Origin of the sequence: Azospirillum sp. TSH64 (assembly GCF_003116035.1) — a bacterium.
GTDB lineage: Bacteria > Pseudomonadota > Alphaproteobacteria > Azospirillales > Azospirillaceae > Azospirillum.
On sequence record NZ_LGQW01000015.1, the window covers coordinates 2,613,172 to 2,669,650 of the forward strand.

A 56,479-nucleotide genomic window follows, 5' to 3' on the forward strand; every position below is an offset into this window, starting at 1 on the left:
CGATGCCCAGCCGGTCGAGATCCTTGGCAATCGCGATCTTGTCGGCGACCGAGAAATCCACGTCCTGGGTCTGCGCCCCGTCGCGCAGCGTGGTGTCGTAGAGATAGATGCGCTCGCCCGTCATCGCCGCCTGACCTGTCAAGACAAAGGGATAGGCATCGGTTTGCCACCCTGTGGAAAGTCGGGAGAATGGACGATGCAGCGCGTATCCTCAACCGTTTTGACAAGAAACTTGCGGGAAGCGGGTCTTCTTCGCAATGGAAGGGAATGGCGGAGCGTTGCGCCCCGCCTTCCGGGGATCAGCGGGCGAACAGCCGGTAGAGCGCGGAATGGTCCAGCGCGCCGTCGCCCTGGTCCACCAGCATCTCGAACAACTCCAGCGACAGGCCGAGCGTCGGCAGGTCGATGCCGGACTGCTGCGCCAGCTCCTCGGCCTGGCGCAGATCCTTGACCTGGGTGGTGACGCGGCCGCCGGGGGTGAAGTCGCCGCTGACCATGCGGCCGCCATGCAGGTCGAGGATGCGGGATTCGGCGAAGCCGCCGCGGATGGCGTCCCGCACCTTGGCCGGATCGGCGCCGGCCGCCCGGGCGAGCGCCAGCGCCTCGGCCACCGCGCCAATGGTCAGGGCGACGATGACCTGATTGGCCGACTTGGCGATCTGGCCGGCGCCGCTGTCCCCGACATGGGTGATGCGGCGGCCCATCGCCTGCAACACCGGCAGGGCGCGGGCGAAGGCAGCCTCGGACCCGCCGGCCATGATGGTGAGGATGGCGCCCTCGGCCGCCACGGTCCCGCCGGAGACCGGCGCGTCGAGCCACTCCGCCCCGGCGGCGGCGACGCGCTGGGCCAGCGCGCGGGTGGCGGCGACGGCGGTGGTGCCCATGTCGATCACCAGATGGCCGGGACGCAAGCCCGGCAGCAATGCCTCGGCCACCGTTTCCACCGCCGTGGTGTCGGTCAGCATCAGGATGACGATGCCCGCCTGTCCGGCGACGGCGGCCGGGCCGGTGGCGGCGATCATCCCCTCCGCCGCCAGTTCGGCGACCGGGCCGGGGCTGCGGCTGCTCACCACCAGCTCCGCGCCGGCACGGGCGAGCGCTCGGGCCATCGGCTTGCCCATCAGGCCAAGCCCGATGACGCCGACGCGCTGGCCGGCGAGGTCAGGGCGGATGGTTTCTTCGGTCATGTCGAGGCTTTCACTATACGTGGATTAGGGTCACAGGCGCATGTGGCGGGCACGGGCACCGCGCTCGATGGCGGCGGCGCAGAGCCGGTCGACCCCCAGCCGGTGGCGGATCAGTTCCAGCATGCGCAGTTCCTCCTGCGATGCCTTGGGATCGGCGGCGGCGATGTCGCAGGCCACCGCATAGGCGGTCTCGCGCAGCTTGGGCGGCAGCGCCTGCTCGATGATGGTCAGTACCGTGTCCAGCCCGTCATTGTCGGAAAGCATGGCGGTGCATTCGCGGGTGGCGGCCATCACCTGATCGCCGCTGTAGTCCTTGAAGATCGGCAGGTAGCGCACATTCTCGCCGATGGCTTCCAGTTCAAGGTCGGTCATGTCGCCGTCGCAGGCGGACACCAGGACCATGACGTAGATGAGTGCGCTGTGGTGGTCGATCATGGAGTCGGTCGGCTTTCTCATGGGGCGGTCTCCGCTGGGGAGTGGTCGCGTGTAAGGTCGGCAATCTCGAACGCCGCTTCCGCCGCGTCAAGGGTGCCATGCCGGGAGTGGAGGGGTCGGCCGCTCGACGCGACGGTTGGCGTTGCCTATTGTCGCGCACCATGAACGTCGTCCTCAATGTCGCATTTCCCGTATTCGCCATCATCCTGGCCGGCTTCCTGTCCGGGAAGTCGAAGCTGCTCGGCGCCGCCTCGTCGGAGGCGCTGAACAAGTTCGTCTATTGGATGGCGCTGCCGCCGGTGCTGTTCCTGGGCACGGCGCGGCGGTCGATCCCGGAGATCTTCAACGGCCCGTTCATCGGCGCCTTCCTGGGATCGATGCTGCTGGTCTATGCGCTGGGTGCTGTGATCGGCCGCCTCGTGTACCGCGAGCGCACGCAGATCCAATGCATGCAGGGGCTGAACTCGGCCTTCTCCAACACCGGCTACATGGGCATCCCGCTGTTCCTGGCCGCCTTCGGGCCGGACCGTCTCGCTCCCACCATCCTGGCGACCGTCATCATGAGCGCCATCATGGTCGGCATCGCGGTGATCTGGATGGAGTTCGCCAACAGCCAGGGCAGCGGGCTGGGCAAGGCCCTGCGCGATGTCGGCCGGGCGCTGGCGAAGAACCCGCTGATCCTGTCCACCGCCGCCGGCCTCGCCTGGTCGGCGCTGCTGCCCGGCGTCGCGGTGCCGAAGCCGATCGCGACATTCTGCGAACTGATGGGCTCCCCCGCCGGCCCCTGCGCGCTGTTCGCCATCGGCCTGTTCCTGGCCTCGCAGCGGCTGACCGCCGGGTTGGCGGAGGCGGGCTGGATCAGCGCGCTGAAGCTGCTGGTCCATCCGGCGCTGGCCTGGGTGCTGACGCAGACGCTGTTCCCGATGGACCCGTTCTGGACCGGCAGCGCGGTGATCCTGGCGGCATTGCCGACCGGTGCCCTGACCTTCGTGGTGGCGAGCCAGTACCAGACCTATGTGGAGCGCACCTCCTCGGCCATCCTGGTGTCGACGGTGCTCAGCGTGGTGACGCTGTCTGCATTGCTGGCGGTGTATGCGCCGGGCGGGTGATCGGCATCCGCTGTGAGTCTGCGATGCAATCTCATAGAGATTGTCTCTGTTTTGGCTTGGTCCGTTTGTCTTTTGAACAGTTTGCCGCCGGTTCCTTAAGGCAATTTTTACCGTGTTAACCTAGGTGATTCTGGAAATGCTTTCGCCGTGTCGGTCGAAGTCGGCAGGGAAACCGCTTTTTTCAGGGATCAACTGAGGTGTCGTTGTGAAACTTATCGAAAATCTCCGGATCGGCACGAAAATTTATGCAGTGGTGGCGCTTCTCAGCCTGATCACGCTGGGACTGTCGATCTACATAAGCAACCGGATCGGTGAGATCGACGACCGCTACAGCAGCCTGATCGATGGAGACGTGACGTTTTCGCTGAAGCTGGAACGCATGCGCGGCGACCTCGCCAACCTCGGCCGTCAGGCCAACAACGTGCTGCTGCTTCAGGATCCCGCGGGACTTCCGCCTCTGGTCAAGGCGATGGACGACATCCAGGCGGCCATCGCGGATTCGAGCGCGGTGATGAACCGTCTGGCCAGGCCCGAAAACAAGGACAAGGTGACCCGGATCGTTGAGCTGACGGCAATGGTGAAATCCTCGCTGCCCAAGCTCTTCGCGGCGAAGGAGAAGGCCGATCATGCCGGAGCGGCCGCCATTTATGGGAAGGAAGGGCGTCCCCAGGTGGTAGAGGCCTTCAACATGGCGGCGAAGCTGTCTGACGAGGTGTCGGCCGGAGTGTACCGTTCGTCCGACGATCTGACCGTCAAGACCAACCAGACGGTGTTCAACTCCCTGTCGATTGCGATCGGGCTCCTCGTCTTCGGTGCCGTGGGGTCCGCGCTGCTGGTCGTCTATGGCATCCGTCGTCCGGTTGCCGCCCTGAATGCCGCGATGGTGCGTCTGGCGACCGGCGACACCACGACGGAGGTGGCAGGGGCCGGCCGTGGCGACGAGGTCGGCGAAATGGCGCGGACGGTGGAGGTGTTCAAGCAAAGCATGATCCGCACGCGCCAGCTGGAACAGGACGCCAAGGACGCCGAGGCCCAGGCGGCTGCGGAAAAGCGCCAGGGGACTCTGGACATGGCCCGGTCCTTTGAAGAGCGGGTCGGCTCCATCGTCGATGCGGTCGGCAGTTCCGCGACCGAGTTGCAGGCCACCTCGTCGCAGCTGGCCGCCGCCGTCGAAGAGGTCGGCGCCCAGTGCACCGCCGTCGCCGCCGCGTCGGAGCAGGCGAGCGCCAATGTCCAGACGGTCGCCGCCGCGTCGGAGGAGCTGTCCGCCTCGATCGGCGAGCTGTCCGACCGCGTGGGGCGTGCCGCCGACCGCTCCCGCCTGGCCGCCGAAGGGGCCGGCGAGGCCCAGCGTCAGCTTGATCTGCTGTCCGCCTCCATCGATCAGGTCGATCAGATCGTGGCTTCGATCAATGCGGTGGCCAGCCAGACCAATCTGCTGGCGTTGAACGCGACCATCGAAGCGGCCCGCGCCGGCGAGGCCGGCAAGGGCTTTGCCGTCGTCGCCAGCGAGGTGAAGAACCTTGCCAACCAGACCCACGCGATGACCGAGCAGATCACCAACCAGATCGGCGCGGTCAAGGCGGCGTCGGGCCGGACGGTCGGCGCGATGCGCAGCATCATCGGTCAGGTGGAGGAGATCAGCAACTCCACGGCCGATATGGCGCAATCGGTGAACCAGCAGAGTGGTGCCACGTCCGAAATCAGCCGCAACGCCCAGCAGGCGGCGGTCGGCACGACTGAGGTTTCGCGCAACGTCCTGGGTATTCAGCAGGCGGAGAACGAAACGGGGGCCGCCACTAACAACGTCAAGCATGCGTCGGACGATCTCGCCCGGCAGGCTGCGATGCTGAAGCAGGCGATGGACAGCTTCCTCAGCGAGTTGCGCGCCGCCTGACAGGCCATAGAACGGGAAATGGCGAGGGGTAGACTGCCCCTCACCACCCCCGCAGGAACTCCGCCGTCTCCTCGACCGCCTGCTTCAACCCGACCCGCCGCATCTCCACGCCGTCGGGGAAGGCGCCGGCCAGCCGGCTCGGCATCATCGGGTCGAGCAGGACGAAGATGCCGGTGTCGTCGGCCCGGCGGACCAGCCGGCCGAAGGCCTGCTTCAGGCGCAGCCGCGTGATCATGTCCTCGTAGCGGCGGCGGCCAAAGGCCTCGCGCCGCGCGCGGTGCAGGATGTCGGGACGCGGCCAGGGCACGCGGTCGAAGACGATCAGGCGCAAGCTGCGCCCCGGCACGTCCACCCCGTCGCGCACCGCGTCGGTGCCGAGCAGGCAGGCGTGCTCCTCGTTGCGGAAGATGTCGATCAGGGTCGAGACATCCAGCGGATCGACATGCTGGGCATAGAGCGGGATGTTCGCCTGATCCAGCGGCTCGGCGATGCGGTCGCGCACGGCGCGCAGCCGGCTGATCGCGGTGAACAGGCCGAGCCCGCCGCCGCCCGCCGCCAGGAACAGCGATTTGTAGGCCGCCGAGACCTGTCCCAGATCGTCCTTGCGCACGTCGTTGACGACGAAGACGCGGGTGCGGTTCGGGTAATCGAAGGGGGAGGGGACCTGGGCGCGGATCGCCGGGGCCGGCAGGTGGCTGGCGCCGCAGCGGTCCTCCGCCGCGCGCCAGTCCTGGCCGATGTCGCCGGTGCCGTCGGTCAGCGTGGCAGAGGTCACCACCAGCCCATGGGCGGGACCGGCCAGCGCCTCGGCGAAAGGCACCGTCGGATCGACCCAGTGGCGGTACAGCCCGACATCGATGTCGCGGCCGTCGATCCGCTCCACCGCGAACCAGTCGACGAAATGCGACGGCGTCTCGGTCGGCAGGGTGCGCAGCATGGCACGCCACCCCTCGACCGTCAGGGTCCCGCGGCGGTGCAAACTGCGTGACAGCGCGTCGATGCGGCGGCGCTGGTCGGAGTCGAGTTCGGCGCTCTCATCCTCCAGCCGCTGGGCCAGCCGGCGGGCCAGCGCCTCCACCGGTTCGGACAGGCGGACCAGGGACTGCTCCAGCTCCGCCGCGGCCTCCAGCAGGCCGTCCACCGGATAGGCCTTGTCGGCCTCCAGGCTGTAGGGGCCGCCCTGGCCGGCGGTGCGGGCATAGACCTGCTGGCGGGCGAACAGCAGGAAGCGCTCGGTCGGTCCCTGCGGGTTGTCGGCGGCCAGACGCGCCGACCAGCCGTCGGCCGGCAGGACGCGGGCGCCGATCAGGATGTCGTCGAGATGGCGCAGAGCCTCCTCATCGCCGGCGACGATGTCCTCCAGCCGGCGCTTCAGGCCGCGGGCGCGGCTGCGTCCGGTCTCCTCGGCGCCCAGCAGCCAGCGGCGCAGCTCCTGAGTCTCGCGGCAGGTCAGATGGCCGGCGAAGGCGCTGTCGGCGGCGTCGAAGACATGGTGCCCCTCGTCGAAGACATAGCGGCTGGGCAGCGTCGGCTCCTCGCCGCCACCGAGAGCCGCCTGCACCATCACCAGGGCGTGGTTGGCGATGACGATGTCGGCGCGGCGGGCGCGGCGCACGCTCTTCTCGATGTAGCAGCGGGCATAGTGGTCGCAGGCGGAATAGATGCACTCGCCGCGGCGGTCGGCCAGCCCCATGGTCGGCCCGCGCCCGGCGATGTCGACCAGCCAGCCGGGGAAGTCGCCGCCGGTCATGTCGCCGTCGCGCGTCGCCGCCGCCCAGCGCGCCATCAGCCCGACGCCGACGGCGTTGTGCGGCTGAAACGGCATGGCGCGCACCGCCTCCTCCAGATTCAGCAGGCATAGGTAGTTCTCGCGCCCCTTGCGCAGCACCACCTTGCGCGCCTTGGTCGCCGGGTCGGCATAGAGCCGGTCCAGCTCGGCGTCGATCTGGTGCTGGAGATTGCGGGTGTAGGTGGAGATCCACACCGTCCCGCCATTCTTCTCCGCCCACACCGTGGCCGGGGCCAGATAGCCCAGCGTCTTGCCGACGCCGGTCCCGGCCTCCGCCAGCACGACATTCGGCGTGTCGGGCAGCTGGCGCGGGGCGAAGGCGGCCGACACCGCGCTGGAATAGTCGGCCTGCTGCGGCCGCGGTTCCGCGATCCTGCCCAGCACATTGGCCGACAGCATGGCGGCGAGGCGGCGACGCGCCTCGTCCGGATCGACCGGGTTCTGGGCAGGCGGCGGCGGCGGTGCGCCCTCCTCCCACTCCTTGATCCGGGTCCAGACGCGCAGGCCCGAGCGGGCCGCACCCTTCTCCGGCCCGTCCGGCTTGCCGAGCGCGGCCAGCACCGCCGACGTCCAGGGCCAGCCGGCGCGCCCCATCTCCCAGGCGAAGGCGACGGGGTCGGAGGACTCCTCCCGTCCGGCAGCACCCAGATCGCCCAGCAGCCGGCGCACGGCGCGCTGGAGAGCCAGCGCCTCAGCCTCGTGACCCTCAGGCGTGGGCAGGTCGAGCGCCTCGGCGATGCCGCGCGGGGTGGGGACGCAGAAACGGGCAGGGTGGACGAAGGCGAACAGCTCCAGCACGTCGAAGGCCGGGAAGGCGTCGATCCCCAGCCGGCGGGCGAAGGCGCGGGCATGGCAGACCAGAGGCGGCTGGCGGCGCACCTTCGCCGCGGCGGCAGCCAGCGACAGCTCCTCGACCTCGCCGTCGAGGGTCAGCGACACGACACGGCGCGCGCCGGCCACCATGGCGGGCGCGTTGTCGAGACTGTTGATCGGGGTGGGGTCGGCGGTCAGGTCCATCGGCGGCACTATATGGCGGTGGCGTGCCGCAAAGCGAGCGCCGCATGTTGACGGAACGCCGCCTCACCCCCATTGAGGGAGGTCCAGGGGAGCCGAGCGGAGACGGAGCTGTATGCGGAAACTGCTGCGCTGGGCGCTGATCGGGATCGCGGGGCTGATGGCCTTCACCATCCTGTGGGCGGCGCTCTACCGGGTCGTGCCGCCGCCGGCGACGCCGCTGATGCTGATCCGGGCGCTGGGCGGTTCCGGCCTGTCGCGCGACTGGGAACCGCTGGAGCGCATCTCCCCCGCGCTGGTCGAGGCGGTGATCGCCTCAGAGGACACCGGCTTCTGCGGTCATGGCGGCTTCGACTGGGCGGCTATCGAGGGCGCTTTCGAGGAGAACGAGGAGGGCCGGCGGCTGCGCGGCGGCAGCACGATCAGCCAGCAGACCGCCAAGAACGCCTTCCTCTGGCCCGACCGCAGCTGGACCCGCAAGGGGGCGGAGGCGTGGTTCACCCTGCTGATCGAAAGCCTGTGGAGCAAGCGCCGCATCCTGGAGGTCTATCTGAACATCGTGGAGTGGGACGACGGCGTCTATGGCGCCGAGGCGGCGGCGCGGCACCATTTCAACAAATCGGCCGCGGCCCTGACCCGGCGCGAGGCCGCGCTGCTGGCGGTGGTGCTGCCCAGCCCGCGCAACTGGTCGCCCACCCGGCCCAGCGCCTATGTCACCCGCCGCGCCGGGGTGATCGAGCGGCGGATGGCGGTGGTGCGGCGGGACGGGCTTGCCGACTGCGTGCGGTGAGACAGGGTGCGTCCCTCCACCGAATCTTAACACCCGACGCGCTACGCTCCACACTGCTCCCGCCCGGCCCGCAGGAGGCCGACCATGGCCACGCACCGCACGCTGCACGGAAACCTGTTCTCGACCCCGCCGCCCGACCCGTTGCGGGACGAGCTGGCGCCGCACCAAGACGCCCAGCCGGAGCCGGGAAACCCCGCCCGTCTGCTGATCGTCGTCCTGATCGCCCTGTTCACGCTGGCCGGGCTGGCCTATGCCGGCGGCATCGCGCTGGACCGCATCCTGGACCAGCGGCGGATCGAGGCGCGGATGGGGCCGAAGCCGCAATTGGCGCGGCTGCCTGCCATCGAGGTGCCGCTGGGCAGCGTTCGGGCGGTGGAGATGCAGGTCTCACTGGTGCTTGCGCCGAAGATCGAGCCCGACCGCATCCTGCGCTATCAGGACCGCATCGCCGACCGGCTGTTCCAGACCATCGGCCGGATCGACAGCGAAACCCTGACCGGCCCCGGCTCCGCCGACATACTGAAGGCGCGCATCAAGGATGCCGTGAACCGCGAGGCGGGCACCGGCCTGTTTCGCGACATCTACATCGAACGCATGGTCGTCAAGTGAGGCACGCGGGGCTCATTCTGCGATCAGCCTTGTTTTGTGCGGCGCAATAGCCTATGTAGGGCGTCTTGTTCGCTGGAGGCTCGCGCGTCTCTTGAGCGAGACGCGCTGTGATTGCGCAACGGCAGCCCTCTTGGGGGCAAACGTCCCGGTGTTCTAGGGACGCTTTGGCCGCTGCATCGGATAGACGCCTCTCCCTCTATCGACCTCCTCCCGGCGAGTCCGCCGGTATGTCCCACGCCCGCCATCGGGGCGCGCGGGGCCGTGCCGTGTTGCTTTGAGAAGGTTGTTACGACTTGACGTTTTCCGAACTCGGCCTGCACCCGCTCGTCCTGAAGGCCCTCGAGGCGTTCGAATACACCACCCCGACCCCGGTCCAGCTCGCCGCCATTCCGCCGGCACTCCAGGGCCGTGACATCCTCGCCACCGCCGAGACCGGCACCGGCAAGACCGCCGCCTTCATGCTGCCGGCGCTGACCCGCACCGCCGAGCTGCCGCTGAACGGCGCCGCCACCCCGCGTGTGCTGGTTCTGGCCCCGACCCGCGAGCTGGCCAAGCAGGTCACCGACGCCGCCCGCAAATACGCGAAGTTCATGAAGCTGAACATCGTGGACGTGGTCGGCGGCATGCCCTACCGCGAGCAGCTGCGCCTGCTGTCGCGTCCGGTCGACGTTCTCGTCTGCACCCCGGGCCGCCTGCTGGACCATGTCGCCCGCCGCCGCATCGCGCTGGACGAGGTCGAGGTGCTGATCCTCGACGAGGCCGACCGCATGCTGGACATGGGCTTCCTCGACGATGTCGAGACCATCGCCAAGTGCTGCCCGCCGACGCGCCAGACCATGCTGTTCACCGCCACGCTGGACCGCCGCATGGCGCAGCTGGCCGGCAACCTGCTGCGCAACCCGGAGCGCGTGGCCGTCGAGAGCCAGGCGACCGCGATCAACGTCGAGCAGCGTCTGCACCATGCCGACGATCTCGACCACAAGCGCCGCCTGCTGCAGCATTTCGCCGCCCAGGAAGAGGTCGGCAAGGCGATCATCTTCGCCGCCACCAAGCGTGATGCCGACACGCTGGCCGAGGAGCTGAGCGCCGCCGGCCATGCCGCCGCCGCCCTGCACGGCGACATGGACCAGACCAAGCGCAACCGCACGCTCCAGCGCCTGCGCACCGGTCAGGTCCGCCTGCTGGTCGCCACCGACGTCGCCGCCCGCGGCATCGACGTGCGCGACATCACCCACGTCATTAACTTCGACCTGCCGCGTTCGGCGGAGGACTATGTCCACCGCATCGGCCGCACCGGCCGCGCCGGCGCCTCGGGCGTTGCGATCTCCTTCGCCGCCCGTGCCGACCGCGAGACGCTGGTCCGCATCGAGCGCTACACGAAGGCGACGCTCGAGGTGCATGTGGTGCCCGGCCTGGAGCCGACGCGTCCCTTCACCACCGGCGGCGCCGGCCGTCCGGCCGGTCGCAACGGCCGTCCGGGTGGCGGCGCCGGCAAGCCGTGGCACCGCAACGGCGAGTCCAAGGGCCCGCACGCCCCGCGCGGCCCGCGTCCGGACTATGCCCGCAACGACAACCACCGCGGCGACGCCCGCCCGGACCATGGCCATGCCCGTCGTGAAGCCCACGGCAACGGCAAGCCGGCAGCCCGTGCGAAGAGCTGGTAAGCAGCGCCCCCCGCGCTTCTTAAGCCTTGAATGAAAAAGCCCTCCCTGCTGGCCTCGCGGTCGGCAGGGAGGGCTTTTTCGTGTCAGGCCGGCATCTACAGCCGGCTTTCACCAAAACGCGATTACTGGAACGCGATCTTGGCGTGGTCGCCCGGGTCCGGCGACTGGCCGGTCAGCTTCGCCTTCACATAGCCATAGGCGTAGACCATTGTGCTCGACGGGCTGTCCCAATATTCCGCCTGATCGACCGACACCTTCAGCAGCGCCACCTCGGGATCGTCCGGACCCTGGGGGAACCACGTGGTCATGATGTCGCGCCACAGGAAGCGGATCTTGTCGCGGTCGCGCACGACCTCGGCGACGCCGGAGGCGGACACGTAATCCTGCTTGTCGGGGTTGGCATAGGCGAGGTTGACGCGCCAGTGGCGGTCGATCTCGTCCACCTTCTCGGAATGGGCGCGGGTGAAGAACCACAGGGTGCCGTCCTCGAACCCGGCATGGGACAGCGTCGCCATCGGACGGGAGTTCATCCGGCCGTTGTCGTCCAGCGTGGTCATCATCGCGACCTGGACGCCCTTCATCATCTCCCAGAGCTTCTTGACATCGCCCTGGTCGGGGCTGTGGCCGTGGCCGGCGGTGGTGCTATGGACCATGGTCTGCCTCTCGTTCGGTAGCCCAACTGAGACTGGGGAACGCCCGCCGCGGTCAGAAAGTTCCGGCCTGCTGATTCACTCCCCCGACAGACCAGGATCCCGTCCCGGCGTGGTGGTGGTCGATCCGGGTCAGCGACCAGGGGTCGATCCGCAGGCGCAGCGCCGCCTCCGGCGTCAGATCGAGCGCCAGTGCCAGTGCGCCGCGGATGGTGCCGGCATGGATCACCGCAACCAGATCGCGTCCGGCATGGAGGTCGGTCAGCCGCTGCAGGGCGCCCGCAGTGCGGTCCATCACCGTGGCAAAGCTCTCGCCGCCCGGTGGGGCATGGCGGGCCGGGTCGCGCCAGAAGCGCGCCGCCGCCTCGGCATCGCGCCGGGCCGCTGTGTCGTGGCTGATGCCCTCCCAGTCGCCGAAATCCTGCTCGGCCAGCGCCGGCTCCACCACGGCGGTGCCGGCAAAGCGGGGGTTGCGGCTCCACAGGGCCTGGGCGGTCTGGCGGCTGCGGCGCAGCGGGCTGGTCAGCCACAGGGCGTCGGTGGGCAGGCCGGCTGCGAGGGCATCTGCCGCGGCGCGGTTGCCGGTGTCGGCCTCGCGGTCGCTCGACCCGCAGATGACGTTGTCCGGATTGCGGACCGGCGCATGGCGGATCAGCCACCAGCGGGTGACGGTCAGGGGGGTGAGGCTCAAGGCGGTCATGCCGCTGCTCCGATGGCCGCTGGTCCAATGAGGGCCGACAGGGACAGCAGCACCGCGGCCTCCGCCGCCTGCTGCGCCGCGCCGAAAACGTCGCCGGTGTGACCGCCGATCTGCCGCCGGGCAAGCGCCGCCACCGCGGCCACCGCCAGGAGAGCCGCCGCAAGCGCGGGAAGGACAAGTCCGCCGAGCGCCACGGCGGCGATTGCGATGCCGAAGAGGAGCGCCAGCAGCACCGTCGCCATCGCCGGCCGGCCCTGCGCCGCCGCCAGCCCGTCGCGCCGGGCCGCCGGCAAAACGCGGGCCATCGCCGCTAGCCCGCAGCGCGACAGGGCGCCGCTCGCCGCCATCGCCGCGACCGCCGCCGGCACCGGCAGGGCGGCCAGGGCGGCGGCGCGGATGCCGACCGAGAAGACCAGCGCCAGCACGCCATAGCTGCCGACCCGGCTGTCGCGCATGATCTCCAGCTTGCGCGCCAGGTCGCGCCCGCCGCCGAAGCCGTCGGCCACGTCGGCCGCCCCGTCCTCGTGCAGCCCACCGGTCAGCCGGACGGTCACCGCCAGGGCCAGCAGCGCACCGGCCAGCGGCGGCAGGTGCAGGGCGGCGGCGGCGGCGTACACCGCCGCGCCGGCCAGCCCGATCAGCGCGCCGACCGGCGGAAACCAGCCCATCGCCCGCGCCGATGCGCCCTCGGCCAAGGGGCCGCTGAGCAGGCCATTCAGCGGGCCGATGGGGGGAAGGGGCAGGCGGGTCAGGAACACCAGCGCCAGGGCGGCGTCCTGAGTCCAGCGCGGCGGCGGGGAGGGGGCGGTGGTGGCATCCGGCATGATCGGCATCGACTACGCCCAACCGGCGCCGGGCGCAACCCCGCACGGCGGGCGGTTCTGCATCGTTCGCATAGGTCCGATTCCTTGACCGAAACGCTCGGTCCGCCTACTTTGTCCGTTTGAACTTTCCCTTACCAGCATCGAGCACCCATGGCCCGTCTTCCGATCCTCGTCGCCCCGCATCCGATCCTGAAGCGCAAGGCGCAACCCGTCGCCGAAGTGGATGCGCGCGTCGTCAAGCTGATGGACGACATGGTGGAGACCATGTACGACGCCGCCGGCATCGGTCTGGCCGCTCCGCAGGTCGGTGTGCTCGACCGCGTCATCGTCGTCGACGTCCATGAGAAGGGCGAGCCGCCGAACCCCATCCGCCTCGCCAACCCGGAAATCGTCTGGTCGTCGGACGAGAAGGCGGTGTGCGAGGAGGGCTGCCTGTCGGTGCCGGAACAATATGCCGACGTCACCCGGCCCGTGCGCATCCGCGTCCGCTACCTGGATGAAAAGAACCAGCCGCAGGAGATCGAGGCCGACGGGATGCTCGCCACCTGCATCCAGCACGAGATCGACCATCTGAACGGTGTTCTGTTCGTCGACTACCTGTCGATGCTGAAGCGGAACATCCTGCTGAAGAAGGTCCAGAAGATGCAGAAGGCCACGGCCTGACCAGCCGCGCAGCAGATCGGCGATAAAAATCCAATGACCCCGCTCCGACTCGTTTTCATGGGTACGCCGGATTTCGCCGTGCCCAGTCTTGCCGCGCTGATCGAGGCGGGGCATCAGGTCGTCTGCGTCTACAGCCAGCCGCCGCGCCCGGCCGGCCGCGGCCAGCAGGTGCAGAAATCGCCCGTCCACCGCTTCGCCGATGAGCACGGCATCCCCGTGCGCACGCCCAAGAGCCTGCGCACTGCCGAGGCCCAGGCCGAGTTCGCCGATCTCAAGGCCGATGCCGCCGTGGTCGCCGCCTATGGCCTGATCCTGCCGCAGCCGGTTCTCGACGCGCCGCGGCTGGGTTGCGTCAACGTCCATGGCTCGCTGCTGCCGCGCTGGCGCGGGGCGGCGCCGATCCAGCGCTCCATCCTGGCCGGCGATGCCGAGACCGGGATCACCATCATGCAGATGGACATCGGGCTCGACACCGGCGCCATGCTGTCTCGGCAAGCGGTGGCGATCACCCCCGCCACCACCGCCAGCAGTCTGCATGACGAGCTGGCTGCACTCGGCGCCCGCATGATCGCCCCGGCGCTGGACGGGCTGGCCGCCGGCACGCTGGCCGCCGTGCCGCAGCCGGAAGACGGCGTTACCTACGCCGCCAAGCTGACGCGCGAGGATGGCCGTCTCGACTGGAACCGGCCCGCCGCCTATGTCGAGCGGCAGGTCCGCGCTCTGACCCCTTGGCCCGGCTGCTGGTTCGACGCTGCCAACGGTGAGCGGATCAAGGTTCTGGCCGCCGAACCCGTATCCGGAACCGGCACACCCGGCACGTTGCTGGACGACCGGCTGACGGTCGCCTGCGCCGGCGGGGCCGTTCGGCTGACCAGGGTGCAGCGGCCGGGCAAGGCGCCGGTCGATGGTGCGGCTTTCCTGCGCGGCTTCGCGCTGGCGGTCGGGCAGCCGGTCTCCGCTCCCGAAGCCGCCGAACCCGTGGCGGATTGACCATCGTGCAGCGCTGGAAACTGACCGTTGAGTATGACGGCCGCCCCTTCGTCGGCTGGCAGCGCCAGGACAACGGCCCCTCGGTCCAGCAGAGCCTGGAGGAGGCGGTGCACCGCCTGTCGGGCGAGGTGGTGCGGGTCCATGGCTCCGGCCGTACCGACGCTGGGGTGCATGCGTTGGGTCAGGTCTGCCATTTCGACCTGGAAAAGCCCTTCACCGGCCTGAAGCTGCGCGACGCCCTGAACTTCCACCTGAAGCCGGCGCCCATCGCGGTGCTGGAGGTGGAGGCGGTGACGGAGGAGTTCCACGCCCGCCTGACCTCGACCGGCCGTGCCTATGTCTACCGCATCGTCAACCGCCGGGCGCCGCTGGCGCTGGACTCCGGCCGTGCCTGGCACGTCACCCGTCCGCTGAACGCCGAGGCGATGCATGAAGCGGCGCAGGTGCTGGTCGGCCAGCATGACTTCTCCAGCTTCCGCGCCGCGCTGTGTCAGGCCAAGTCGCCGGTGAAGACGTTGGACCGGCTGGCCGTGGAGCGGCAGGGCGAAGAGATTCGCGTTCATGCCGCCGCCCGCTCGTTCCTGCACCATCAGGTCCGCAACATGGTCGGCACGCTGGAACTGGTCGGTGCCGGCAAATGGACGGTGGACGACGTCCGCCGTGCGCTGGATGCCCGCGACCGGGCCAAGGCCGGGCCGACCTGCCCACCGGACGGGCTCTACTTCATGGCGGCGCGTTACTGAATTGGGTCAATTGCTGATCCGCTCCGGCTGTTCGGGCATGAATTGGAGCGTCTTCAACAGACTGTCCGTTTCGACGCCCTGGGCGCAGAGGCCGGTGGCGGTTTCGCCGAAATCGACCAGACCGTGGTAGCGGGGCGGCCGGGCCCGTTCGAGCGGGACCAACCAGGCCTTGTGCCCCCGTGCCGCCAAGCCGTCGAAATACAGTCGTTGGGTACGGAACAGCACATTCGTTTCCCGCGGATCTCCGATGACCAAGATCCGGCGCGCCGGATCGTTGGGAATCAGGTCGAGCGAGCGGTAGGGATCGAACCAAGTCTCCGGCTTTGCCAAGCGGGTCTTGACGCCATGCGCCTGGAGGTAGGCTTCGTAAGCGGAGGCACCGGACGAGATGACGGCGCATTTCAGGTCGGTGCGGCGGGCCAGGAATTCGGCCGTCAGCGTGCCTCCGGCACTGCTTCCACCGAGCGACCATTGCCCGATGCCATAGCGCTTCTTGAGCAGATCGAGATGGGCGTTCATCAGCGCCGCCTCGCGCGGGGTATGGCGCATGGTCCAGAATTTGCCGGAACTGCCATAAGCTCCCGGACGGGCCAGGAAAATGAAGGGCACGCCGAAGCGTGCCGACAAGACCCGTTCCTGTTCGATCATGCCGGCGACGCTCAACCCCTCCTGATGCCCGATCTGCTGCGGCCTGGAACCCATCACGTCGCCATGCATCCAGGCCGCGACGATCGGATTTGAGCCGGGTTTCAGGCCGGCCGCGTAATAGCGCAGGCATTCGCCGCGACCGTCGACCTCCACCCAGCTGGCGGTTTCCAGCGCCTCAAACTCGGCGCATTGCGTGCGGGTGACGCTTTTCCCGGCTGCGACAACCGTGTTGGTGAAGGTTTCGTCATTGGGCCGGGACTGCGCGTGGGCGGGGACTGCCGCGACGATGGCGAGGCCCACCAGACACAGGGAGCGGAACGACATGGCGGACAGGCCTTTTGTGGCGACAGCTCGAGGGTGGTGGAGGTGGCGGGGCATCGTCAACCGCCTTCCAGCCGTTCCCGCTCCGCGGTAAAGACGGCCACCAGATGCTCGATCACCGTGCGTACCCGCGGTACGTCGCGGCGGTCGCGGTGAACCAGCAGCCAGACCTCGCGGGTTAATGGCGAGCAGGGCGGCGGACCGGACAACGGCTGCCGCACCAGTCCCGGCACGCCGTCCGCCAGCATGCAGGGCAGGAAGGCGGTGCCAAAGCCGGCGACCGCCGCTGCAAGCTGCCCCTGCACGCTGTTGGAGCGGAAGGCGACACGCCGGCCGCCGCCATGACGGTCCAGCCACAAAGCCTCCGGCAATTCCGCCATCGACTCGTCGTAGGCGATCAGGGTGTCGGACGCGTCCGGTGCCGCATACAGCCCATAGCCCAGCGTCGCCAGCCGCCGCCCGACCAGATCGCCGCGCTGCGGCCGGGCCAGCCGGATCGCCAGATCGGCCTCTCGCCGAGCGAGGCTGAGGGTGCGGTTGTCGACGATGATCTCCAGGTCCAGGCCAGGGTTGGCTGTCCGCAGCGGTCCCAGCCGGGGGATCAGGAAGATGTCGGCCAGCGCCTGGGTCATGGTCAGCCGCACGGTGCCGGTCAGCCCGGCCGCGTCGCCTTCGCGGCGTCTGATCGCCTGTGCCCGTTCGTCCATCGCCTCGGCCAGGGCGCGGACGCCTTCACCGTCCCCGGTGAGGACATAGCCGTCGGGCCGGCGCTCCATCAGGCTGCGGCCGAGCGTTGCCTCCAGCGCGGCCAGCCGGCGCCCGACCGTGGCGTGGCTCAGCCGCAGGCTGCGGGCCGCCGCCGACAGGCTGCCGGCGCGGGCCAGTTCCAGGAACACCCGCAAATCGTCCCAATCGAGCGGGCCTGTGAATTTTTGGACAGCCATCGTGCAAGCATAGCGGATGGCTGAGCATCGGTGAACGGGGCAGCATCGCCGTCATCGATTTTCAGCGACCACGGAGCCTCTCGCGATGACGACTCTTCCTGCCCGGACCCTGCGCCAGATCGTTGGTGCGCCGGCCACCCCCGCCCCCCTGGACAAGGCGGTGCTGGTGCTGATCGACTTTCAGCGCGAATACACCGACGGCGCCCTGCGGCTGTCGGGCGTCGATGCCGCGGTGGAGCGGGCCGCGGAACTGCTGGCGCTGGCCCGTGCCAACCGCGTGCCGGTGATCCACATCGTCCATCACACCGCGGCGGGCGCCCCGGTGTTCGACCCCACCGGGCCGCTGGCGCAGATCGTCCCGGCCGTCGCCCCGCGCGACGGGGAACCGGTGATCGTCAAGAAGCTCGCCAATGCCTTCGCCGGGACCGACTTGCAGACTGTGGCGCGCGACAGCGGGCGGACGGAGATGATCGTCGCCGGCTTCATGACCCACAACTGCGTGAGCAGCACGGCGCGGTCGGCGGTGGACCATGGCTGGCGGGTGACGGTCGTGGCGTCGGCCACTGCCACCCGCGATCTGCCGGACGGCAAGGGCGGCGTGGTGCCGGCGGCCGACATCCAGCGCGGCGTGCTGACCGGCCTGTCCGACAGCCTCGCCGTGGTGGTCGAGGATGTGCGCGCCTGGGGGTGAGCCCATGGACCCAAGAAAGAGGGGGCGGTGAGCCCCCTGCATCCTTACTTCTTCTCGGCCTTCCAGTAGTAGTTGGTGTCGAAGCTCGGGCCCCAGACGAGGCCGTTGACGCTCTTGCGCTCGGCGACCATCTCGGTCTGCTGGAACATGATGACGAAGGGCGAGTCGGCGAGGACCGAGCGCTGAAGCTCCTCGTACATCTGGGCGCGCTTGGCGCCGTCGCGCTCCTCGATAGCGGCGGCGGTCTTCCTGGTCAGTTCCGGAATGTCCCAGGCGTTGCGCCAGGCCAGCGGCTTGGACTTGGCGTTGTCGCCGTTGTCCGGGTTGGAGGCGAAGGTGTCGGCGTTGGAGTTCGGGTCCTGATAGTCCGCACCCCACTGCTGGATCATCAGTTCGTGGTTGCGGGCGCGGTACTTGGTCAGCACCTGCTTGCCGTCGCCGGGGATGATCTCGATCTTGATGCCGGCCTTGGCGGCGCTGGCCTGGATCGCCTGGGCCATGTCCTGGGTCGGATTGGTGTTGCGGACGTCCATGCTGACGGTGAAGCCGTCGGGATAGCCGGCCTTCGTCAGCAGCTCCTTCGCCTTGGCCGGGTCGTACTTGTAGGGGTTGTCGTTGACGGCCCCCAGGAAGCCCTTGGGCAGGAAGGCCTGATGGACGGCGCCGATGCCGTTCATGATCGTGCCCGCCATGCCGTCATAGTCGACCAGATACTTGAAGGCCTCGCGCACCTCGGGCTTTGCCAGGGTGGCGTTCTTCTGGTTCAGGCTGAGATACCACAGCGTGCCCTTCGGCGCCTGGACCAGACGGATGGCGTCGCTCGACTTCAGCGGTTCGAACTGCTCCGGCTTCAGGTTGCGCGCGACATCGACGTCGCCCTTCTCCAGCAGCAGGCGCTGGGTCGCCGGTTCCGGGATGTGGCGGATCAGCACGCGCTTCAGCTTCGGGGCGCCGCGCCAGTATTTCGGGTTGGCGTCGAAGGTCAGCAGCTCGCTCGCCTTCCACTGCTTCAGGATGAAGGGGCCGGAGCCGGCGGAGTTGGTCTTCAGCCAGCCGGCGCCGAAATCGCCGTCCTTCTCCTTGCCCTTCACCAGCTTGGAATCGACGATGGAGGCCACGTCTGCGGTCAGGCAATAGAGCACGAAGGTCGGCGCATAGACCTTGTCGGTGGTGAAGACCAGCGTCTTCGGGTCGGTGGCGCGCACCATCTGGTCGACATTCTCGGGCGTCAGGCCGAACTGGGTCAGGATGAAGGCCGGACCCTTGTTCATCTTCACCGCGCGGGAGAAGGACCACGCCACATCCTCGGCCGTCATCGGGTTGCCGGAATGGAAGGCGATGCCATCACGGATCTTGAAGGTGAAGGTCTTGCCGTCGGGCGACACGGTCCAGCTTTCGGCGGCCTCGCCTTCGATCTTGCTGACGTCGTTGACGTCGAAATGGATCAGCCGGTCATAGACCTGGGCGCTGTATTCCGCACCCGACAGCTCGAAGATCTCGCCGGGGTCGAGGCTGACGATGTCGTCGAACTGCCACGCCATCACCAGCGCGTCCTTCGGCGTGTCGGCAAGGGCGGGGGCGGCGAAACCGGCGAGGGCGAGAGCGGCGGCACCAAGAACTGTCTGCGCAATGAGGCCGCGCTTGAAGCTGGTCATCCGTGAAGTCTCCCTGGAGGCCCGTTCGGGCACTGTTGAGGGACGGAATCTTCCCGCCGCCTTCCATCGCATGTCAACCCGGCTGGAAGGCAGGTTTGATGTGGGACGGGTTGCAATTCGCAGGGAAAGTGCCTAGCTCCTAACGCCCTCCGGCACCATTCTTGTTTTCGCGGATATTCGGCAGAAGGAAACCCCCGTCATGGGCTATACCGTCGCGGTCATCGGCGCCACCGGCAATGTCGGGCGCGAGATCCTGCAAACGCTGGCCGAGCGGAAGTTCCCGGCCGACAAGGTCATCGCGCTCGCCTCCGAGAAGTCGATCGGCCAGGAGGTGTCCTATGGCGAGGACGAGATCCTCAAGGTCCAGGATCTCAACAAGTTCGACTTCCATGGCGTGGACATCGTGCTGTCGTCGCCCGGCGCCAAGGTGTCGGCCATCCATGTGCCGCGGGCGGCCGCCGCCGGGGCGATGGTGATCGACAACACCTCGCAGTTCCGCATGGATCCCGACGTGCCGCTGGTGGTGCCGGAGGTGAACCCGGAGACGCTGGTCGGCTATCGCAAGCGCGGCATCATCGCCAACCCCAACGGTGCCACCATCCAGATGGCGGTGGCGCTAAAGCCCCTGCACGACCGTTTCAAGATCCGCCGCGTCGTGGTGTCGACCTACCAGTCGGTGTCGGGCGCCGGCAAGGAGGCGATGGACGAGTTGTTCACCCAGACCCGCGCCATCTTCGTCAACGATCCGGTCGCCAAGAGCGTCTTCCCCAAACAGATCGCCTTCAACGTCATCCCCCACATCGACAGCTTCATGGAGGACGGCTCCACCAGGGAAGAGTGGAAGATGACGGTGGAGACCAAGAAGATCCTCGATCCGAAGATCAAGGTCGCTGCAACCTGCGTCCGCGTGCCGACCTTCATCGGCCATGCCCTGTCGATCAACATCGAGACGGAGGAACCGATCAGCGCCGAGGAGGCCCGCCTCGTCCTGCGCGCCGCCCCCGGCATCTCGGTGATCGACCTGCAGACCGGCGACGGCTATGTCACCCCGGTGGAGATCGCCGGCGAAAACCCGGTCTTCGTCAGCCGCATCCGCGACGACATCACGGTGGAGAACGGCCTGTCCTTCTGGTGCGTCGCCGACAACCTGCGCAAGGGCGCCGCGCTGAATGCCGTGCAGATCGCCGAGCTGCTGGTGCGCGATTACATGGTGGAGTGAAGGGACGGGGGGGGGCGGATTGCCGGCGCTTCCCACCCTTCCAAATTGTCGGTAGGCTGAACCGTCCCACCTGACCGGGCGGTTCCGTGCTCCGCATCCTGCCGCTGTTGTGCCTCGTCCTGCTGATGCTCACCGGGTGCGGCGTCGATGCCGACCAGGATGTGCTGTGCCGGAAACTGATCCCGGCCTTCGAACCCGGCCGCGTCACCGACCTGTCCACCCGCAGCTACACTGAGGACAAGCGGGTGCTGCGCGTCGATTACCGCAGCGGCAGCCAGTCCCACTGGATCGCCTGCCGTTTCGCCGGCACGTCGATGGAGGAGGGGCGGCGCACCCTGGTGGCGGTGGCGACCGATCGCAGCGGCTGGCTGACCGAGATGCGCTTCGCCATGCTCCAGCAATGGCTGCGCATCAAGCCGCCGCGCGACGCCATCGGCGGGGTCGTCGAGACTGAAAGGCCGCCGCCGACGCGCTGGACGCCCGCCCTGTTCCTGGCCCAACAAATCATCAATGCCGCCACGGTCGCCTGCGTCTATGGGCTGCTCGCGCTGGGCTACACGCTGGTCTACGCCATCCTCGGCCAGATCAATCTGGCGATGGGGGAGTTGACGATGGTCGGCGCCATGGTGACGGCGATGGCGGCGGCCGGGCTCGGCATGGCCGGCTGGGCGACATGGCCGCCGGCGCTGCTGGGCGTGCTGGTGCTGGTGATCGGCTTCACCGCGGTGCAGGGCTGGACGATGGACCGGCTGGTCTTCCGCCGACTGCGCGGGGTGCGCAGCCACACGCCGCTGATCGTCGCGGTCGGGCTGTCCATTGCCTATCAGGAGGGGGTGCGGCTGCTGCATGGCGCGCGCGACTGGTGGCCGGCGCCGGTGCTGACCGGACGCTACGACCTGCTGAGCGACGGCGCCTTCACCGTCACCGCGCTGGCCGCGCAGTTGGCGATCCTGGTGCTGACCGGCGGGCTTTATGCCGCGCTTTGGGGAATCATGCAGCGCACCGCCTTCGGCCGGGCGCATCGCGCCTGCACCGACGACATCGCGGCGGCGGAACTGGTGGGGGTGGACGTCAACCGCACGGTAGCGGCGACCTTCGCCATCGGCGGCGGACTGGCCGCGGCGGCGGGGGCGGTGATCGCGCTCTATTACGGCGGGGTGAACTTCTTTACCGGTTACCTGATCGGCTTCAAGGCGCTGGCCGCGGCGGTGGTCGGCGGCATCGGCTCGGTGCCGGGGGCGATGCTCGGCGGCGCCCTACTGGGGCTGGTCGAGACCTTCTGGTCAGCCTATTTCGCGCTCGCCTACAAGGACATCGTGGCGTTCGGGCTGCTGACGCTTTTCCTGATCTATCGGCCGCAGGGACTGATGGGACAGGCAAGGGGCAGGGGGGACTAGCGAGAAAGCTTTGGCGTGGGCGCCCCCTCCCTCCGCAGTCGGACAGAGGGGGCGAAGAGCCCTTACAGCGTGCGGACGTCCGTCAGGTGGCCGGTCACCGCCGCCGCCACGGCCATCGCCGGGCTGACGAGGTGGGTGCGGCCGCCGCGGCCCTGACGGCCTTCGAAGTTGCGGTTCGAGGTCGAGGCGCTGCGCTCGCCCGGGGCCAGACGGTCGGCGTTCATCGCCAAGCACATGGAGCAGCCCGGCTCGCGCCACTCGAAGCCGGCCTCGGTGAAGATCTTGTCCAGACCCTCTTCCTCGGCCTGCTCCTTGACCAGACCCGAACCGGGGACCACCAGGGCGCGGACGCCCTCGGCGACCTTGCGGCCCTTGGCGAGGTCGGCGGCGGCGCGCAGGTCTTCGATGCGGCCGTTGGTGCAGGAGCCGATGAACACGGTGTCGACCTTGACGCTCGACAGCGGCTGGCCGGGGGTCAGGCCCATGTAGGCGAGCGAGCGCTCGACGGCGGCGCGCTTGCCCTCGTCGGCGATGTCGGCCGGGTTCGGGACGGTCGCGGTGATCGGCAGCACGTCTTCCGGGCTGGTGCCCCAGGTAACCTGCGGCGCGATGTCGGCGGCGTTCAGCACGACGGTGGCGTCATAGACCGCGCCCTCGTCCGACGGCAGCGTCTTCCAGTACTGAACGGCCTGCTCGAAGGCGCCGGCCTTCGGCGCCAGGGAGCGGCCCTGCACATACTCGAAGGTCTTCTCGTCCGGGGCGATCAGGCCGGCGCGGGCGCCGCCTTCGATGGCCATGTTGCAGACGGTCATGCGGCCTTCCATCGACAGGTCGCGGATGGCTTCGCCCGCGAACTCGATGACGTAGCCGGTACCGCCGGCGGTGCCGATCTTGCCGATGATGGCCAGCACGATGTCCTTGGCGGTGACGCCGGGATTCACCTTGCCGTCCACGCGGATCAGCATGTTCTTGGCCGGCTTCTGCAGCAGGGTCTGGGTGGCCAGCACATGCTCCACCTCCGACGTGCCGATGCCGAAGGCCAGGGCGCCGAAGGCACCATGGGTGGCGGTGTGGCTGTCGCCGCAGACGATGGTGGCGCCGGGCAGGGTGAAGCCCTGTTCCGGACCGACGATGTGGACGATGCCCTGGCGGACGTCGTCCATCGGGAAATAGCGCACGCCGAAGTCGCGGGCGTTCTTGTCCAGCGTCTCCACCTGGATCCGGCTCTCCTCCTCGGTGATACCCTTGGAGCGGTCGGTGGTGGGGACGTTGTGATCGGGCACGGCGAGAGTGGCTTCCGGACGCCGCACCTGGCGGCCGGCAACACGCAGTCCTTCGAACGCCTGCGGGCTGGTCACTTCATGGACCAGATGGCGGTCGATATAGAGGATGCAGGTGCCGTCGTCCTGGCGATGCACGACGTGGCTGTCCCAGATCTTGTCGAACAGAGTGCGCGGCTTGGACATCGGAAAAACTCTCTCTCGCGGTACGACAGGCGCAGAAGAAACGGAGGCCGCACCATAGCCTTGTGTCGTGCCGGGGACAAGCATTGCGCTACGTCTGTCGTCGCAAGCCTGTCCCCCGCAATATTATGACACTGGAGGCCGATGAGAGGGCCGGTGAGGGGGTGCTCAGGGCAGCATCTTGCCAGGGTTCAGCAGACCGTTGGGGTCGAGCGTCGCCTTGATGGCGCGCAGCATGTCGAACTCGACCGGGCCCTTGATGGCCGGCATCTCGTCCTTCTTGAAGCGGCCGACGCCATGCTCGGCGGAGATCGAGCCGTCGAGCTTGAAGATCACCTCGTTCACCACATGGCAGATCTCGTCCCAGCGGTCGAGATAGGCCTTGGTGTCGGCACCCTCGGGCTGGCTGAGGTTGAAGTGGATGTTGCCGTCGCCGACATGGCCGAAGGGGGTCGGGCGGATGCCGGGGCATGCCTCGGCCACCGCCGCTTCCGCCAGGTCGATGAACTCGGCGACGCGGGACACCGGGATCGACACGTCGTTCTTGATCGAGCCGCCCTCGAACTTCTGCGCCTCGACGATGGCCTCGCGGATGAACCACAGCTGCTTGGCCTGGGCGTCGGACTGGGCCAGCGTGGCGTCGGTCGCCAGTTCGGCCTCGAACGCCTCGCCCAGCGCGGTCTCCACCGTCTCCTGGAAGGCGTCGGACTTGGTGCCGGCGGTCAGCTCGGTCAGGACATACCAGGGCGACGGCTCCGACAGCGGGTCGATGGTGCCGGCAACATGCTTCAGCGCGAAATCCAGGCAGCGGCGCGACATCAGCTCGAAGGCCGAGACGGCGTCGCCGGAGGCGGCGCGCAGGCGGGCCAGCAGCTCGATGGCGGCGGCCGGGCTCGGCACTGCGACGAAGGCGGTGATCGACTGGCGCGGGCGCGGGAACAGCTTCAGCACCGCGGCGGTGACGATGCCCAGCGTGCCTTCGGCGCCGATGAACAGGTTCTTCAGGTCATAGCCGGTGTTGTTCTTGCGCAGGCGGCGCATGCCGTCCCAGACGCGGCCGTCGGCCAGCACCACCTCCAGCCCCAGCACGAGGTCGCGGGTGTTGCCGTAGCGCAGGACGTTGATGCCGCCGGCGTTGGTGGAGATCAGGCCGCCGATCTGCGCCGTGCCCTCCGCCCCCAGGCTCAGCGGGAACAGGCGGTCGGCGTCGGCCGCGGCCTCCTGGATGGCGGTCAGCACCACGCCGGCCTCGACAGTCATGGTGTAGTTCAGCGTGTCGATGTCGCGGATGCGGTTCAGGCGCGACAGGCTGAGAACGATCTCGCGCCCGTCCTCATACGGGATGGAGCCGCCGACGAGGCTGGTGTTGCCACCCTGCGGCACGATGGGAATGCCGGCCTCGGCGCAGATCTTCACGACCGCCGCCACCTCGGCGGTGTTGGCCGGGCGGACCACCGCCGGGCTGTTGCCCTTGAAACGCCCGCGCCACTCCGCAAGGTAGGGGGCCATGTCGGCGGCGTCGGTGAGGATGCCGGACGGGCCGACGATGGCGCGGATCTGGTCGAGGGCGGCGGCGACGGTCATGGCAAGGCGTCCAGGGCAGGTTGAGGGGCTTGCAATCGTTCCCTTCTAACGTCTTCGCCGACCATTTTCTATCCTTTGGCGGCCGATGCGGATCTGCGTTGCCCCAGCCGTGCGAACAGCCTTCCATCGATGGCGGCAAGGCCGCCGGCGATCAGCGCCATGCCGATCCCATGCCGCACCGCCAGCCGCTCGCCGAGAAACAGGCCGCCCAGCAGGATGGCGCTGACCGGGATCAGGAACGTGACGAGCATCAGGTTGGTCGCCCCGGCGGAAGCCAGGACGCGAAAGAAGATGACGTAGGCCAGGGCGGTGGACAGCAGGGCGATGCCGACGACGGCACCCCAGGCGGCCGTACTGGGCATTGGCAGGGTCCAGGGACGATCAACCAGCAGGGCCACCGGCACCAGCATCAGGGTGGAGGCGGTGACCTGCCCCGTCGCGGTAACCAGCGGCGACACTCCCATGCCCTTGAACCGGCGACCGAAGATGCCGGCGAAGGAGTAGGACAGGGCGGCACCCAGCACCGCAAGCTGCGGCAGCAACCCGTTTCCCAGCCCGGCCAGTGCCGTCGGGCCGATCATGACCGCCACGCCGGCGAAGCCGACGAGCACCCCGGCCAGCCGGTTGCCGGTCATCTTCTCATCTCGGGTCAGGACATGCGCAACCAGGACGCCGAACAGCGGGGTGGTGGCGTTGAGGACCGAGGCGACGCCGCTGGAGATCTGCGTCTGTCCCCAGACGATCAGGCAGAAGGGAACGAGGTTGTTCAATACCCCCATGGCGAAGAAGGCGGCCCATGTCCGGCGGTCCCGCGGCATCGGCAGTCCCAGGATCCGCAACAGCCCGCCGAGTGCCAGGGCCGCCAGCGCGACCCGCATGGCGACGATGGTGAGCGGCGGCAATTCCCGTACGGCGATGCCGACGAAGAAAAAGGAACCGCCCCACAGGATCGAAAGCGCGACCAGGAGGCCCCAGTCGGTCAGGTCCATCGGCTTGTGGCTCGGTGCGGTCATCGGGCAGCCTCCATTGATGGCTTATGAGTGTTCGTCCATATCCGTGTCCGGGGCTGGACATACCGGGTTCCGGCATCCTGCACGGCGGTGCCGGCCAGTCGCGATCCGTTTCTTGCGGTGGAATTGCCATCGCCGTCGAAACGGATGTTTCAGGCGCCCGTGCCATGATTTCGGGCTTGACCCGCGCGTCCCGCCATTGGGCGGCCTTCCCTGCTCAATCAAGCTGAGCTAAAATTAACGTCCAATTCCGGTATTGTGCAAACGAGCCTTTTTCCAAATTCAGTTGAGATTTCTTAAATCATGATGCTTTCCCTGCCGCCGCTTGCGGGCCTGCGCGCCTTCGAAGCGACCGCGCGTCACCTCAGCATGACTGTTGCCGCGCGGGAGTTGAATGTCACACCCGGCGCGGTCAGCCTCCAGGTCAAGGAATTGGAAACGGTGCTTGGCTTGCGGCTGTTCGAACGCAGGCCGCGCAGCCTCGCCTTGACCGCCGAGGGGGCGGCCTATCATGCGGCCATCCGGACCGCTTTCCGCCTGATGCGGGACGCGACCGCCGAACTCACGGCAGGGCGCCGCAGGCCGGAACTGACGCTGTCCTGCACCCCGGCCTTCGCCGTTCAATGGCTGGTTCCGCGTCTGCCGCGGTTCGAGGAGGCGGCGCCCGGGATCGATGTACGGATCGGGGTCACCAACCGGCTCGTCGATTTCGCGCAGGACCGCGTCGACGTCGCCGTGCGTCACGGGCTGGGCGCTTACGAAGGCCTATGTGCCGAGCGATTGATCGACGACGAGCTGGTTCCGGTGTGCAGTCCTGACTATCTGCGCACCGCACCGCCGGTTCGGCATCCGGCCGATCTGGCAGCCGATCCGGCAGAAGGGCCAGTGGCTCACCGGCTTCTGCATGACGAGCACCGCGGGGATTGGGCGCTCTGGTTCCGGGCCGCCGGCGTGCCGGATACGGGCGCGGATCGCGGGCCGGTTTTCGCCGATGGCAACGGGGTGATGGAGGCTGCCAAGGCCGGATTGGGGGTAGCGCTGGTCCGGGACCGTTTTGCCGCCGACGATCTCGCAGCGGGGCGGCTTGTCGTCCTGTTCGACCAGCGCCTGTCGAACGGCCTCGCCTATCACCTCGTCTATCCTGGCGGGGCGGAGGAAAAGCCGGCGGTGGCCGCCTTTCTCCGCTGGATCAGGGCAGAGGCCGGCAGCGCCCTTATCCCCGCGGCGCCGCCGCCCGGCGCAGGCGGTCGTTGATCGCCAGACCCAACCCCACATCGGGGATCGGCATCACCGCGATGCGGCGGGCGCCGCTCTGGTCCAGGCTGCGCAGGTGGGAGAACAGGTTGGCCGCGGCCTCGTTGAGGTCGCCCTCCAAACTCAGGTTCAGCCGCGTGGTGCCGCCGAAGACGAAGCGGTCGGGGCCGAAGGTCAGGAAGGCTTCGTCCTCTTCCGCCGACGACGCGTTCAGGCGCACCGCGGCGTTGGGGGCGTAGTGGCTTTCCAGCTGGCCGGGCGATTTCGGCGCGGTCGGATCGCCGGCCGACAGGCGGACCGGGCCGATCAGCCGCTCCATCTCGTCGGGCAGAACGGCGCCGGGGCGCAGAAGCGCCGCGTCGGGACCGGTCAGATCGATGACGGTGGACTCCAGCCCGACCATGCATTTGCCGCCGGTTACGATGGCGTCGACCCGGTCGCCCAGGCTTTCCAGCACATGATGCGGCGTGGTCGGGCTGACGGCGCCGGAGCGGTTGGCGCTGGGGGCGGCGATCGGCTTGCCGGCGGCGCGCAGGATCGCCTGCGCCACCGGATGGTTGGGCACGCGGATGGCGATGCTGTCCAGCCCGGCGCTGACCAGCAGCGACAGGGCGGAGTTGGCCGGGCGCGGCACGACCATGGTCAGCGGGCCGGGCCAGAACTGCGTCGCCAGATCGTGGGCACGGTCGTCGAACAGGCCCCAGGAATGGGCGGCGACCAGATCGGGGACATGGACGATCAGCGGGTTGAACTGCGGCCGGCCCTTGGCGGCGAAGATCGCGGCGACGGCGCGGTCGTCGGTGGCGTCGGCGCCCAGCCCATAGACCGTCTCGGTCGGGAAGGCGACCAGACGGCCGGCGCGCAGCAGTTCGGCCGCTCGGGCGATGCCGGTCGGGGTGGCCGGGATCAGCGCCGGGCGCTTCTCACCGGTATCGGGTGCGGAATGGTCGGTCACGGCGTCTTTCTAGCCCGTGCAGCACCGGTGTCAATTCGCGCGGTTGCACCGGTGCCATGCCCAAGGTTATGAGGGGAGTGCGCAATCAACCAACACAACATGATGGGTGCGGGCATGACGGGCAAGGTCTTCACCGTGGCGCAGCAGAAAGGCGGCGCCGGCAAGACCACGCTGGCGGCCCATCTCGCCATCGCCTGGGCGCAGCTCGGCTACAAGGTCGCGACCGTCGACATCGACCCGCAGGGCAGCCTGACCCGCTGGCATGCCGTGCGGTCGGAGGCCACCGGCGGTCAGCCCGGCTTCACCCATGTGCAGATCACCGGCTGGCGCACCCAGGCCGAGGTGGAGAAGCTGGCCCGCTCCCACGACATCGTGGTGATCGACAGCCCGCCCCATGCCCAGACCGAAGCGCGCATCGCCGTCCGCGCCGCCACGCTGGTGGTGGCGCCGGTGCAGCCGAGCCCGATGGATCTGTGGGCGGTGCATCCGACCATCGATCTGGCGGCGCAGGAGAGGCGCCGGCTGCTGCTGGTGCTGAACCGGGTGCCGCCGCGCGCCCGCATCGCCGACGAACTGGTCGGCAAGGTGCATGAACTGGTCGCGCCGCCGGCGGTGGAACTGGCGACGGCGCAGGTTGGCAACCGCACCGCCTATGCCGGCACGCTGATGACCGGGCTTTCGGTGACGGAGGCCGCACGCAAGACCCAGGCGGCAGCCGAAATGCAGGCGCTGGCGGAAGAGATTTTGCAGCGGGCTTGAGTGGGCGGGTTTGAGGGGGCGCTCCTCGCAGAGTCAGCCCCCGCTCAACCTCAGTCCTTGAACTCGCCCATCGCCGACTGGATGTAGTTGGGCAGACCGATGTCGTCGATCAGGCTCAGCTGGGTTTCCAGATAGTCAATGCGCTCTTCCGACTCTTCCAGCAGTTCGGACAGCTCGTCGCGCGACACGTAGTCGGCCTTCTCCTCGCACACGGAGATGGCGTGGGCGATGCGGTCGCGGGCCTCGCGCTCGGCGGCGAGGTCGCTGGACAGGATCTCCGGCACATCCTCGCCGATGTGCAGCTTGCCGAGGTCCTGGAGGTTGGGGATCGCCTCGATGAACAGGATGCGTTCGATGATCTCGTCCGCGCTCTTCATCACTTCGATGGAGGCGTGATACTCCCACTTGCCCAGGGCCTTGACGCCCCAGTTCTTCAGCATGCGGGCGTGCAGGAAATACTGGTTGATCTGCGTCAGCTGGTCCTTCAGGACGATCTGAAGCTGGACGATAACGTCGCTGTTGCCCTTCATGATCCGTCCTCCGCTCAGGTGGGGAAGCCGCCCATGGCCGACTGCAGGTAATTCTGCAGGCCGAGCATGTCGATCAGGCCAAGCTGCTGTTCCAGCCAGTGGGCATGGTCTTCCTCGGTGTCGACCAGCAGTTCCAGCAGGATGCGGCGGGTGTCGTAATCCTTCACCTGCTCGCAATAGGCGATTGCCTCCTTGAGCGCGGCCACCACCTCATATTCGAGGGTCAGGTCGTTGCGCATCATCTCCGGCACGGTCTTGCCGATGTGAATCGGGTCGCGGCTGGCGACGTCGGGCGTGCCTTCCAGGAACAGGATGCGGCGGATCAGCTTGTCGGCGTGCTCCAGCTCTTCCACCCGCTCGTGCGAGATGCGCTCGCTCAGCGCCTTGAGGCCCATGTCCTCCATGCTGCGGGCATGGGACAGATACTGGTCGGCCGCGCTCAGTTCACCGGTGAGCAGCTTGTTCAAACGGTCCAGGACCCCTTGATCGCCTTGCATGATGCGATACTCCGAAATAGACGATTTGTCGCACCTTGGCACAGCAGAAGGACTCGCACAATAAAAATCTCCCTTTGAAACAAAGATGTAGTTGATAGTCACTATCAATTGGTGCCGGGCGGTCTGCCCAAAATACAGTCAGGCCGGGACTGCTGTTTTGCGAATCAATGTCAATTGCGTTTGGAGCGGATTTCCACGAAATGCCCGGCCCCTGCTCAGGGTTTTGACTTGTGGCGGTGCAGCGATGCTTGAGCGGTAGAATGGGCCGTCCCGCGGGCCGGTTCCAACCATGGCGACCGGGGGCGCCGCATTGAGGCAGGGGCCGTTCCGTGCTAACAGACCGCGGGAATTCTCCGCCCTTCATTCCAACGACAGCCGGATTGCGGCCATGACGACGACCACCCCCTCGGCTCCCGCCTCGGAGTTCCTGCGCACCCTTCAGGATCGCGGGTTCATCCACCAGTGCACCGACTTCGCCACGCTGGACGAGCGTGCGACGAAGGGGCCGATCGTCGCCTATATCGGCTTCGACTGCACCGCCGACAGCTTGCATGTCGGCAGCCTGCTGCCGATCATGATGCTGCGCTGGCTGCAGAAGACCGGCCACAAGCCGATCGTCCTGATGGGCGGCGGCACCACCAAGATCGGCGACCCGTCGGGCAAGGACGAGGCGCGCCAGCTGCTGACCGACGAGGTCATCGCCAACAACATGGCGGGCATCAAGCGGATCTTCGGCCGCTACCTGAGCTTCGGGGATGGGCCGACCGACGCGGTGATGGTGAACAACGCCGACTGGCTGGACGAGCTGAAATACATCCCGCTGCTGCGCGACATCGGCCGTCATTTCACCATCAACCGGATGATGAGCTTCGAGTCGGTCAAGCTGCGGCTGGACCGTGAGCAGCCGCTGACCTTCCTGGAATTCAACTACATGATTCTCCAGGCCTACGATTTCGTGGAGCTGAAGCGCCGCCATGGCTGCACCCTGCAGATGGGCGGGTCGGACCAGTGGGGCAACATCGTCAACGGCGTCGAACTCGGCCGCCGCACCGACGGTGCCGACCTGTTCGGCCTGACCACGCCGCTGCTGACCACCTCGTCCGGCGCCAAGATGGGCAAGACGGCGGCCGGCGCGGTCTGGCTGACCGCCGACAAGCTCAGCAGCTACGATTTCTGGCAGTACTGGCGCAACACCGAAGATGCCGACGTCGGCCGCTTCCTGCGCCTCTACACCGAACTGCCGCTGGACGAGGTCGCCCGGCTGGAGAGCCTGCAGGGCGCCGAGATCAACGAGGCCAAGAAGATCCTCGCCAACGAGGTGACGAAGCTCGCCCATGGCGAGGAGGCCGCGCTCGAGGCCGCCGAGACCGCGCGCCGCGCCTTCGAGGAAGGGGCTGCGGCAGAGGGGCTGCCGAGCATCGAGGTCGCCCGCGCCGATCTGGAAGCCGGCCTGCCGGTGGTGGACCTGCTTGTGTCGGCCGGTCTGGCCGCGTCGAAGGGCGAGGCGCGCCGCCTGATCAAGGGCGGCGGGGCCAAGCTGAACGACGGGCCGATCGCCGACGAGACGGTGAAGGCGACCGCGGCGGACCTGAACGCCGACGGCGTGGTGAAGCTCAGCGCCGGCAAGAAGCGTCATGCGCTGGTGAAGGTGGGCTGACGGCTTTGCAGGGGAGGGGCGCCGGCAGACAACTGCCGGCGCCCCTGTCCTTCACCGTGTGTGCGCCTCCGGCGGCGGTCTGGTGTCCGGCGTCGGCGTGCCGTCGCCGCCCAGGAAGAACAGGTTGCGCAGGAAGCCCGGCGCCAGCACCGCCAGCGGGTTGACCGACACGTCCGGGTCGGACAGCGGTCCCTGGACATGCCATGTGGCGGAGAAGATGCCCTGGCCCTCGCCGCCGCTCAGCACGTCGCCCAGCAGCGGAATCTGGCCGATCAGGCGGTTCAGGCCATAGACCGGGACGATGGTGCCCTGGAGGTTGGCGGTTTCCGTCTCCAAATCGATCTGTCCCTCCAAGGTCAGGCCGAGCGCCGAACCGGAGGTGCGCAGGTCTTTCAGGGTCAGGAGACGGCCCTCCTTGCGGAAATCCGCCGACATGCGGCCGAAATTGACGCCCTTCCCGCCGCCCAGCAGCTCGGCGAAGCCGGACGGCGAGATGGCGTTCAGGATGCGCGCCAGCGCCGGCACGTCGATCAGGGTGTAGTCGCGGATCTCCACCTTGCCGACGATGGCGGCATCGGCCCGCGCTTCCGCCGACCGGCCGGTCAGGGTCAACCGCCCGCCGCGCATGCGGTCGTTCAGGTCCATCGCCTGCAGGGCCGATCCCAGATCCTCGGCGTTGATCGCAAGGTCGTAGACACCCTGCGGACCCGGCCGCCACTTCAGCGACACGCCGCCGCCTTCGCTGCGGCCGGTGAGGTCCAGCAGGGTCCAGGCGGTGGTGTCCCGCTTCATGGAACCCGCGACCTGCCGCAGCCGCCGGCCGTCGCCGAACACCACCGAGTCGAACTTGATGGCAATGTCCAGCGGGGTCTTGCGGCCGTCGTCGGCGGGGGACGGCGGCTTCTTGGGCGGCGTAACCGCGCCCTCGCCGGACGGCGTCTTGCCGGTCAGGCCGCGGGCGTCCAGGCTGGTGCCGGTGATGGTTCCGGCATAACCACCGGCCGGGCCGCCGGGCTTCAGCGCGGGCAGCACGGTCAGGTCGGCGCGCAGGTCGGTCTGGCCCAGCTTGAAGCTGGGGGTCTGCACCCGCGCCACCCGCTTGCCGCCGTCGGCCAGTTCCAGGTTGGTGACGGATTTCAGTCCGCCGGCATCGACGGTCAGGTTGCTGATGCGGGTCGGGCGGTCCTTGTCGAACTCCAGCGTCAGCTTGCCGGTGCCGGGCTTGCCGGCGGGCTTGGCCCAGCCGAGTTCCTCGATGGACAGCCGGGTCTTCTCCAGGTTCAAGTTGCCGGTCAGCAGCAGCTTGTGCTTGCGGTCCACCGTGAACAGGATGTCGGCGCCGAAGGGGCCCTGCACCCGGTCTTCCAGATCGATGCCGTGGGCGCGCAGATCGTCGGCGGTGGCGTCACCCTTCACCGCGATGCGGGTGCGCGGGCCCTTGGCCGCACTGTCGAAGGATTCGTTCCAGTCGATGGTGACCGGGATGCCGTCCAGCTTGGTGGCGCCCTTGATCTGCATCGCCTTGAGGTCGAGCGCCAGCGACAGCTCGCCGTCGGTGGCATTCAGCCCGGCCGCCACCTTCTCCACCGCCACCTTGCGCAGCTTGCCCGTCACGTCGAGGTCGAGCTGCTCCACCTTCAGGTCGGCCAGCAGTGGGAAGGCGAAATGCAGCTTCGCCTCGGCCGTGCCCTGGGTGCGCGCCGGGTCCATCTCCAGCTTGGTGGGATAGCCCAGCGGCGGCATGTCGATCAGGGTCAGGATCGAGCGCACCGGTCCCTGCACCGGCAGGCGGATGTCCATCGTCTCCTTGCCGATGTCCAGCCCGCCGATCACCACCTTGCCCTCGCCGACCTCGATGTCGCCCGATTTCGCATCGGCGATCCGGCCGCCCTTGGTCAGGACGGTGAAGGTCTTGCCGTCGGTCGTCGCCTCCACGCTGGCGCCGGTGACCGGCGTCAGGTTGTGGAAATAGCGGACGTTGATGTCCTCGCCGGCGATGGTGGCAAGAAAGCGCGTTTGCTCGGGCAACCCCGTTCCATCGAGCGGCACGGACAGCGCCGCCTCCGCCCGCGCCTGCGTCACCGTTCCGTGCGACAGGTTGCGGGTCACCCACTCGCGCGCGTTGGGGCCGGCAATCTTCGGCCAGTAGCGGCGAAGCTCGTCCAGCGCCACGCCGCTGGCGGTCGCCTGCGTCTCCACCGCCATGCGGCTGCCCTGGCGCCGGGCGGTGGCGGTGGCCTCCACCCGCGGCTGCGGTCCGCCGGCCTCGCCCAGCACGGCGTCGAATCCGTCCAGCTCGATGCGGTCACGGTCGCCATGCAGGCGCAGCCGGGCCCTGTCCACCGGCACCGGCCCTTCGAACAGGTCGGGCCGCAGCAGCCGGCCGCGGTCGGCTGTGATGTCGGCCTTGCCGGAAATCGGCTGGAGCGACGGATCGAATGCCATTTCCACCGTGCCCGACAGCGGCAGGTCCGCGGCCTTCAGCGGCGCCAGCACCGGGGCGAGATCGGCGAACGCGGCGGGGACGAGGCCGGTCAGCCGCGCGGTTGCCCGGCCGACCTTGTCCACTCCCTGCTGTCCCGACAGCTCCAGCCCGGCGGTGCGTCCACCGGCGGTCAGCGACAGGCGGGCCTGGAGGTCGCGGCCGCGGTCGGATTCGGCCAGCTGGCCCTGGGCGCTCAACGCCAGCGGTTCGCCGCCGTCCGGCGATCCTGCCTTCAGCGACAAATCCTCGACCCGCAGGCGCCGGCCCGGAACGTCCAGCTTGCCGCGCAAGGAAAGGCTCTGCACGGCGACCGGCTCCGGCCGCAGCGCAGGCAGGGCGACGATGCCGGCGCCGCCGCGCAGGTTCAGATCGACCGTCAGGGGCTCGAAGCGGCGGTCGAGGCGCGCCGTGACGGTGCCGGACAGCGGCAGCTTCACCGCCGACAGCGGTGCCAGGGCCGGCCCGAACTCCGCGATTGCCGCCGGCTCCAGCCCGTCGACCGACATGGTCAGGTCGCTGGTGGTGTCGGCGATGTTGTAGCGGCCGGCGGCCGAGACGGTCACGGCGCGCTGTGGCGCCGTTCCGCCCGCATTGCCGAGGTCCAGCGTCACGCGGGCACGGCCCTGCGCGCCCTCGGCATCGCGGGTCAGCACCATGTCGGCGCGGGTGGCGTGCCAGGCCAGATCGAGCATGCGGTTCTCGACCCGAAGGTCGGCTCCCGTCACCGACAGCCGGCGCAGCAGCCCCAGCGGCCGGTCGATGTCGGGCGGGCGGCGCAGGCTTTCCAGAGCCTCATCGATCAGGTCGGGGCCGCCGTCGTCTGCCTTGCGGGTGGACTGCGCGTCCGACCGCACGTCGAAGGCGAGGCTGCCGTCGGCCCGGCGCAGCACGGACAGGCGCGGCCGGACCAGATCGAGGCGCGTCGGCGACAGCGTGCCGCGGAACAGCGCCGGGATGGAGAAGCCGATGCCCATCTCCGGCACCGCGGCCAGTTCCGTCCCGTCGGCATTCAGCGCCTGCACCCGCCGGGCGCGCAGGTCGAGACGGCGGCCCGACGCTTCAAGCCCGTCCTCTTCCTCCAGCGACAGCACCAGTTCGCCGATATCGACCTGGAAACGGCCGTCGCGGTCGCTCAGCGCCCGTTCGACATAGGGGATCAGCGGGTCGAGCGCCACCGGCCCCTGCGACAGGCGCCAAGCGAACAGCCCGCCGGCCGCCAGCGCAATGGCGCCGATCCCGGTCAGCGTCAGGCCGATGATCTTCGCGGTGCGCCGGATCATCGGGCGCCATGAGCAAGAGAGGGCGAATCGGCCCGATTGACCTTCCCGTCCGAGACGTGCAGCTTTCTGCACATGTTTTGAGCAGGAAAGACCGCCGTCATGCCGAGTCCCATCGCGTTCTCAAGCCCCTTGCCGAAGCCCTTCGACAGCGCGCAGGCGGCGCTGGGGATGGAGCGTTGGCGCCAGCAGGCTGCCGCTGCGGAGCCGGAGACCCGCGCCTGGGCGGAGGCCTTCGCCGAATCGGAGACCGGCCGGGCACTGATCGGAGCGGTCTGCGGCAACAGCCCGTATCTCGGCCACAGCCTGACGCGGGAGTTGCCCTTCGTCGCCCGTACAATGCAGGACGGCTTCGACGACAGCTTCGCCGCGCTGATCGCCGCCCTCCATGCCGAGCATGATGAGGAAAAGTCGATGGACCGGCTGATGGCCGGCCTGCGGGTGGCGAAGCGGCGGGCGGCGCTGCTGATCGCGCTGGCCGACATCGCCGGCGTCTGGCCGCTGTTCCGCGTCACCGGCGCCCTGTCGGAGCTGGCGGAGACGGGGGTCCAACTGGCCGCGAATTTCCTGCTGCGCCGCGCCGGGGAGGCGGGGACGCTGACGCTGCCGGATCCGCAGCGACCGTGGGTCGGTTCGGGCCTGATCGTTTTGGGCATGGGTAAGCTTGGCGGGCGCGAACTCAACTATTCCAGCGACATCGACCTGATCGTCCTGTACGACGACGCTGTTGTGCAGACGCCCCAGCCGGACAACCTCGCGCGAACCTTCATCAGGCTCGCACGCGATCTTGTCCGCATTATGGATGAACGGACCAAGGACGGCTACGTCTTCCGCACCGACCTTCGGCTTAGGCCGGACCCCGGCGCCACGCCGCTGGCGGTTTCCGTCTCCGCGGCCGAAATTTATTACGGCAGCGTCGGGCAGAACTGGGAACGCGCGGCGATGATCAAGGCCCGTCCCATTGCCGGCGATCAGGAGGCGGGCGCTTCCTTCATCCGATTCCTTGAGCCCTTCGTATGGCGGCGCAACCTGGATTTCGCCGCCATCCAGGACATCCATTCGATCAAGCGCCAGATCAACGCCCATAAGGGCCACCGCGAGGTGACGGTCAACGGCCACGACATCAAGGTCGGCCGCGGCGGCATCCGCGAGATCGAGTTCTTCGCCCAGACCCAGCAGCTGATCTTCGGCGGGCGCGACCCGCGCGTGCGCATCGCCCCGACCCTGATGGCGAACGAGGCGCTGCGCGACGTCGGCCGCGTGCCGCCGCAGACGGTGGAGGAGCTTGCCGGGGCCTATCATTTCCTGCGCCGTGTCGAACACCGCATCCAGATGATCGACGACCAGCAGACCCACCGTATTCCCGCCGACGATGCCGGGGTGGCGCATCTGGCCACCTTCCTCGGCTATGATGACCCCACCGCCTTCCGGGCGGAGCTTCTGGCGACGCTGGGGCAGGTGGAGGACCGCTATGCCGAGCTGTTCGAGGAGGCGCCGTCGCTGTCCGGTCCCGGCAATCTGGTCTTCACCGGCACCGACCCCGATCCCGGCACGGTGGAGACGCTGACGGGCATGGGCTTCGCCGACCCGGCCCGCGTCATCAGCGTGGTGTCGGCCTGGCATCGCGGCCGCTACCGCGCCACCCGGTCGGGCCGGGCGCGCGAGCTGCTGACGGAGTTGACGCCGGCCCTGCTGAGCGCGCTGGCGAAGACGCCGGCTCCCGATTCGGCGCTGATGAACTTCGACGATTTCCTCGGCAAGCTGCCGGCCGGCGTCGGTCTGTTCTCCCTGTTCGTCGCCAATCCCTGGCTGCTGGAGCTGGTGGCGGAGATCATGGGCATCGCGCCGCAAATGGCGCAGACCCTGTCGCGCAACCCGTCGCTGCTCGACGCCGTGCTGTCGCCCGACTTCTTCGACCCGCTGCCGGGTCGAGAGGATGGGCTGGCCGACGACCATGCCCGCGTGATGGCGGCGGCCCGCGATTTCGAGGATGCGCTGACCCTGTCGCGGCGCTGGACCAACGACCAGCGTTTCCGCGCCGGTGTCCATATCCTGCGCGGCATCACCGACGGCGACCGCTGCGGCGCCTTCCTGGCCGATCTGGCCGACATCGTCGTCCCCGACCTCGCCCGGCGGGTGGAGGAGGAGTTCGCCCAGCGCCATGGCCATATTCCCGGCGGCGCCTGGGTGGTGGTGGCGATGGGCAAGCTGGGCAGCCGGCAGCTGACCATCACGTCCGACATCGACCTGATCGTCATCTACGACGTGGCACCGGGTGACGGTCCCCGTCTTTCGGATGGCACCAAGCCGCTGTCGCCCAACGAGTATTACATCAAGCTGACCCAGCGTCTGACCAACGCCATCACCGCACCGATGGGCGACGGCCGGCTCTACGAGGTCGACATGCGGCTGCGCCCGTCGGGCAATGCTGGGCCGCTCGCCACCTCGCTGGACGCCTTCCTGAAATATCAGGCGACCGATGCCTGGACCTGGGAGCATATGGCCCTGACCCGCGCCCGCGTGATCGGCGGCGATGCGGAACTGGCCGGGCGGGTGACGGGGGCGATCCGCTCGGTGCTGACGGCGCCGCGCGATGCCGACCGGCTGCTGTGGGACGTGGCCGACATGCGGCGGCGGATCGAGAAGGAGTTCGGGACGACCAATGTCTGGAACGTCAAATACGCCCGTGGCGGCCTGATCGACATCGAGTTCATCGCCCAGTACCTGCAACTGCGCTTCGGCCATGAGCGGCCGGACATCCTGCACATCGGCACCGCCAAGGCGCTGGGCTGCGCCGCCCGGACTGGCGCGCTGGCGCCGGAGGTGGCGGAGGATCTGGAGACGACGCTGCGGCTGTGGCGGCGGGTGCAGGGCTTCCTGCGGCTGACCACCGCCGGGGTGCTCGATCCCAACCAGGTGTCGCCCAGCCTGCTGGCCGGGCTGGTTCGCGCCGCCTTTCCTGCCGACTTTCAGGGCGAGCGTGAGCCTGGCACTGTTGACTTCCCCGAGCTGGACCACAGAATCCGTGCCGTCGCCGCCCGCGCCCATGGTCATTTCAAGGCCCTGGTCGAGGAGCCGGCGGGCCGTCTGGCCCCACCCGCCACCACGCCTCCGGCCTGAGACCCTGTTTCCCGGCCGGCAAGAAGAAGGATAGTCGAGCAGCCATGACCGTAGACGTCGGAACGCCCGCCCCGGATTTCACCATGCCGACCGATGCCGGGGGCAGCGTCACGCTGTCGGCCCTGCGCGGCAAGCCGGTGGTTCTGTATTTCTACCCGAAGGACGACACGTCGGGCTGCACCTCGGAGGCCTGCGGTTTCCGTGACCAGCTGCCCGACTTCTCCGCCGTCGATGCGGTGGTGATCGGTGTGTCCAAGGACAGCGTCGCCAGCCACGACAAGTTCAAGGCGAAGCACGAGCTGACCTTCACGCTGGCTTCGGACACCGACGGCGCCGTCTGCGAGGCCTATGGCACCTGGGTCGAGAAGAGCATGTACGGCCGCAAGTACATGGGCATCGACCGCGCCACCTTCCTGATCGACAAGGATGGCGTGGTGCGCAACGTCTGGCGCAAGGTGAAGGTCACCGGCCATGTCGCCGCGGTTCTGAAGGCGGTGCAGGCCCTTTAACCGTAAGCGGGAGGGCGGGGCGCTTTTTCTCCCGGCGTGGACCGTAGGGGAAGACGCTCCGCCGGCCCGGCTATTCCTGCGGCGTGTGGGCGTACGCCACAAGGGTATTTTTAGAATCGCCCCAAACCTGCCTACACTTCGTGCATTCCGGCACCAGAGGCCGCGCAACCCACCGCGGTTTTGGTCCTTCGGCTGCCCCCAGGGATGCACATGCCATGAACGTTGCGAACATTGCCCGGCGCCTCGTCGCCGGAGAGCTTCACTATGCGCTGGGCCGGTTCGAGTCGGTCCGGCGTGGGTACAGTGCCCTGCGCCGCCTGTCTCCCCGGTCGCGCCAGCGGGCGCCGGCCGGCCCGCCCATCGCCTTGCCTCCGCTGCCGGCCACCCTGTTCGCTGGCCAGACGGTGGAGCGCGCGCTGGGCGACCTGCGTCGCGACTCGATCGCATTCGGTTTCGACCTGCCCTGGTCGATGGTCGAGGAGATGGTGGAGTTCGCCACCCACTCCCCCCTGCAGCGGCGGCTGCGCGACGACCGCATGTTCTATCGCCACGACGTCCGCAAGGGCCGGCTGGAGGATGGATCGCCCGCGGTGATGGGCATCGTCCCCGATCCGCTGGACTGCCCGGCGGTGCGCCGGGTCTGCCGCGATCCGCTGCTGATGGAGTGCGCCGGCAAGTTCCTCGATTTCCCCGCCACCAAGATCATTCCGCGTCTGTTCTGGAGCTTCGTCACCGACGCCACCGACGACGAGCGCCGCCAGTTGGGCCAGACCATCGACTGGCATTTCGACGTCCACGACTTCCATTTCTGTTCGGCGCAGTTCTACCTGACCGATGTCGGGCCGGGCGCCGGGGAGCATGCGCTGGTCCGCGGCAGCCATCACGGCAAGTCGCTGCGCATGCTGATGGGCTCCGCCAACGTCCGCGACGAGCAGCTGTTCACCCACTTCGACCGCGACCGCGTCCTGGTGGTGGAGGGGCCTGCCGGCACCGGCTTCCTGGAGGACACCTCCTGCTACCACCGCGCCACCCCACCGGCCAGCCGCGAGCGGCTGATGCTGCAGCTCTGGCTCAGCTGAGCTAGAGTGCGCCGCATCGCCACAGGGGATGCGGAGCGGATGATGGAAGCGAAGGAGGGGCTGCGCACGGTCGTCGGCCTGATGAGCGGCACGTCGATGGACGGCATCGACGCCGCTCTGCTGCGCACTGACGGCCGCGACCGGGTCGAGGCGCTGGACTTCCTGACCATCCCCTATGGCGACGGCTTCCGGACCCGGCTGCGCGGCTGCCTCGGCAAAAGCGGTGCCAGCGGCGGACCGGTGGCGGAGGTCGAGCGCGACCTGACCGACGCCCATGCCGACGCGGTGCGCTGCCTGCTCGACAAGGCGGGCGTCGCGGCGGCGGCGGTCGAGCTGATCGGTTTCCACGGCCATACCATCCATCACGATCCCGGCCGGCGCCTGACCTGCCAGATCGGCGACGGCGCCCGTCTGGCCGCGGCGACCGGCATCGCCGTGGTCAACGATTTGCGCAGCGCCGATGTCGCCGCGGGCGGGCAGGGGGCGCCGCTGGTTCCGCTGTTCCACCGGGCGCTGGCCCATGGGCTGCCGCGCCCGCTCGCCGTCCTCAACATCGGCGGCGTCGCCAATGTCAGCTGGATCGGTCCCGACCCGCAGGAGGGAGAGGCCGAGGTGGTCGCCTGCGACACCGGGCCGGGCAATGCCCTGATCGACGACTGGGTGCTGCGCCATGGGCTTGGCCGCTTCGATGCCGGCGGTGCGCTGGCGGCGGCGGGGCAAGTGGACGACTCGGCGCTGGCAGCACTGATGGGCCATCCCTATTTCGGCTGTCCGGCGCCCAAGTCGCTGGACCGCGACGCCTTCGACCCGGCGCCGGTGGCGGCATTGTCGCCGCAGGACGGTGCGGCCACTCTGACCGCCTTCACCGCCGCATCGGTCGCCTCCGTCGTGCCCCATTTGCCGGCGCCGCCGGTGCGCTGGCTGGTCTGCGGCGGCGGGCGCCACAACGCCACGCTGATGGCGATGCTGGCCGGCCGGCTGGGCGTGCCCGTCGAACCGGCCGACACGGTCGGCTGGGACGGCGACGCGCTGGAGGCGCAGGCCTTCGGCTACCTCGCCGTGCGCAGCAGGCTGGGGCTGCCGCTCAGCCTGCCGGCGACCACCGGGGTGCCGGTGCCCATGCCCGGCGGCGTGTTCCACCCGGTCGGCTGACCCGATCCGGTGCGCCCCGTCCGGCCGGCAGGCAAAGGGTCGCGGCTGCGGGCCGTCGCCAGCAGAACCAATGCTGCGAAGGGCACGAGCCAGATCACGCGGTTCTGATAGCGGTCATGGACGGCCGACAGCCCGCCGGTGACGGCGGCGTTCAGCGTCAGCCCGATGCCGATCACCAGGATCAGCATCCGCACCCGCCCGTCGACGCGCCGCCAGCGCCCCAGCCCGAGCGCGGCCAGCCCAAGAACGCCGAGCGACAGCGACAGATCCTGGACCAGCGCCAGCCCGTCGCGGGGAAAGCGCTGCTGCGTTTGCAGCGACCGGTCGAAGGCGGCATAGACCGCTGACGGGAAACGGCTGAACAGACGGCGGGTCAGCGGCTTGACAGGGTCGTTGAGGGTGTCGTCGGGCTGGACCTCGACGAACTGGCCGGCGGCATTCGCCAGCCCATGTTCGGCGACCGCGGCCGGACGGCTGGCGATGGTGTTGTGGGCGATCTCGGCCGCCTCCGCCACGAAGCGGGGCTGGTCGCCGAAGCGGCGGCGGGCGCCGTCGGGATGCCAGAGGAAATAGTCGGAGGTGACATAGCCGGGCGCGCTGCGGTCCAGCACATCGAGGCTGCCGCACAGCAGGTAATCGCGGCTGGGGCAGGCCTCCGCCAGATAGTCGCGCGCCGGACCGTCGCCGATCAGCCGGGCGAGCAGGAAGACGGGCGAGCTTTCGGACAGCACCGGCCGGCCGGCGGTCAGCAGGTTGGAGCCGGTCAGCAGCCCGACCGCCAGCGCCATCGGCAACAGCACCCCCCAGGCCAGCGACCGCAGCATTGCGCGGTCGTGCCACAGCGCCCAGAGCCCGAGCAGGACGATCATCCCGCCCAGGATCGCCAGATGGCTGAGATGGGAGACGATCGTTCCGGTGAGCGCCGCAACGGTCAGCAGCCGCTGAACGGCGGTCAGGGTAGGCCAACGGACGACGACGACATAGACCAGCAGGATCACCAGCCCGGTCAGGAAGTCCGGCATGATCGTCGCGGCGTGCAGCGACAGGCTGGTGGTCAGCCCCAGCACCGCGGCAATGCCGATGAACAATCCCGGCCGGTCCGGTGCTCCCGCCGCACTCAGGGCCGCGCGCAGGACCGCCGCCGCCAGCATGCCCTGGGCGAGCGGTATCAGCCAGACGCCCCAGCCGCCGGCGAAGGGCAGCAGGAACAGCATGTAGCCGAAGGGCCGCAGGAAGAAGATGTTGGGCGACGGCAGGCCGTGCGGCGACAGGTCCGGCGGCGGCGTCCAGGCGGGCTGGGCCGCCCGGTGCAGGATGTTGAAGGCCGGCTCCAGATAGCCCGGCGTGTCGTCGAAGGTCAGCGGAAAGCCGTTCAGCACCAGCAACGGTGCGCCGATCAGAACTCCTGCCAGGATTAGAAGAAGGGCAGGCGAAATCCAGGATGCGTTCCAGAAGCGCATGGGCGCCTTCCAGCCATGGCGGTGGATGCGCGGAGGATGGCCGTCCCCGTTGCGGCGCACAACGGATCGGGCGGGGTAGAGCGGGTACATGGGGCGGCGCTTCCGGGCATGACCCCCGGTGGCGGGATGCCCCGTCAGCCCGTCGATTCAGCCGGGTGGCGTGACTGCCGACTCGAGGAGTTCGGCCAGCGCCGCCTGCTGGTCGACGCCGCGGAAGTCGGTCTTGCGCTCCATCGCCGCGGCAAGGCGGCGGCGGTACTCGTTGCGCGGGATCTCGACGGCGCCGAACCGGCTGAGATGCTCGGTCACGAACTGGGTGTCGAGCAGGGCGAAGCCGGCGGCGCGCAGCCGGGCGACCAGATGGACCAGCGCCACCTTGCTGGCCCCGGTCTCGCGGCTGAACATGCTCTCGCCGAAATAGGCGCCGCCGATCGCCACCCCGTACAGCCCGCCGACCAGCCGGCCGTCGCACCAGCATTCCACGCTGTGGGCGAAGCCGGCGTCGAACAGATCGCCGTAAAGGCGGACGATGTCGTCGTTGATCCAAGTCTTCGGCCGTTCTTCCGTCGCTTCGGCGCAACCCTCGATCACCGCGCGGAAGGCGCTGTCGAAGCGAAGCTCGAAGGGACAGCGCCGCAGCGTCTTGCGCAGGCTGCGCGCCACATGGAAGCCGTCCAGCGGCAGGATGCCGCGGCGTTCCGGGTCGAACCAGTGAAGCTCCCGCGATTCGGCGCTTTCGGCCATCGGGAAGATGCCGGCGGCATAGGCGCGCAGCAGAATCGGGGCGGACAGGGTGAACATGCCGGTCACTATACCCTCTGCCGGGACGGAACGCGCAAACGTTCGGCACAATGAGAATTGGCCGGGTGATGCCGGCGTCGAGACCCCGCGACAGAAACATCCTTCCATGGTATGCAACGCAGGGAAGCACATCCCTGGGGGAAGACCGTCATGCGAAATGCCGCCGCCGCCATTCTGTCCGTCCTGGTTGCCGGACTGTTCACCGCAAGCCCTTCCTGGGCGCAGAGGCGGGCGGAGCCGGGGACCTTCGATTACTACATCCTGTCGCTGTCCTGGACGCCGACCTACTGTGCCCGCGACAGGAACGGTCCCGATCCCGATCAGTGCGGCGACCGGAAATACGGCTTCGTCGTCCATGGCCTGTGGCCGCAGTACAATGACGGCAGCTATCCCGCCACTTGCACCCGCGACCGCAACCTGCCCAAGACGGTGGTGGACCAGACCATGCCGGTGATGCCGAGCGTTGGCCTGATGATGCATGAATGGCGCAAGCACGGGACATGCTCGGGCCTGACCGCGACCGACTATTTCGCCAAGCTGCGCGCCGCCGCGGCCAAGGTGACGATCCCTGAGACGATCAGGGCGCCCGGCCCGACCGTGCCGGCGACCCAGGTCGAGCGGCTGTTCCTCGACGCCAATCCCGGCCTGACGGCGGAAGGGGTGGCGGTCATCTGCTCCCGCCGCGACGTGTCGGAGGTGCGGGTCTGTCTCAACAAGGAGCTGGGCTTCGTCGCCTGCGGCCAGAAAGTTGTCGACCGCTGCCGTGACCGCGACGCGGCCCTGTCGGCCGAGGTGGCGCCGTCGCAGCCGCGCCGCAGCATGTCGCCCCCGGCCACCCCGGCCCTGCCGCCGGCTCCAGCACCGGCCCCGGCCCCGGCCCCGGCCAGTGTCGGCGCACCGTTGCGGTAAGGCTCAACGGCCGTCCGATTCGCTCGCCAGCGCCGCCATCACCGTCGGGATCTCCGCCAGCAGTTCGCGGGCGAGGAAGCCCAGCGGGCCGATGCGGCGGGTCAGGCGGTTGCCTGCCTCGCCATGCAGATAGACGCCCCAGATTGCGGCCTGCTCCGGGCTGGCGCCGCGTGCCAGCAGGCCGGTGACGATCCCGGCCAGCGTATCGCCGGATCCTGAGGTCGCCAGCCCGACCGTGCCGCCGCGGTAGGCCCAGGCGCGGCCGTCCGGGGCGACGATGCGGGTGCAGCTTCCCTTCAACGCCACCACCGCCTTCAACCGGTCAGCCGCCTGTCTTGCGCAGCCGAGCGGATCGGCGTCCACCCGGTCGCGGGAACAGCCGAGCAGCCCGGCCATCTCGCCGGCATGGGGGGTGATCACCACGCGGCCCTCATGACGGTGCAGCGCCGCCGCGTTCCGGCGCAACCCGGCCAGCGCCCCGGCATCCAGCACGAAGCACGGCCCGTCCGCACCCGCCTCAAGATGGCTCAGCAGTTCTGCGGTCAGGTCGGCGACGGCCTCCTCGTTCATCATGCCCGGACCGATCAGCACCGTGTCGCAGCGCGAGGCCCGCTCGGACAACACCGCAGCCGAGTCGGGGGCGATCTCACCGTCGGCGGTCTCGGGCAATCCGGCGACCAGCGCCTCCGGCAGGGCGAGGCCCAGATGGGGCGCGATGCTGGCTGCGGTGGCGATCTGCAGCTTGCCGGCCCCCGCCCGCAGCACGCCGATCCCGGCGAGCAGGGCGCCGCCCGGAACCGGAACGCTGCCGGCCACCACCAGCACCCGTCCGCGGGTTTCCTTGTCGCCGTGACCGTCCGGCTGGGGCAGGGGCATGCCACGCAGAAGCTCGGCGGTGACGGGGATTTCCTCGGCTGGGGCGTCCAATCGCTCCTCCTCGTCGGGTGCAAGTGATGGAGATGGCGGCTTAGCGCGCGGCGATGGCGGCGTCCGGCTCGGCGGTGACCGGGGCGCCGGCCTCCTCCAGCGGGGCGACGAAGTTGTAGCGGTGCAGCAGCAGTCCGCCGCGAGGGCCCGCCTGGGCGTCGAATCGGTATTCGGTGACGGAGCAGTTGGCGACGTCGCCGGCCGCGTCGATGGCCAGGATTTCCTGCTCGGTCAGGTTCTCCAGCAGATAGCGCAGGCACAGCACCACCACCTGATGCCCGACGATCAGCACCCGCCGGCCGCCGTGATGCAGGCTGACGGTGTCGAGCGCGCTGCGCAGCCGCAGGATCACGTCGCACCAGCTCTCGCCCCCCGGCGGCCGGTGATAGAATTTCCCGAGCAGGCGGCGGAACTCGGCCTGCTCGGGAAATTCCTGGCGGATGCCGGCGGTGGTCAGCCGGTCGAGCACGCCGAACTCCTTTTCGCGCAGCCGTTCGTCGACGACGAAGTCGTTGGGGTGGACCGGCATTCCGCCCGACTGGTGCAGCCGTTCCGCCGTGCGCATCGCCCGCCGGTAGGGGGAGGTCAGAACCACGTCCGGCCGCTCCACCGCCGGCATGGCCGCGAACCAGCGGCCGAGCGCGTCGGACTGCCGCTCGCCCAGCGGGCTGAGCGGAACGTCCACGTCGCGTTCGGCGATGTCGATCCGGCTGAGCCCGGCGGCGTGCGCGGCGTCGCGGGCGACGTTCCCGGCGCTTTCACCGTGGCGGACGATCCAGAGGCGGTCGGGCCAAGGGTGCTGTAACGGCGGGTGCTGCATCGGCGGTCCCGTTTTCTGAAGGAAATCTGCCGGGAATAACCGCCGGAGAGCCGGAAAGGTCCCGCCGGAACGACCGACCCGGTATGGCAGCCATGCCGCCCTTTGGGTTGCTGCGGTGCAGCGGAGCCTTGCCGGATGCCGATGGCGCGCCACACTTTCCTGTCGAGTTTCCAATCAGCAGAATGGATCGGACATGACGGACAGCCAGGACGCGGCCCCCCTGTTCCAGCCGGTGACGATCGGGCGCTACAGCTTGCCCAACCGCATCGCCATGGCGCCGCTGACCCGCAGCCGCACCGACAACGCCACCGGCGTGCCGACCGCGATGAACGCCGAATATTACGCCCAGCGTGCCACCGCCGGCCTGATCGTCGCGGAGGCGACCCAGATCTCGCCGCAGGGCAAGGGCTATGCCTACACCCCCGGCATCCACAGCGCCGAACAGGTGGCGGGCTGGAAGCTGGTGACCGACGCCGTCCATGCGAAGGGCGGGCACATCTGCCTGCAACTCTGGCATGTCGGCCGCATCTCCCACCCCGACCTGCAGCCGGGCGGCGCCCTGCCGGTGGCCCCGTCGGCGGTCAAGCCGGAGATGAAGGCCTTCACCGTCGACGGCTTCAAGGACATCCCGGCTCCACGGGCGCTCGATGTGTCGGAACTGCCGGGGATCGTCGAGGATTACCGCCGCGCCACCCGCAATGCGCTGGCCGCCGGCTTCGACATGGTGGAGGTGCATGCCGCCAACGGCTATCTGATCGACCAGTTCCTGCGCGACGGCACCAACAAGCGCACCGACGCCTATGGCGGTTCCGTCGAGAATCGCGCCCGCTTCCTGTTCGAGGTGCTGGACGCCGTGGTGGCGGAGGCCGGGGCCGACCGCGTCGGTATCCGCCTGTCGCCGCTGAGCCCGGCCAACGATGCCCAGGAAAGCGACCCGGTCGGCACCTTCAGCCCGGTGATCCGCCGCCTGAACGGTTACGGTCTGGCCTATCTGCACATGATCGAGGGCGTGACCCGCGGCCCGCATCCCGGATTCGGCGGCGATCTCGCCGAACTGCGCGGGCTCTACACGGGCCGCTACATGGCCAACAACGTCTATGACCGTGCCATGGCGATCGAGGCGACGGCGAACGGTCATGCCGACATGATCGCCTTCGGCCGGCCCTTCATCGCCAACCCCGATCTGGTGGAGCGGCTGCGCATCGACGCCCCGCTGGCCGAACCGGACCAGAAGACCTTCTACGGCGGCGACCGCCACGGCTACACCGACTATCCCACATTGAAGCAGTCGGCCGGCTGATACCGGGGCGCACGGGGGGCGTGCATAAACCGTCCGAGTCGCGCCGCCGGTCGCGGTACGGGAGTGCCGGAGACGGGGACGGAGCGGCACTTCGGTGCCGCCTTCGCCCGGCCGACGAGCCGGCGGGTGGGGAAGCGTGAGCCTGGGGTGGGGCAATTAACGGCGATTCGGTCATCTTTCCTTTGGAAGGCTTGACCTGGGATCGGATACCTGTGACAACAGACTTTCGGCACACTCTATGAGCTTGAAGACACATGTTCGACCGCCCGCCCCGCCAGGGCTTCCGCGCTCCCGAGATCACCAAGTCCAACGTCACCGCCACCGTGAAGTGGTTTAACCCCACCAAGGGGTTCGGCTTCGTGTCGCCTGAGGACGGTTCGCCCGATGCCTTCCTGCACGTCTCTGCGGTTCAGGCCGCCGGCTACGACGCGCTGGACGAAGGCACCACCATCACCTGTGACCTGGCCCGTGGGCCGAAGGGTCCGCAGGTTGCCTCCATCCACACGGTCGATACGTCGACCGCTCAGCGTTCGGCCCGTCCGCGGACGACCGGTGGCTTCGACCGTGGCGGTTATGACCGCGGCGGCTACGATGCCGGCGGCGGCGCCGGTGGCGAAGAAGTCGACGGCACCGTGAAGTGGTTCAATGCCGATAAGGGCTTTGGCTTCATCACGCCCAGCACCGGTGGCAAGGACGTCTTCGTCCACGTCAACGTGCTGCGCCGTTCGGGCATGCAGACCCTCCAGGAAGGCGATCAGGTGCGCGTCACCGTTCGCCAGGGCCAGAAGGGTCCGGAAGCGGGCAAGGTCGAGTACCTGTAAGGCTCCGGAATATCCGGGCCTCGGCCGTATGGCGTTCGTCCTCTCCGGATGCACGCCGCCTCGGCCGGCTCCGCTTGGCTGAAAAGCCTGACGAAGCCCCGAGCCGCTTTGGCTCCGGGCTTCCCGGTGAGAGTCCGGACTTTCAGCGCACGGTGCCTCCCTTTTGGGGTGCGCCGTGCGTTCCTGTCTTTTAATCTGCTGCTTTTGCGGTCCTGGCTCGTGAGTGATCCGGCCGTGGCTCCAGTTCGGCCCGGCTGTTCGTTGCGTGTGTCTTCTCCGCTCCTTTCTGTTTCCTCCCGCCTGTTTTTTTTGGCGCCGCCCTCCGGGGCGGCCGGCGCTGGTGAATCAGCCGGCTTGTCCAGGCTGGCTTGCCGGCCTCTCTTCTGCCGCCCCAAGCTGTCGAAGGCGCGATTCGGCATGAACGAGCTGCTGACCGTCCTGCTTCCGGCCGCTGAGGGCGGCGGGTGGTCCCTGGCGCAGCTGGTGGGTTTTTGCGGCATGCTCGGCGGCATGCTCTGGCCCCTCTTCCGCAGCCGTACCGGCATGCTGCTGGTGCAATTGGTGCCTTGCCTCTGTTTCGCCCTGCATTTCGCCATGGTGGGCTCTCCGACGGCGGCAGCGCTGAACGGGCTTGCGGCGCTTCAGGTGATGGCGGCGCTGGCGATCGGCGGCCGGCCGGCCTTCCGCATCGCCTATCTGCTGATTCTGCCGGTGATCGCCACGGTGATGGCCCTCACCTGGTCCGGTCTGCCCTCGGCCTTCGCCGCGGCGGGAATGGCGCTGATCAGCCTCGCCCGGTACCAAACACAGGTTGCGCGTTTCCGCGGCACCATGCTGGTGGCTTTGCCCTGTTGGTTCGTGCACAACAGTCTGGTGGGATCGGTGCCGGGGATGATCTCAGACGTTACCGGGATCGTCGTCAATGGCTGGATGCTGCTGCGCGGCACCGGGATGGCGGCCTCATCGGCATCGATAGTGACACCAATGGCGACACCGATGGCCCCACCAACACCAATTCCGTCGTCAAGCGGGGAGGGGAAGCTGCCATGACCGTCAACCATTCGAACCTGTCTGCGGAAGACGCCGCCGCACTGCGCGCGATCCCGCTGTTCGCCAAGTTGACCGACCGTGCGGTGTCGCTGCTCGGCGGCGCCGCCATCGTGCGGCCGGTGTCGCGCGGCACCACCCTGTTCCTGCAGGACGAGACCGCCGACCGTTTCTTCGTCCTGCTCGACGGCTGGGTGAAGCTGTATCGCCTGACCCGCGACGGGACGGAGGCGGTGGTGCATGTCATCGGCCCGGCGGAAAGCTTCGCCGAGGCCGCCATGTTTGCCGACGGCAAATTCCCGGTCTGTGCGGAGGCGGTGACCGACGCCCGCGTGATGACCCTGACCGCCGACGGATTCGCCCGCTGCCTGCGCGAGGACGACCGCATCGCCTTCGGCATGCTGGGCTCGCTGTCCGTCCGGCTGCGCCATCTGGTGACGCAGATCGAACAGCTCCAGGTCCAGCCTGCACCGCAGCGGGTCGCCGCCTTCCTGATGCGCGTCTGCCCGCCGGGCGACGGGCCGGCACAGTTCCAGCTTCCCTTCGACAAGGCATTGATCGCCCGCCGCCTGGGCATGCAGCCGGAAACCCTGTCGCGGGCACTGGCCAAGCTGCGGGCCGTGGGCGTGGAAACCCAGGGGCTGACCGTCAACGTTGCCGAGCGTGCCGCCCTGCGCGCCATGGCGGAGGCCGGCGAGGAGGAGTGACAGGATTGCGGGCACCGGCGGCTGTGACAGCATCGGCTCCGCGGTTCAGACCGGATTGACGGCGCTGTCCCCCCGTGCGAGTTTGCACCCCTTCCGGTACCGCATTTGTTCAGGATTTCGAGGCAGCGATGGGCGACAGCAAGACGGTGGAGACGACATCGGATCCGGCGCAGGATCTGGTGGCCTTCGCCGGTGACCGGCGCTTCGCCACCGTGATGGCGGACCCGCCCTGGCGCTTCGTCAATCGCACCGGCAAGATGGCGCCGGAGCACCGCCGCCTGTCGCGCTACGGCACCATGACGGTGGAGGACATCTGCGCCCTGCCGGTCGCCGACATCGCCGCGCCGACCGCTCATCTCTATCTCTGGGTCCCCAACGCCCTGCTGCCGGAAGGCTTGCAGGTCATGCGCAGCTGGGGGTTCGAGTACAAGACCAACCTGATCTGGCACAAGGTGCGCAAGGATGGCGGGTCGGACGGGCGCGGCGTCGGCTTCTATTTCCGCAACGTGACAGAACTGATCCTGTTCGGTGTGCGTGGCAAGAAGGCCCGGACGCTGTCCCCCGGCCGCACCCAGGTCAATCTGATCGAAAGCCGCAAGCGGGAGCACAGCCGCAAGCCCGACGAGCAGTATGAACTGATCGAGGCGTGCAGCCCCGGCCCCTATCTGGAGATGTTCGCCCGCGGCGCCCGGCCCAACTGGTCGGTCTGGGGCAATCAGGCCGACGACGGCTATGAGCCGACCTGGAAGACCTACGCGTTCAACTCCGCCACCGACCGCGAGGCGGCAGCGGAGTGATCTGGACGACGTGATCCGGCGGGAGCAACGGCTCCCCCGCGTCACAGCATTCCTAGCGACTCCAAGTCCCGCCGCAGCGCCTCGGCGCCCATGAACAGGTGCGCCGACATGCCCACCGACTTCGCCGCCTCGACATTGTCGGGGTTGTCGTCGATGAAATAGCAGTCCTTCGGATCGAGTCCGTAACGATCCGTCAGCAGCCGATAGATCGCCGGATCGGGCTTCACCAGCCGTTCCGCACCCGAAACGATGATTCCGTCGAAGCCGTTCAGGAAGTCGAAGCGCTTGCGCGTCAGCTCGAACTTGTCGACCGAGAAGTTGGTGATGGCATAGACGGGGACGCCGCGGGCCTTCAATTCCGCCAGGATCTCCGGGGTGCCGGGGATCGGGCCGGGCACCATGCGTTCCCACATGTCGTCATAGGCGCGGATCAGCTCGGCGCAATCCGGATGCTCTTCGGTCAGCAGGGCGACCGCATCCTTCCAGGGGCGGCCGCGGTCCTGCTCAAGGTTCCAGGCGGGGGTGCAGACCCCGTCGAGGAAATCCTCCATCAGGTCTTCGTAGCCATCGAACAGCTCGCGGTAGAGATGCCGCGGATCCCATTCGATCAGCACCTGCCCGACGTCGAAAACGACGATGGACGGCTTGGCCCGCTCGGTCATTCCGGTCATCGAACGATCCGCCTCAACCCTTGGCACGGGCGGCGTCGGTCAGCCGCTTCATGTCGTCCAGCTTGATGGCGCCCGGCACCAGCTCGTCACCGAAGACGAAGGCGGGGGTGCCGCGGATGCTCAGCTTCTCGGCCAGCGCCTGGTTGGCGGCGATCACCTTCAGCACGTCCGGCGATTCCATGTCCTTCTTCAGCCGGTCGGTGTCGAGCCCGACCGACTTGGCCAGCCGCATGATGACCGCCTCGTCCAGCTGGCCGCGCTGGGCCATCAGGGCATTGTGGAATTCGACATATTTGCCCTGCCCACGGGAGGCGAGCGCCGCCTTGGAGGCGACCAGGGACGCCGGCCCCAGGATCGGGAATTCCTTCAGCACGAAGCGCAGCTTGGGATCGCCCTTGATCAGCGACTGGGTGTCGGCCTGCACCGCCTTGCAGTAGCCGCACTGGTAATCGAAGAACTCCACGACCGTGACGTCGCCCTGCGGGTTGCCGATGACCGGATCGGCGGGGTTGCGGAGCAGTTCCTGCTTGTTCTCGGTCAGCGCCTTGCGGGCCTGTTCGGCCTCCGCCGTCTTCTGGCGCTCCTGCATGGCGTCGACGGCCTGCAGGATCACCTCCGGATGCTCCATCAGGTAGTCGCGGACGATCTTCTCGATGGCGGCCTTCTGGTTGCCGTCGAAGCTCGCCGATTGCGCATGGGCCGGAGCGACGGCGGTCAGCGCCAGCGCCGCGACGGGCAGGGCGAGCAGGGCGGAACGCAGGAACGGCAGGGCGGGGCGCATAAGGCGGCGCATGGGGGCGGTCTCCGAAACGCGAAGGACATTGGGCCGAAGGCCGCCCACACTGGACCGACAATCCGGCCCGGACAAGCGCAAAACGCCTGCCCGAACCTCACGTTTCAGCGAGCGGTCAGTCTTCAGCCGTCAGCGGGCGCGCAGCAGTTCGCCCACCGACAGCAGCGCCATCTCGTCCCCGTCCGCCTTGCCGATGGTCCGGCCGGTGGAATAGGGCAGGTTGTTGTCGTTGACAACGACGATGTGGTCGGCATCGACGATGTTCACCCCCTCCGGCCCGAGATGGGGCATGACGAAGCGGCCTTCCGGCGCCTGGCCGGCGCGGGCCTTGTGGTCGGGGTCAGCAATGTCGGTCAGGTCGATGTAGCCGACCTTGCGGACGAAGCCGTCGGCATCCGCCCCGGCGATGTCGATCTTGTAGATGCGCTTGAAGGCGGCCGGCGCGTTGAAGCAGTCCGACTTGACTTCGCCCTGGCAGGCCTGGGTCTTCGCCCCTTCGGTGGTGTCGTCACGCTCGATCACCAGGGCGCTGCCGGCGTCGATCATCGCCATGTCGGCGACGACGTTGGCGTTGTCCTCCAGCCTGTACTTCCACGACTTGCCGGTGTACGTGCGGCTGGCGACGTCAAACTCCAGGACGCGGGTGTACGCTCGGCCGTCCTTGCTCTCGAAGGCATTGGCGGCGGCATTCCACAGCGGGCCTTCCAGCGACGGGTACAGCGTCTTGCCGTCCGGCGACACGCCCATCGGCTCGAACCCGCGGGAGCGGCGGACCTCGAAGCTGACGGTGCCCGGCACCGCCGGCAGGCCATTGTTGCGGTAATGGTCGGGCGAGCGCGCCGGCTTGCCGTCGATCACCGTCTCATGCACCGCGATCACCACGCCGTCCCGGCTCAGCTCCAGGATATAGGGGCCGAACTCGTCGCCGATGAACAGGCGGTCGTTCTGGACCACCAGCGATTCCGGATCGAAATCGGCACCGGTCAGGTAGCGGCTGCCGGTGTTCTCGTTGACGATGGCGAAGGGGACCTTGCGGTCGGGATCGCGCAGGAAGGTCGTTTCCAGCCACTGCATGGCGCCGCTCTGCCAGTCCGGCTTGACGCGGTGGACCATCAGCAGCGCATCGACCGAGTTCACCTTGCTGCCGAAGCCGTTGTCGGTCAGCGCCAGGAACTCGCCATTCGGTTGTGGCACGACGGCGGAGAAGCCCTGGACCGCCTGGCCTGCGACCGGCAGCAGGATTTCCGTCTCTCGCGGAGCCTTCGGGTCGGCGGCGAAGGATGTGGCGCGGATGGTGCCCACGGCATCGACGCGCTTGCGGTCGGCATTGGTGAACTTGCCGGCGGTGGCGAACAGCGGACCGGCATCGGCCGGCGCCTGCACCAGCGTGTCGGCCGGCAACACCGCATGGCCGGCGAGCGTGGCGGGATAGCGCTTGGCCTGCTGGTCCTGCGCCTGGGCCGCGGCAACGGTCAGGCTGGCGGACATCAGGGCGACGGTGGCAAGCAGGGCGCCGCGCCAGGACGGGAGGCGCCAGGACGGCAGGCGGACTGACGGCATGCGGTGTACTCCGTGGACGGAACCGCGCGCCCTGTTTCACTCAGGCGCGCTCGATGTCCGCGGAATAGCAAGCGGCGATGACGTGGCCGGGACGGTTCAATGACTGTTGCGTTACTGGAAGGACGCTTTGGTCATATGACCCGCACGTTGTCGACACTCCCGTCAGCGCTCCGGCTTGTCGGCCCCGCCGGTCTGGCCGCGGATGTCCTGGGCGCGCAGCCAGCCGGGCGATCCGGCAGGCAGCATCCTTTCCGCCCGCTCTGCCTGGGCCTTGGCCATCGGCATGTCGCCTCTGGCCAGCGCCTCTTCCGCCGTGGCGTAGGCGACCATGCCGTCGTTCTTCTTCATGCTCCAGGCCTGGGCGGTCAGCCGCCACAGGAAGGCTGACTGCGCCTTGCCCTTGGACGCGATCTGCAAATTCTTCAGCGCCTCGTCGGCCAGACGGGGGTCATGCTGTTCCAGCAGGGCATGGGCGAGGGAGACCCGGATCGTTCCGGCATCGGAACCGGCCATCTCCACGGCCTTCCGATAGGGGGCCACCGCATCCGGCGCCCGGCCGGTCTGCAGCATCAAATCGCCCTTCATCTCGTAGAGATAGGGATTCTTCGGTTCGTCGGCGATCAGCCCGTCGACCAGCGGCGTCGCCTGCTTGACATCGCCCTGGCGGAAATAAGCATAGGCGCGACCGTAGCGGGCGGCCGGCGACGGATCGTTCACCTTGTAGCGGACCAGGGCGCCGCGCGGGTCGAGATAGCCGTAAAGCTTGGCCTGGACGCGCCGCAGGTCGGCCTCCGTCGCCGATGGCAGCTGGGCATTGCTGTAGCGGGAGCGGGCGACGAAGGCCTTCACCGCGTCGATGCGCTCGCGCGTCAGCGGGTGGGTCAGGCGATAGCCGGCGTCGCGGTCGTTCATCAGCGGGTCGTTGACGCCCAGCTTCTCAAGGAAGGTCTCCATGCCCTTTGCGGAGATGCCCGACTGTTCCAGGAAGGACAGGCCGGCCTGATCGGCCGACGCCTCCTGCGTGCGGGAGAAGGACAGGTAGTTCCGCTCCGCCAGATGCTGGCCCAGCATGACGCCGGCCGCACCGGCACCGGCATTCCGCGAGGCCAAGCCGCCGGCGATGCCGAGACCCATGCCGAGCAGCGAGGCGAGGAAGGCGTTGTCCATCGCCTCCGCCCCGCGGACCAGATGGCCGCCGGAGATGTGGCCGGTTTCATGCGCGATGACGCCCAGCAACTGGTCGGCGTTGTCGACGTCCAGCAGCAGCCCGGTGTGGATGAAGATGTTCTGTCCGCCAGCGACGAAGGCGTTCACCGTCGGATCGTTGATCAACAGAATCTGCACCGAGTCCGGGTCGATGCCGGCCGCCTGGAAGATTGGCCGGGCCATCTTGCGGATGATATGGTCCGTCTCGGCGTCGCTGAGGATTTGCATCTCGGAGCGGCGCTGCGCGCTCGCCGGTGGCGCTCCCCACACCAGCGACATCAGACATACGGACATGATGGCGACGACCGAAACCAGCCTGCTGGGCTTGCGCACCGTGACGACCTCCGGCTTGGAACAGCGGACTCCCCCGCACGACCGGCGGAGCCCGCGACACACTCGCTTGCAAATCTGGCAACGGTTGGGCGCGGTTGCCATAGCTGCATCACTGCTGACAGGCTGCGTCAACACCAAGTTCAAGACCGATGCCACGGTGCAGAGCTTCGTCGTCGCCGACGAGCCCTATGCCGCCGGCGTCGGTCGTGACGTCATTGCCCAGGGCGGCAAGGCCGGCGACGCGGTCGCGGCGATGGCCCTGGCGATGACTGCCAGCCTGCCGTCGCGCGTCGGGCTGGCCGGCGGCGGCGTCTGCGTGCTGTTCGACGCTGCCTCGAAAAAGGCCCGCACCATCGATTTCCTGCCGCGCCCGGCCGGTGCCGGCGGTGTCGCCATGCCGGCGATGGCGCGCGGCCTCTTCGCCGTCCAGGCGGCGGCCGGCGTAATGCGCTGGGAGCAGGTCGTCGCCCCGGCCGAACAGCTGGCCCAGTTCTCCCCCGGTCTCAGCCGCGCGCTGGTGCAGGATCTCGGCAGCTTCGGCGGGCGGCTGGCGCCCGACTCGGACACGAGGCGGCGCTTCCTCGGCGGCGGCACTCCGGCGGTTGGCGCCGTGGTCGGCCAGCCGGAGCTGGCGGCAACCCTGTCGGTCCTGCGCCGCCAGGGGGTGGGTGCCTTCTACAACGGGCCGCTCGCCGCGACGGTGGCCCAGGGCACCGGCATCGACCCGGCGCAGCTGCGGGCCTACCAGCCGCGCGTCGGCGGCACGCTGACCGTGCCCTTCGACATTTCCGACCTGCATGTTCCCGACCTGAACGAGCCCGAGTCCGGCGCCGCCCTGGTCCAGGCCTGGAAGGCTGTCGCCTCTCTGCCGCCGGCCGAGCGCGCCACGCGTGCCGCGCAGCTGCTGGGCGCCACCGGCAAGGGGCCGACCGCTGCCGGGGCCGGCGTGATGGTGATCGATCCCGACGAGAACGGTGCGGCCTGTGCCTTTACACAGGGGGCGCCCTTCGGCACCGGCCGCGGCATTGCCGGAACCGGCATGCTGGTGGCCCAGGAC

Annotated in this window: 50 protein-coding genes (2 of these 50 running past the window's edge); 25 read left to right on the top strand and 25 right to left on the bottom strand. The window is 68.6% G+C overall.

Annotation, left to right across the window (positions count from 1 at the left end):
• The 3 genes from cimA to TSH64_RS13335 all read right to left on the bottom strand — a co-directional run.
• Positions 1 to 124 carry the beginning of a citramalate synthase gene (gene cimA, locus TSH64_RS13325; protein WP_109445525.1) on the bottom strand. The gene continues 1,478 nt to the left of window position 1, outside the view, so 124 of the gene's 1,602 nt are visible here — the first part of the coding sequence; its start codon is at positions 122 to 124; the stop codon falls past the left edge of the window.
• 175 nt (positions 125 to 299) lie between these two features.
• Entirely contained in the window at positions 300 to 1,187 is an 888-nt protein-coding gene (locus TSH64_RS13330) for an NAD(P)-dependent oxidoreductase (protein ID WP_109445527.1), read from the bottom strand.
• A 30-nt stretch (positions 1,188 to 1,217) separates the two neighbouring features.
• Positions 1,218 to 1,643 (bottom strand): tellurite resistance TerB family protein, encoded by a 426-nt coding sequence (locus TSH64_RS13335; RefSeq protein ID WP_109445529.1) that lies wholly within the window; start codon positions 1,641 to 1,643, stop codon positions 1,218 to 1,220.
• A 140-nt stretch (positions 1,644 to 1,783) separates the two neighbouring features.
• Between TSH64_RS13335 and TSH64_RS13340 the strand changes: the two genes are divergently transcribed.
• The gene (locus tag TSH64_RS13340; RefSeq protein WP_109452611.1) at positions 1,784 to 2,731 is read left to right on the top strand and encodes an AEC family transporter; all 948 of its coding nucleotides are present in this window, start codon (positions 1,784 to 1,786) and stop codon (positions 2,729 to 2,731) included.
• A gap of 205 nt (positions 2,732 to 2,936) precedes the next feature.
• Positions 2,937 to 4,628, top strand: coding sequence for a HAMP domain-containing methyl-accepting chemotaxis protein (locus TSH64_RS13345; protein WP_199237553.1), 1,692 nt, complete (start codon positions 2,937 to 2,939; stop codon positions 4,626 to 4,628).
• A gap of 40 nt (positions 4,629 to 4,668) precedes the next feature.
• On the opposite strand, the gene TSH64_RS13350 is transcribed toward TSH64_RS13345, so the two are convergent.
• Positions 4,669 to 7,434, bottom strand: a complete 2,766-nt coding sequence (locus TSH64_RS13350) for an ATP-dependent DNA helicase (protein WP_109445533.1) — start codon at positions 7,432 to 7,434, stop codon at positions 4,669 to 4,671.
• Positions 7,435 to 7,546: 112 nt separating this feature from the next.
• Between TSH64_RS13350 and mtgA the strand changes: the two genes are divergently transcribed.
• From mtgA to TSH64_RS13365, 3 genes are all read left to right on the top strand, one after another.
• Positions 7,547 to 8,221 carry a monofunctional biosynthetic peptidoglycan transglycosylase gene (mtgA, locus tag TSH64_RS13355; RefSeq protein WP_109445535.1) on the top strand — a complete coding sequence of 225 codons (675 nt, stop codon included), beginning with the start codon at positions 7,547 to 7,549 and terminating at the stop codon, positions 8,219 to 8,221.
• Between the two features lie 84 nt (positions 8,222 to 8,305).
• Positions 8,306 to 8,830 (top strand): flagellar basal body-associated FliL family protein, encoded by a 525-nt coding sequence (locus TSH64_RS13360; protein WP_109445537.1) that lies wholly within the window; start codon positions 8,306 to 8,308, stop codon positions 8,828 to 8,830.
• A 293-nt stretch (positions 8,831 to 9,123) separates the two neighbouring features.
• On the top strand, positions 9,124 to 10,494 hold the full coding sequence (locus tag TSH64_RS13365; RefSeq protein ID WP_109445539.1) for a DEAD/DEAH box helicase: 1,371 nt from the start codon (positions 9,124 to 9,126) through the stop codon (positions 10,492 to 10,494).
• 122 nt (positions 10,495 to 10,616) lie between these two features.
• On the opposite strand, the gene TSH64_RS13370 is transcribed toward TSH64_RS13365, so the two are convergent.
• From TSH64_RS13370 to cobS, 3 genes are read right to left on the bottom strand one after another with little or no spacing between them, the layout of a single operon-like run.
• The gene (locus tag TSH64_RS13370) at positions 10,617 to 11,147 is read right to left on the bottom strand and encodes a pyridoxamine 5'-phosphate oxidase family protein (protein WP_109047958.1); all 531 of its coding nucleotides are present in this window, start codon (positions 11,145 to 11,147) and stop codon (positions 10,617 to 10,619) included.
• Between the two features lie 52 nt (positions 11,148 to 11,199).
• Positions 11,200 to 11,844 (bottom strand): histidine phosphatase family protein, encoded by a 645-nt coding sequence (locus tag TSH64_RS13375; protein ID WP_109445541.1) that lies wholly within the window; start codon positions 11,842 to 11,844, stop codon positions 11,200 to 11,202.
• A complete protein-coding gene (cobS, locus tag TSH64_RS13380; RefSeq protein WP_109445543.1) occupies positions 11,841 to 12,677 on the bottom strand; it encodes an adenosylcobinamide-GDP ribazoletransferase in 837 nt (278 codons plus the stop codon). Before cobS ends, TSH64_RS13375 begins: the two co-directional genes overlap by 4 nt.
• Before the next feature lie 141 nt (positions 12,678 to 12,818).
• Here cobS and def point away from each other — a divergent pair, with 141 nt between their 5' ends.
• The 3 genes from def to truA are packed head-to-tail and all read left to right on the top strand — an operon-like array spanning position 12,819 to position 15,064.
• On the top strand, positions 12,819 to 13,331 hold the full coding sequence (def, locus tag TSH64_RS13385) for a peptide deformylase (protein ID WP_109445545.1): 513 nt from the start codon (positions 12,819 to 12,821) through the stop codon (positions 13,329 to 13,331).
• Between the two features lie 33 nt (positions 13,332 to 13,364).
• Positions 13,365 to 14,321, top strand: coding sequence for a methionyl-tRNA formyltransferase (gene fmt / locus TSH64_RS13390; RefSeq protein ID WP_109445547.1), 957 nt, complete (start codon positions 13,365 to 13,367; stop codon positions 14,319 to 14,321).
• 5 nt (positions 14,322 to 14,326) lie between these two features.
• Positions 14,327 to 15,064 (top strand): tRNA pseudouridine(38-40) synthase TruA, encoded by a 738-nt coding sequence (gene truA, locus TSH64_RS13395; protein WP_109452613.1) that lies wholly within the window; start codon positions 14,327 to 14,329, stop codon positions 15,062 to 15,064.
• Positions 15,065 to 15,070: 6 nt separating this feature from the next.
• Here the strand turns inward: truA and TSH64_RS13400 are convergent, their stop codons facing one another.
• Together TSH64_RS13400 and TSH64_RS13405 are read right to left on the bottom strand one after the other, a co-directional pair.
• The gene (locus TSH64_RS13400; RefSeq protein WP_247873370.1) at positions 15,071 to 16,090 is read right to left on the bottom strand and encodes an alpha/beta hydrolase; all 1,020 of its coding nucleotides are present in this window, start codon (positions 16,088 to 16,090) and stop codon (positions 15,071 to 15,073) included.
• A 2-nt stretch (positions 16,091 to 16,092) separates the two neighbouring features.
• Positions 16,093 to 16,977 (bottom strand): LysR family transcriptional regulator, encoded by an 885-nt coding sequence (locus TSH64_RS13405; RefSeq protein ID WP_109445551.1) that lies wholly within the window; start codon positions 16,975 to 16,977, stop codon positions 16,093 to 16,095.
• An 85-nt stretch (positions 16,978 to 17,062) separates the two neighbouring features.
• On the opposite strand from TSH64_RS13405, the gene TSH64_RS13410 reads away from it, so the two are divergent.
• Entirely contained in the window at positions 17,063 to 17,668 is a 606-nt protein-coding gene (locus TSH64_RS13410) for a cysteine hydrolase family protein (RefSeq protein ID WP_109445553.1), read from the top strand.
• 44 nt (positions 17,669 to 17,712) lie between these two features.
• On the opposite strand, the gene TSH64_RS13415 is transcribed toward TSH64_RS13410, so the two are convergent.
• The gene (locus tag TSH64_RS13415) at positions 17,713 to 19,323 is read right to left on the bottom strand and encodes an ABC transporter substrate-binding protein (RefSeq protein WP_109445555.1); all 1,611 of its coding nucleotides are present in this window, start codon (positions 19,321 to 19,323) and stop codon (positions 17,713 to 17,715) included.
• 199 nt (positions 19,324 to 19,522) lie between these two features.
• Between TSH64_RS13415 and TSH64_RS13420 the strand changes: the two genes are divergently transcribed.
• Positions 19,523 to 20,542, top strand: coding sequence for an aspartate-semialdehyde dehydrogenase (locus TSH64_RS13420; protein ID WP_109445557.1), 1,020 nt, complete (start codon positions 19,523 to 19,525; stop codon positions 20,540 to 20,542).
• Between the two features lie 86 nt (positions 20,543 to 20,628).
• Positions 20,629 to 21,939: a branched-chain amino acid ABC transporter permease gene (locus tag TSH64_RS13425; protein ID WP_109445559.1), complete on the top strand. Its 1,311-nt coding sequence runs from the start codon at positions 20,629 to 20,631 to the stop codon at positions 21,937 to 21,939.
• A 62-nt stretch (positions 21,940 to 22,001) separates the two neighbouring features.
• Here the strand turns inward: TSH64_RS13425 and leuC are convergent, their stop codons facing one another.
• The 3 genes from leuC to TSH64_RS13440 all read right to left on the bottom strand — a co-directional run bounded on the left by leuC (position 22,002) and on the right by TSH64_RS13440 (position 25,999).
• Entirely contained in the window at positions 22,002 to 23,405 is a 1,404-nt protein-coding gene (leuC, locus tag TSH64_RS13430) for a 3-isopropylmalate dehydratase large subunit (protein ID WP_109445561.1), read from the bottom strand.
• A 165-nt stretch (positions 23,406 to 23,570) separates the two neighbouring features.
• Positions 23,571 to 24,986 carry an FAD-binding oxidoreductase gene (locus TSH64_RS13435; RefSeq protein ID WP_109445563.1) on the bottom strand — a complete coding sequence of 472 codons (1,416 nt, stop codon included), beginning with the start codon at positions 24,984 to 24,986 and terminating at the stop codon, positions 23,571 to 23,573.
• A gap of 68 nt (positions 24,987 to 25,054) precedes the next feature.
• Positions 25,055 to 25,999 carry a DMT family transporter gene (locus TSH64_RS13440; protein ID WP_199237554.1) on the bottom strand — a complete coding sequence of 315 codons (945 nt, stop codon included), beginning with the start codon at positions 25,997 to 25,999 and terminating at the stop codon, positions 25,055 to 25,057.
• 300 nt (positions 26,000 to 26,299) lie between these two features.
• On the opposite strand from TSH64_RS13440, the gene gcvA reads away from it, so the two are divergent.
• The gene (gcvA, locus tag TSH64_RS13445) at positions 26,300 to 27,250 is read left to right on the top strand and encodes a transcriptional regulator GcvA (RefSeq protein WP_109445565.1); all 951 of its coding nucleotides are present in this window, start codon (positions 26,300 to 26,302) and stop codon (positions 27,248 to 27,250) included.
• Here gcvA and TSH64_RS13450 read toward each other — a convergent pair.
• The gene (locus TSH64_RS13450) at positions 27,210 to 28,205 is read right to left on the bottom strand and encodes an L-threonylcarbamoyladenylate synthase (RefSeq protein ID WP_109445567.1); all 996 of its coding nucleotides are present in this window, start codon (positions 28,203 to 28,205) and stop codon (positions 27,210 to 27,212) included. The genes gcvA and TSH64_RS13450 overlap by 41 nt on opposite strands.
• 114 nt (positions 28,206 to 28,319) lie before the next feature.
• Between TSH64_RS13450 and parA the strand changes: the two genes are divergently transcribed.
• Positions 28,320 to 28,964, top strand: a complete 645-nt coding sequence (parA, locus tag TSH64_RS13455; RefSeq protein WP_109445569.1) for a ParA family partition ATPase — start codon at positions 28,320 to 28,322, stop codon at positions 28,962 to 28,964.
• A 50-nt stretch (positions 28,965 to 29,014) separates the two neighbouring features.
• Here parA and bfr (TSH64_RS13460) read toward each other — a convergent pair whose 3' ends face one another.
• Both bfr (TSH64_RS13460) and bfr (TSH64_RS13465) read right to left on the bottom strand, forming a co-directional pair.
• On the bottom strand, positions 29,015 to 29,494 hold the full coding sequence (gene bfr, locus TSH64_RS13460) for a bacterioferritin (RefSeq protein ID WP_109047945.1): 480 nt from the start codon (positions 29,492 to 29,494) through the stop codon (positions 29,015 to 29,017).
• Between the two features lie 14 nt (positions 29,495 to 29,508).
• Positions 29,509 to 29,991: a bacterioferritin gene (gene bfr, locus TSH64_RS13465; protein WP_109445571.1), complete on the bottom strand. Its 483-nt coding sequence runs from the start codon at positions 29,989 to 29,991 to the stop codon at positions 29,509 to 29,511.
• Between the two features lie 388 nt (positions 29,992 to 30,379).
• Here bfr (TSH64_RS13465) and tyrS point away from each other — a divergent pair, with 388 nt between their 5' ends.
• A complete protein-coding gene (gene tyrS / locus TSH64_RS13470) occupies positions 30,380 to 31,648 on the top strand; it encodes a tyrosine--tRNA ligase (protein WP_109445573.1) in 1,269 nt (422 codons plus the stop codon).
• A gap of 51 nt (positions 31,649 to 31,699) precedes the next feature.
• Here the strand turns inward: tyrS and TSH64_RS13475 are convergent, their stop codons facing one another.
• The gene (locus TSH64_RS13475) at positions 31,700 to 35,413 is read right to left on the bottom strand and encodes a DUF3971 domain-containing protein (protein ID WP_109445575.1); all 3,714 of its coding nucleotides are present in this window, start codon (positions 35,411 to 35,413) and stop codon (positions 31,700 to 31,702) included.
• Positions 35,414 to 35,512: 99 nt separating this feature from the next.
• On the opposite strand from TSH64_RS13475, the gene TSH64_RS13480 reads away from it, so the two are divergent.
• From TSH64_RS13480 to TSH64_RS13495, 4 genes are all read left to right on the top strand, one after another.
• Positions 35,513 to 38,530 carry a bifunctional [glutamine synthetase] adenylyltransferase/[glutamine synthetase]-adenylyl-L-tyrosine phosphorylase gene (locus tag TSH64_RS13480; RefSeq protein ID WP_109445577.1) on the top strand — a complete coding sequence of 1,006 codons (3,018 nt, stop codon included), beginning with the start codon at positions 35,513 to 35,515 and terminating at the stop codon, positions 38,528 to 38,530.
• A 44-nt stretch (positions 38,531 to 38,574) separates the two neighbouring features.
• Complete coding sequence (bcp, locus tag TSH64_RS13485; RefSeq protein WP_109445579.1) at positions 38,575 to 39,039, top strand: thioredoxin-dependent thiol peroxidase; 465 nt, start codon at positions 38,575 to 38,577, stop codon at positions 39,037 to 39,039.
• Between the two features lie 215 nt (positions 39,040 to 39,254).
• Positions 39,255 to 40,118: a hypothetical protein gene (locus tag TSH64_RS13490; RefSeq protein ID WP_109445581.1), complete on the top strand. Its 864-nt coding sequence runs from the start codon at positions 39,255 to 39,257 to the stop codon at positions 40,116 to 40,118.
• A gap of 42 nt (positions 40,119 to 40,160) precedes the next feature.
• Positions 40,161 to 41,270 (top strand): anhydro-N-acetylmuramic acid kinase, encoded by a 1,110-nt coding sequence (locus TSH64_RS13495; protein ID WP_199237783.1) that lies wholly within the window; start codon positions 40,161 to 40,163, stop codon positions 41,268 to 41,270.
• Here the strand turns inward: TSH64_RS13495 and TSH64_RS13500 are convergent.
• Together TSH64_RS13500 and aat are read right to left on the bottom strand one after the other, a co-directional pair.
• Entirely contained in the window at positions 41,168 to 42,730 is a 1,563-nt protein-coding gene (locus tag TSH64_RS13500) for a hypothetical protein (RefSeq protein ID WP_146208026.1), read from the bottom strand. The genes TSH64_RS13495 and TSH64_RS13500 overlap by 103 nt on opposite strands.
• 147 nt (positions 42,731 to 42,877) lie before the next feature.
• Positions 42,878 to 43,531 carry a leucyl/phenylalanyl-tRNA--protein transferase gene (aat, locus tag TSH64_RS13505; protein ID WP_109452617.1) on the bottom strand — a complete coding sequence of 218 codons (654 nt, stop codon included), beginning with the start codon at positions 43,529 to 43,531 and terminating at the stop codon, positions 42,878 to 42,880.
• 150 nt (positions 43,532 to 43,681) lie between these two features.
• On the opposite strand from aat, the gene TSH64_RS13510 reads away from it, so the two are divergent.
• Positions 43,682 to 44,440, top strand: a complete 759-nt coding sequence (locus TSH64_RS13510) for a ribonuclease T2 (protein WP_109445587.1) — start codon at positions 43,682 to 43,684, stop codon at positions 44,438 to 44,440.
• Positions 44,441 to 44,443: 3 nt separating this feature from the next.
• Here the strand turns inward: TSH64_RS13510 and TSH64_RS13515 are convergent, their stop codons facing one another.
• Entirely contained in the window at positions 44,444 to 45,367 is a 924-nt protein-coding gene (locus tag TSH64_RS13515) for an NAD(P)H-hydrate dehydratase (RefSeq protein WP_247872918.1), read from the bottom strand.
• 40 nt (positions 45,368 to 45,407) lie between these two features.
• Complete coding sequence (locus TSH64_RS13520) at positions 45,408 to 46,187, bottom strand: histidine phosphatase family protein (RefSeq protein ID WP_109445589.1); 780 nt, start codon at positions 46,185 to 46,187, stop codon at positions 45,408 to 45,410.
• A gap of 193 nt (positions 46,188 to 46,380) precedes the next feature.
• On the opposite strand from TSH64_RS13520, the gene TSH64_RS13525 reads away from it, so the two are divergent.
• The 5 genes from TSH64_RS13525 (at position 46,381) to TSH64_RS13545 (ending at position 50,859) form a co-directional block, all read left to right on the top strand.
• A complete protein-coding gene (locus TSH64_RS13525; RefSeq protein ID WP_109445591.1) occupies positions 46,381 to 47,487 on the top strand; it encodes an alkene reductase in 1,107 nt (368 codons plus the stop codon).
• Between the two features lie 254 nt (positions 47,488 to 47,741).
• Positions 47,742 to 48,308, top strand: coding sequence for a cold-shock protein (locus TSH64_RS36625; RefSeq protein WP_109445593.1), 567 nt, complete (start codon positions 47,742 to 47,744; stop codon positions 48,306 to 48,308).
• A gap of 417 nt (positions 48,309 to 48,725) precedes the next feature.
• Positions 48,726 to 49,358, top strand: coding sequence for a YgjV family protein (locus TSH64_RS13535; RefSeq protein ID WP_109445595.1), 633 nt, complete (start codon positions 48,726 to 48,728; stop codon positions 49,356 to 49,358).
• Entirely contained in the window at positions 49,355 to 50,062 is a 708-nt protein-coding gene (locus TSH64_RS13540; RefSeq protein WP_247872919.1) for a Crp/Fnr family transcriptional regulator, read from the top strand. The genes TSH64_RS13535 and TSH64_RS13540 overlap by 4 nt, the downstream gene beginning before the upstream one ends.
• Before the next feature lie 128 nt (positions 50,063 to 50,190).
• Positions 50,191 to 50,859 carry an MT-A70 family methyltransferase gene (locus TSH64_RS13545; RefSeq protein ID WP_109445597.1) on the top strand — a complete coding sequence of 223 codons (669 nt, stop codon included), beginning with the start codon at positions 50,191 to 50,193 and terminating at the stop codon, positions 50,857 to 50,859.
• Positions 50,860 to 50,900: 41 nt separating this feature from the next.
• Here TSH64_RS13545 and TSH64_RS13550 read toward each other — a convergent pair whose 3' ends face one another.
• The 4 genes from TSH64_RS13550 to TSH64_RS13565 all read right to left on the bottom strand — a co-directional run bounded on the left by TSH64_RS13550 (position 50,901) and on the right by TSH64_RS13565 (position 55,422).
• Entirely contained in the window at positions 50,901 to 51,530 is a 630-nt protein-coding gene (locus TSH64_RS13550) for an HAD family phosphatase (RefSeq protein ID WP_247872920.1), read from the bottom strand.
• 13 nt (positions 51,531 to 51,543) lie between these two features.
• Positions 51,544 to 52,323 carry a DsbA family protein gene (locus TSH64_RS13555; protein ID WP_247872921.1) on the bottom strand — a complete coding sequence of 260 codons (780 nt, stop codon included), beginning with the start codon at positions 52,321 to 52,323 and terminating at the stop codon, positions 51,544 to 51,546.
• 129 nt (positions 52,324 to 52,452) lie between these two features.
• Positions 52,453 to 53,883 carry an esterase-like activity of phytase family protein gene (locus TSH64_RS13560; RefSeq protein WP_247872922.1) on the bottom strand — a complete coding sequence of 477 codons (1,431 nt, stop codon included), beginning with the start codon at positions 53,881 to 53,883 and terminating at the stop codon, positions 52,453 to 52,455.
• Between the two features lie 162 nt (positions 53,884 to 54,045).
• Positions 54,046 to 55,422: a M48 family metalloprotease gene (locus TSH64_RS13565; protein WP_098739175.1), complete on the bottom strand. Its 1,377-nt coding sequence runs from the start codon at positions 55,420 to 55,422 to the stop codon at positions 54,046 to 54,048.
• A gap of 67 nt (positions 55,423 to 55,489) precedes the next feature.
• On the opposite strand from TSH64_RS13565, the gene TSH64_RS13570 reads away from it, so the two are divergent.
• Positions 55,490 to 56,479, top strand: the 5' portion of a protein-coding gene (locus TSH64_RS13570) for a gamma-glutamyltransferase (RefSeq protein WP_247872923.1). It continues 330 nt past the right edge of the window; only the first 990 of its 1,320 coding nucleotides appear in the window; the start codon lies at positions 55,490 to 55,492; the stop codon falls past the right edge of the window.

Coding starts and splice junctions, on each gene's coding strand:
- TSH64_RS13330 (WP_109445527.1), bottom strand. CDS start 1,187: ATGACCGAAGAAACCATCCGCCCTGACCTCGCCGGCCAGCGCGTCGGC.
- TSH64_RS13335 (WP_109445529.1), bottom strand. CDS start 1,643: ATGAGAAAGCCGACCGACTCCATGATCGACCACCACAGCGCACTCATC.
- TSH64_RS13340 (WP_109452611.1), top strand. CDS start 1,784: ATGAACGTCGTCCTCAATGTCGCATTTCCCGTATTCGCCATCATCCTG.
- TSH64_RS13350 (WP_109445533.1), bottom strand. CDS start 7,434: ATGGACCTGACCGCCGACCCCACCCCGATCAACAGTCTCGACAACGCG.
- mtgA (WP_109445535.1), top strand. CDS start 7,547: ATGCGGAAACTGCTGCGCTGGGCGCTGATCGGGATCGCGGGGCTGATG.
- TSH64_RS13360 (WP_109445537.1), top strand. CDS start 8,306: ATGGCCACGCACCGCACGCTGCACGGAAACCTGTTCTCGACCCCGCCG.
- TSH64_RS13370 (WP_109047958.1), bottom strand. CDS start 11,147: ATGGTCCATAGCACCACCGCCGGCCACGGCCACAGCCCCGACCAGGGC.
- TSH64_RS13375 (WP_109445541.1), bottom strand. CDS start 11,844: ATGACCGCCTTGAGCCTCACCCCCCTGACCGTCACCCGCTGGTGGCTG.
- cobS (WP_109445543.1), bottom strand. CDS start 12,677: ATGCCGATCATGCCGGATGCCACCACCGCCCCCTCCCCGCCGCCGCGC.
- def (WP_109445545.1), top strand. CDS start 12,819: ATGGCCCGTCTTCCGATCCTCGTCGCCCCGCATCCGATCCTGAAGCGC.
- fmt (WP_109445547.1), top strand. CDS start 13,365: ATGACCCCGCTCCGACTCGTTTTCATGGGTACGCCGGATTTCGCCGTG.
- TSH64_RS13400 (WP_247873370.1), bottom strand. CDS start 16,090: ATGCCCCGCCACCTCCACCACCCTCGAGCTGTCGCCACAAAAGGCCTG.
- TSH64_RS13405 (WP_109445551.1), bottom strand. CDS start 16,977: ATGGCTGTCCAAAAATTCACAGGCCCGCTCGATTGGGACGATTTGCGG.
- TSH64_RS13410 (WP_109445553.1), top strand. CDS start 17,063: ATGACGACTCTTCCTGCCCGGACCCTGCGCCAGATCGTTGGTGCGCCG.
- TSH64_RS13415 (WP_109445555.1), bottom strand. CDS start 19,323: ATGACCAGCTTCAAGCGCGGCCTCATTGCGCAGACAGTTCTTGGTGCC.
- TSH64_RS13420 (WP_109445557.1), top strand. CDS start 19,523: ATGGGCTATACCGTCGCGGTCATCGGCGCCACCGGCAATGTCGGGCGC.
- leuC (WP_109445561.1), bottom strand. CDS start 23,405: ATGTCCAAGCCGCGCACTCTGTTCGACAAGATCTGGGACAGCCACGTC.
- TSH64_RS13435 (WP_109445563.1), bottom strand. CDS start 24,986: ATGACCGTCGCCGCCGCCCTCGACCAGATCCGCGCCATCGTCGGCCCG.
- TSH64_RS13440 (WP_199237554.1), bottom strand. CDS start 25,999: ATGACCGCACCGAGCCACAAGCCGATGGACCTGACCGACTGGGGCCTC.
- gcvA (WP_109445565.1), top strand. CDS start 26,300: ATGATGCTTTCCCTGCCGCCGCTTGCGGGCCTGCGCGCCTTCGAAGCG.
- parA (WP_109445569.1), top strand. CDS start 28,320: ATGACGGGCAAGGTCTTCACCGTGGCGCAGCAGAAAGGCGGCGCCGGC.
- bfr (WP_109047945.1), bottom strand. CDS start 29,494: ATGAAGGGCAACAGCGACGTTATCGTCCAGCTTCAGATCGTCCTGAAG.
- bfr (WP_109445571.1), bottom strand. CDS start 29,991: ATGCAAGGCGATCAAGGGGTCCTGGACCGTTTGAACAAGCTGCTCACC.
- tyrS (WP_109445573.1), top strand. CDS start 30,380: ATGACGACGACCACCCCCTCGGCTCCCGCCTCGGAGTTCCTGCGCACC.
- TSH64_RS13475 (WP_109445575.1), bottom strand. CDS start 35,413: ATGATCCGGCGCACCGCGAAGATCATCGGCCTGACGCTGACCGGGATC.
- TSH64_RS13480 (WP_109445577.1), top strand. CDS start 35,513: ATGCCGAGTCCCATCGCGTTCTCAAGCCCCTTGCCGAAGCCCTTCGAC.
- bcp (WP_109445579.1), top strand. CDS start 38,575: ATGACCGTAGACGTCGGAACGCCCGCCCCGGATTTCACCATGCCGACC.
- TSH64_RS13490 (WP_109445581.1), top strand. CDS start 39,255: ATGAACGTTGCGAACATTGCCCGGCGCCTCGTCGCCGGAGAGCTTCAC.
- TSH64_RS13495 (WP_199237783.1), top strand. CDS start 40,161: ATGGAAGCGAAGGAGGGGCTGCGCACGGTCGTCGGCCTGATGAGCGGC.
- TSH64_RS13500 (WP_146208026.1), bottom strand. CDS start 42,730: ATGCGCTTCTGGAACGCATCCTGGATTTCGCCTGCCCTTCTTCTAATC.
- aat (WP_109452617.1), bottom strand. CDS start 43,531: ATGTTCACCCTGTCCGCCCCGATTCTGCTGCGCGCCTATGCCGCCGGC.
- TSH64_RS13510 (WP_109445587.1), top strand. CDS start 43,682: ATGCGAAATGCCGCCGCCGCCATTCTGTCCGTCCTGGTTGCCGGACTG.
- TSH64_RS13520 (WP_109445589.1), bottom strand. CDS start 46,187: ATGCAGCACCCGCCGTTACAGCACCCTTGGCCCGACCGCCTCTGGATC.
- TSH64_RS13525 (WP_109445591.1), top strand. CDS start 46,381: ATGACGGACAGCCAGGACGCGGCCCCCCTGTTCCAGCCGGTGACGATC.
- TSH64_RS36625 (WP_109445593.1), top strand. CDS start 47,742: ATGTTCGACCGCCCGCCCCGCCAGGGCTTCCGCGCTCCCGAGATCACC.
- TSH64_RS13535 (WP_109445595.1), top strand. CDS start 48,726: ATGAACGAGCTGCTGACCGTCCTGCTTCCGGCCGCTGAGGGCGGCGGG.
- TSH64_RS13540 (WP_247872919.1), top strand. CDS start 49,355: ATGACCGTCAACCATTCGAACCTGTCTGCGGAAGACGCCGCCGCACTG.
- TSH64_RS13545 (WP_109445597.1), top strand. CDS start 50,191: ATGGGCGACAGCAAGACGGTGGAGACGACATCGGATCCGGCGCAGGAT.
- TSH64_RS13550 (WP_247872920.1), bottom strand. CDS start 51,530: ATGACCGGAATGACCGAGCGGGCCAAGCCGTCCATCGTCGTTTTCGAC.
- TSH64_RS13555 (WP_247872921.1), bottom strand. CDS start 52,323: ATGCGCCGCCTTATGCGCCCCGCCCTGCCGTTCCTGCGTTCCGCCCTG.
- TSH64_RS13560 (WP_247872922.1), bottom strand. CDS start 53,883: ATGCCGTCAGTCCGCCTGCCGTCCTGGCGCCTCCCGTCCTGGCGCGGC.